Here is a 56,863-nt window from a genome sequence, read left to right as displayed (position 1 = left end):
GGTTCAGGTAGAACCACTCCGGGAAGGCGAGGAAGGTCCGCAACCGGGACACGAGCATTTTGCCGGCGACACCGTAGCGCTTGGTGAGGATGTCTCTGGTAGGGGGCGCCGGCGCGTCACCGATGCGATCCACGCGTTGGATGCGGATCGTGCCCGATTTCTCGGTGGCCCAATCGCTGTAGACCTCGCGCACGATGAGCATTGCCGCATCGGGACCCAGGTGCACGTAGCCGGGCCGGGCCGCGTCGGGCCCGAACCGGATCTGATAGCCCCCGTCGGGGCCGATCTCGAATGCTCGATCATCGAACGCGGTGAGACTGTCGGGTACGTCCACTGGCGAGTAGTCGCCGTTGAGCACTTGAAAACTCAGATCGCGGGTCGTGCCGCGGACGCCGGTCACCAGGTATTCCGCATCCGACCGTACGTAGGAGTGGTAGTAGAGGGTGTCCGGGTTGTCCAGCCCCATCTTCGTGTATGGCCCGGTGGACTGCACGAAAAACGGGAAGTCCCGCTCGTAGGCCCATGCCATCTGCAATGAGGCACGGATGCTGCCGGCCAGGTAGTCGTAGCCCTCGACCAGGTCCTGTTCGGAACGAACATGCGCGGCTGCGGTGATGATCTGCTCGGCGGCGGCAATGGCGTCCGCGAACGGCTGTGTCAGCACGAGACCTCTCCCGAGTGTTCCATATATGTACCGATCTGGTACATTTCGATAGAGAAAATATTAGAACGTGTTCTAGGAGTGGTCAATGGTCAACCGTCGGTCTGCACCCACCGCCCGGGTGGTCCAGATCCTGGACTTCTTCGTCGAACACGGCGGCAAACGCTTCGGCCTCTCCGAACTCGCTCGGGCGTTGGAGTTGACCAAGCCGACGTGCCTGGGCATTCTCACGGAACTGACCGCGGGCGGATACCTGGTACGCGACCCCGACACCCACGTCTACGGGCTCGGGCCGGCGCTGATCGCCGCGGGCCGCGTTGCACAAGATAGCTTCGCCATCTCCGCGCTCGCCCGCGCCGAACTGGAGAAACTCACCGCGCGATACCGCACGACCTGCACCGCCTCGGCGATCGTCGGCGAGCAGATCATGGTGCTGGAGAGCACTGGTCCCGGCACGGTCAAAGTGGGCGCAGCCTATCGTTTCGCCCCTCCGGTGGGTCTGATGTATGTCCTCTGGGATACCGACGCGGCATTCGACACCTGGCTGGCCACGCCGCCCGTGGTGCCACTCCAGCAAGACGAGGCGCGGCTGCGCCAAGTCGTCGACGAGTGTCGAACCCGCGGATTTCTGGTGGAGGCCACGACCACGGCCAGCCATCGGCTCTACGCGCTGTTGGCTGGCGTCGCCGATCACGACCTGCCCTCCGAACTGCGCGAACTGGTCGGCGAACTGGTTACGAGCCTTGGTGAACGCGTCTACCTGGGGTCGGACCTGCGCCCACGCAAGGAACACCCGGTGAGCTTGCTCGCCGCACCGACATACGGCGGAGACGGCAGCCAGAACATGGTGCTCACGATGTATGTCGGCGCCTCGATCACCGGAGCGGAGATCGCCAGGCGCGGTGCAGCCCTGGTGGCCGCAGCCGACGCAGTGACCGTCAGCTCCGGCGGCCACAAACCATTGACCAGCGATGGAAACGTGTTCTAGTTTTCTAGTGTGATCCAGTACGCAAAGTCGACTGCGAGCACCTACGAGCTCCCCCATCTGGACGCGCTCGAGGCCGAGTCGGCACACATATTCCGTGAAGTGGCAGCAACATTCGAGCGCCCGGTATTGCTGTTCTCCGGCGGCAAGGACTCGGTGGTGATGGTCCACCTGGCAACCAAGGCCTTCTGGCCCGCGCCACTACCGTTCCCGGTGCTACACATCGATACGGGGCACAACTTCGACGAAGTGATCGCCTATCGTGACGCGACGGCGGCTCGCCTGCGCCTACTGGTCGGGCGCGTGCAGGACGACATCGACTCGGGCCGGGTGGTCGAGCAAACCGGGCCGCGCGCCTCCCGCAATCGACTGCAAACGGCCACGCTGCTGCGCTGTATCCAGGAGGGGTCGTTCGACGCGGTTTTCGGTGGCGCCCGTCGAGACGAGGAGAAGGCCCGCGCCAAGGAACGTGTGTTCAGCTTCCGTGACGAATACGGCCAGTGGAATCCGCGCCAGCAACGGCCCGAACTGTGGAATCTCTACAACGGCCGGCACCGCTCAGGCGAGCACATCCGTGTGTTTCCACTGTCGAACTGGACCGAATTGGATATCTGGAGCTATATCGCCGCGGAGAACATCCCGCTGCCCCCGCTGTATTACGCACATCGAAGGGCGGTGGTGCAGCGGGACGGCATGTTGCTGGCACACACTCGTTTTCTCCAACTCCTCGATGGTGAACAACCCTACGAGGCCACGGTGCGGTTCCGCACCGTTGGCGACGCGACCTGCACCGGGTGTGTCGAATCGACCGCGACCACACCCGAGGAGGTGGTGGCCGAAACCGCCGCGGCTCGCGTGACCGAGCGGGGCGCCACCCGCGCCGACGACCGGATTTCCGAAGCCGGCATGGAAGACCGCAAACGCGAAGGCTACTTCTGATGAAATCCACACTCTTGCGCTTGGCCACCGCCGGCAGCGTCGACGACGGTAAATCTACCCTCATCGGAAGACTGCTGTTCGACTCCAAGACGCTTTTCACCGATCAGCTCGCCGCGGTGGAACGCACCAGCCGCGACCGAGGCGACGACTACCCGAACCTGGCACTGCTGACCGACGGCCTACGCGCCGAACGCGAACAAGGCATCACCATCGATGTAGCGCATCGCTATTTCGCCACTCCCCGAAGAAAGTTCATCATCGCCGACACCCCCGGCCACGTGCAGTACACCCGTAACATGGTGACCGGCGCATCCACCGCCGACCTGGCGCTGATCCTGGTGGACGCGCGCAAAGGAATAGTGGAGCAGACCCGCCGTCATGCGTTCCTGGCCAGCCTCCTGGGCATACCGCACATGGTGCTGTGCGTGAACAAGATGGACCTGGTCGACTGGGCGCAGGAGCGGTTCGAGCAGATCCGCGAGGAGTTCACCCGATTCGCCTCCAAGCTCGACGTCGCCGACCTCACCTTCGTGCCGGTGTCCGCACTGCACGGCGACAATATCGTGCACCACGGCGTCAGCATGCCATGGTACGAAGGCACTCCCCTGCTGCACCATCTGGAACAGGTGCACATCGCCTCGGACCGCAACCTGATCGATGCGCGCTTCCCGGTCCAATACGTCACCCGACGACATGAGCACGACTTTCGCGGCTATGCGGGCACCGTGGCAGGCGGGGTGTTCAAGCCGGGTGACGACGTGGCGGTACTGCCTTCGGGATTCACCACGACCGTGGCCGCGATCTGGGGGCCGGGCGGAGCGCCGATCACGGAAGCTTTTGCCCCGCAAGCGGTAACCATTCAGCTCGCCGACGAACTCGACATCTCTCGCGGAGACCTGATCTGCCGTCCCAACAACCGCCCACACGCCGGCAGCGATCTGGATGCCATGGTGTGCTGGTTCGCCGAGGACACAGCACTCACCCCACACGCGACCTACACCATCCGACACACCACCCGCACAGGAACCGTCGAAGTCCGTTCTCTGGACTACCGGCTGGACGTCAATACCCTGCATCGCGACGAGCACGCAGAGACGTTGTCGCTCAATGAGATCGGCCGCGTACAGCTACGCACCCGCCAGCCACTGTTGTTCGACCCCTACCGGCGCAACCGCACCACCGGCAGCTTCATCCTGGTCGACGACACCACCAACTACACGGTCGCCGCAGGCATGATCACCGGTCCCAGCCTGCCCTCCGCGCGAGTGATATGGCATTCCACAGCGGTGGAACGTGACGAGCGCGCCACCCGCGGCCTGACGGTCTGGTTGACCGGTCTGTCGGGCTCCGGAAAATCCACCGTCGCCGTGGAACTGGAGCGCAGGTTGGTTGCCGCCGGCCGGCCGGCCTTCCTGCTGGACGGTGACAACCTACGCCACGGGCTCAACTCCGACCTCGGGTTCAGCGCCGCGGACCGGGCCGAGAACGTGCGCCGCGTCGGCGAGGTGGCCAGGTTGTTCGCCGATGCCGGAGTGGTGGCGGTGGTCTCGCTGATCAGCCCGTACCGCGCCGACCGGGACCGAGTACGCGCTGCACACGAAGCGGCGGGCATCCCATTCCTCGAGGTGTTCGTCGACACCCCGCTGGCCGTGTGCGAAGCGCGTGACCCCAAAGGTATGTACGCCAAGGCGCGCGCCGGCGAGATCCACGGCTTCACCGGTGTCGACGACCCCTACGAGACGCCGACGAACGCCGACATCGTCCTGAGACCCGACCATGGGGACCCGGCGTCGATGGCCGCGACCATCATCGCGCGGGTGACCCGCACGGACTGAACCAGAGCCCGGCGACCGGCCGAGCCCCGCAGTAGTCGACTCGGACGACCCGAGCGACAACGGTTTGCACCGCGATTCTTCGGTTTCGCTGTGGCCGTGCAGCGCATCGATGTCGCCGATGCTCACCAACAAAGAGTTTCACAGCCGGTATCCGGATCTTCGCCGAGGGGCCGATCACGTCGGTGCTGTCGAACGAGGGAGCATGGTGCTGTGGATGATGGTGCTGTGGATGACAGCCGCGTTGCCGATCCAGAAGGAAAGGCCGCGATGAACAGTGAACGAGCCCCGCGTCCGATGGCACCCCTGATCGACATTCCCGCCGGAGAGATCGTGTTGCGCGACGAGGGGACCAGGACGCACTGGAAGGTCGAGCTCGCGGGCTTCGGATTGGCCCCACATCCGGTCACGCGCGAACTGTATGCGGCCGTCATGGGTGCACCTCTCGCAGCCTCTGTGGCACGGCGGCAGCCGGTGACCGAAGTCTCGTGGATAGACGCCATACGCTTCTGCAACCGGTTGTCACTATCGGCGGGGCTCGAACCGTGCTACTCGCGGATAGACGAACCGGACGCGCACGAGGTGAGCTGCGATTGGGAAGCCGATGGATACCGTCTGCCGTCCGAAGCCGAGTGGGAATACGCATGCCGGGCCGGCAGCGTGCACACCCGCTACGGCGAGTTGGACGAGATCGCCTGGCATCGAGGAAATTCCGGCGACACAGTGCACGACGTCGCCACTCGAACCCCCAATGGCTGGGGGTTGCACGACATGATCGGCAACGTCTGGGAATGGTGCTGGGACGTCTACGACCCGCAGGTCTATGGTCCCTACCGGGTATTCCGCGGCGCAGGCGCTTTCGACCCGCCTCGCGCGTGCCGGGCCTCCTGTCGACGCAAGAGCCACCCGACCTTCCGCATCGACGACCTCGGCTTTCGGCTCGCTCGATCGGCCTGAGCCCGTGCCCGGTGGGACAGGACACGCGCCGCTTCGCGCGACCCCGCGCAGACGAGAAGTGTCGAGCGAGGCGACGGCGCGCTCAGATCTGCAGCCGTGAGTGGACGTGGGCGTCGACGTCCGCGGCGTGCCCCAAGGCCGCGGAGATGGCGACACGAACCCCAGCAGTCGAAGTGGCCAGAGACATACTGGGGGCCCCGAGATTGCCCTCCTGCGCGGCCACCTCTGGAAGGTGCGGGAGATGGATCCACCCAACTCGAGGCGGCACATCGCGCGTCGCGACGAATCGCAATACCCCGTACAAGAGGTGGTTGCACATCAACGTGCCGGGCGCGTCGGAGATGTCTGCGGGGATTCCGGCCTCCCGCATCGCCAAGACCATCGCACGCACTGGGAGTGTCGACCAATATGCCACGGGGCCGTCGGGGTCGGTGAGTTCACCCTCGAGCACCCGCCCGCTGTTGTCGGCCACCTGGTAGCGGGCGGAATCGTTGTAGTTCTGAGCGATGCGCTCGACGGTGATCATCGATCGCCCGCCGTACTCGCCGAGCATCACGACGATGTCCGGGGTGATCCGTTCGATGGCGTCGGCGACGGCGTCGATGCAGTCGAACCATCGACTCGGCGCGACCAGACCAGTGATCGCGGCATCGTCGATCTTCGTGCCGTCGAGCGCTTCGGCGACCCCCTGAGCCGGGTTCACCGGAGTCGTACCGAATTCCTCGAAGCCGGACACCAGTACCTTGATCACCCGTCGTGCCCCTTTCCATCACTCGGCCGAGTAATGAATCGATACCCGCAGGCGCCTCGGAGCAGAGGCGATGATGTCTGCCACAGTAGCCGTTGGCCAAACCGAATGACAGAGTGTCGGGCCGCTCGTCGTCCACGACGGTTTCCCGCCCAGCTACAGGTCAGTCGATTTCGATGACGTTGTCCTTGTTGGGCCGATCATGCGGACCAGCTCGACTGTAGTCGGCGAACAGCAGATCACGTTGGCGAGTGGCGGCCGCGACTCCTTCCGTGGCAGCACGGTCGATGAACTGGGCAGCGTCGGGAGTGTTGCGCATCAGCCCGTCCAGGATCGGGCCGAGCGTCTGAGTGGAGGCCAGGCCCATGTTCTCGTAGGCCTGGTTGACGATCATCTTCATCGCCGCCAACTGCGACGCCGGCAGAGACGCCAATTGCGTGGCCAGTTCAGCGACCTCGGCTTCGAGTCGATCGAACGGCACGGCTTTGTTGATCAGTCCGACGGCGGCGGCGTCCACGCCCGACAACGGCTTGCCGGTGAGCGCGTATTCCTTGGCTTTGGCCAGCGGCAGCCGGTAGGTCCACATTCCGGATAGATGCGCGCCCCAGATCCGCGAATACGGGGTGCCTATTCGCGCGTCCTCCGAAGCCACGATCAAGTCCGCGCACAGGGCGGTGTCACTGCCGCCGCCCACACACCAGCCGTGCACCTGCGCGATAACAGGCTTGGGGATGCGCCACATCGACATGAACCTCGCCGTCGGCCCCACCACTGTCCCGGAGAGCATGTCTTTGCCCGGATCCCATCGGCCGTCGGTGGTGATCCGGTCATCCCAGTGATGAAAGCCCTCCGCGAAATCGTAACCAGCACAAAATGATCGGCCGGCGCCGCGCAGGACGACAACCTTCACGTCCGGGTCCGCCGCCGCGGCCAGCATTGCATGCTCGAACTCTTCTGGCATGGGAGGCACAATCGTGTTCAGCCGTTCCGGACGGTTCAACGTCACTGTCGCGACCGCATCGCGCACCCGCATGTGCAGCGTCTGGTATTCCACTACCCTGCCTCCATAACGTAACTATGTTATGTTAACCTGGCATGCGCTGCCTCGGTATGTCAATACCTGCGGCTCGACCCGACGACAATGTGTGGACACCGGAACAGTGCAGATCACGAGAGCCTCGCGAATCACCGACGACGAGCGGAAGGCAGGCTGATGGCGCGGCCGCCCATCGCTCGTCGCGCCCTACTCGATGCGGCACGCGCCGAACTGATCGAGAACGGCCGCGTCGAAGACTTGTCCTCGGTGGTCAAGCGCGCGGGTGTGTCCACCGGCGCGGTGTATCACCACTTCGGATCGAAGACCGGGCTGCTCGCCGCTGTCTACAGTGAGTTCTTCGATGGATCCGAGGCCGCTCTGCGCACTGCCGATCACAGCTGCGGCGACTGGATCCAGCGTGAACATCACCGGACCCGAGCCATGGTGGAGTACTACTTCGACAACGCGCTGACCGAGGTGATCATGCGTACCGGCGTCGAACACCCGGCCATCGCCGAACTGGAAGCCGCCTACCTGGCGCGCGTCGCCGAAGGCGCCGTGCGCAACCTCCGTGATGGACAACGCTGTGGCGCGCTTTCACCCGACCTGGACGTCGAACTCGTCGCCGCTTTTCTCGTCGGCGGACTTCGCAGCGCCCTCGCGACCATGGTCGGCCGCACTCCGCGACCGACGATCCACACTGCCGTCGGCCGTCTGTGGCAATTCGTCACCGCCACCGTCCGGATCCCACCGTCCGGCTCACACCAATAGGTCGGATCCCGACCATAGTTGGGTGTGGTGTAGGCACGATCCCATGGCGCGCCGTCGGCGAGCAGCTCCCTCCAGGGCGCAACTTCGGTGTAGAGCACCCGCATCGAATCGAGTGCTCCCTCGTGCAGTGCGGGGCCATCGGTGGACACCGCGTCCTCGGCGACCGCCATCGCGTAGGTGCGTTCCAATCCGTCTCGTACAGTCGCTTCCACACACACGTTCGTTTGCAACCCGGCCACGACGAGACGGCGCACACCGAGACCGCTCGAGAGCGCATCGAGCTCGGTGTCGGCGAAGAAGCTGCGTCGCGTCTTGTCGAGCACGAAGTCACCGGGTCGCGGCGCCACCGCGGCCATCAGCTCGGTACGCCATCGCCACTGCGTATCCGACAGCAGCGGCAGGCGGGCCGCACGCGAGCGCCAAATGTTCGGCCGCACGTGGATTGGTCACCAGGATTCCCCCGCCGAGCTGCTGACCTGCCGGGAGTAGATCACGGGGATACCTGCGTCTCGCGCTGCGGCCAGCAGTGCGGCGCATTCGGCGACGACCTCGTTCAGTCGAACGATCGGCGGCCATCCCAGCGCATCCCGTAGCCCGTCCTCGGCGAGGTAGCCGTTCTGCATGTCGATCATCAGCACCGCGACATCCGACATCGGCTGCCTTTCGGCTCGGCACCCCCGAACGTCGACCGAGTACACGCTCCATTGTCCCCATCGCACGCCGCGCCGAGTGGGTTCGATACCGCCGGACGAATCGGCTGCCAACCGAGGCTGCGCGCGCCCATCCCACATACGATGCATAGAGACGAACATGTCTCGAAAGGATGGGCTGATGCGGTCGACCTTGTTGTCCCGGCGCGATCTCGATTTCCTGCTCTACGAATGGCTGGAGGTCGAGAAGCTCACCACGCGCGAACGGTATGCCGAACACTCGCGGGAGACGTTCGACGACGCACTCGAGTTGAGCGAGCAACTGGCCAGTAGGTACTTCGCGCCGCACAACAAGTTGAACGACGCCCACGAACCGACCTTCGACGGCGAACGAGTCACCATCATACCCGAGGTCGCCGAGGCGCTCGCCGCGTTCGCCAAGTCTGGAATGCCCTCGGCAGCAATGGACTACGACCTCGGAGGCGCTCAGCTTCCGGTCACGGTGACCCAAGCGAGCTATGCCTGGTTCCAGGCCGCGAACCCAGGAACCGCGGGTTACCCCTTCCTCACCGTGGCCAACGCGAATCTTCTCCTCGCTCACGGTGGGCCGGCGTATGTCGAGAAGTTCGTCCGGCCGATGCTCGACGGCCGCTTCTTCGGCACCATGTGCCTGTCGGAACCACAGGCCGGATCGTCACTGGCCGACGTCGTCACCCGGGCCGAGCCCCGAGACGACGGCAGCTATCGACTGTTCGGCACGAAGATGTGGATTTCCGGGGGCGACCACGAGCTCGGCGAGAACATCGTGCACCTGGTGCTGGCCAAGATCCCGGGTGGCCCCCCGGGAACCAAAGGAATCTCGCTGTTCGTCGTGCCGCGCTTCTTGGTGGGCGACGACGGCACCCTCGGCGAACGCAACGACGTCGCCTTGGCCGGACTCAACCACAAGATGGGCTACCGGGGAACGGTGAACACCGTGCTGAACTTCGGCGAGGGCCGCTGGACACCGGACGGCGCACCTGGCGCCATCGGCTATCTGGTCGGCGAACCGCATCGCGGGCTGACCTATATGTTCCACATGATGAACGAAGCGCGCATCGGCGTCGGATTGGTTGCCGCAGCGCTCGGATACACCGGCTACCTCGAGTCGCTCGACTATGCCCGCACCCGGGCACAGGGGCGCCCCAAGATGCCCGCCGATCCGTCCGCGCCACAGCGGCCGATCATCGAACACGCGGACGTGAAGCGCATGCTGCTGGCACAGAAGGCCTATGCCGAGGGCGCCCTGGCCCTGGTGCTCTATTGCGCCCGGCTGGTCGATGAGCAACGCACCGGCGAGGGCGACGACGATCGCCGTACAGCGACGCTGCTGCTGGATATCCTCACACCGATCGCCAAGAGTTGGCCCGCTCAATGGTGCCTGGAGGCCAACAGCCTCGCGATCCAGGTGCTCGGCGGCTACGGCTACACCCGTGAATACAACGTCGAGCAACACTACCGAGACAACCGGCTCAACCCGATCCACGAAGGCACACACGGCATCCAGGGCCTGGATCTGCTGGGACGCAAAGTGACCCAGCACGGCGGCGCCAGTCTCCTCGCGTTGGGCGGGCGCGTCGAGGCGACGATCGCTGCGGCGCGCGCGGCCGGTGGAGAGGCGGCCGAGCTCGGCGACCAACTGGCCCTGACGTGGCAGCGGTTGGTCGAGGTGACCGGCGGTCTGTTCTCTTCCGGCGACATCGAAGCCGCGCTGGCCAACAGTTCGGTCTACCTGGAAGCGTTCGGTCACATCGTGCTGGCCTGGATCTGGCTCGAGCAGTTTCACGCCACCGCTGAGCACTTCGACGACTTCTACAATGGCAAACGGCACGCCGCGCGGTACTTCTACCGTTTCGAATTGCCGAAGACCACGGCGGCTCTGGATGTACTCGCTCGCCTGGACACGACGACCGTACAGATGGACGAGGCCTGGTTCTGAGCTCTTTTTGATACAAAAGCGGAGGAATGTATCATTCCGCCGTGGTGTCTTCCAAGCAACGCGCGACCCGCCCACCCGGCCGACCGGCGTCCGCGACCAGGGAACAAGTCGTTCACCATGCGCGCGAGGCGTTTCTGTCCGGTCAGCGCGTGGACATACAGTCGATCGCCGCGCGACTCGGACTCAGCCGGGCGTCGATCTACCGTTGGTTCGGTTCACGCGACGGTGTACTCGGCGCGGTCTTGGCTGCGGAGTTCGAAGCGCTGCTCACTCGCGCGGACGCGCGGCGCCGGTCCACCGGCGCCCGACGCATCTTGGACGTGTTGCATCGGGTCAACTGCTGGATGAGTGACAACGAGCCGTTCCGGCGCTATTTCGAGAACGAACCGCTGTCGGGGTTGCGTATCCTCACCGCAGGTGACGGACCAGTGCAGCCACTGGTCGTCGACGTCGTTCGGGGCCTGATCGTGCGCGCCACACACGAGGACGGCTACCGGCCACCGCTCGAACCAGCGCTCCTGGCCTACGCGCTGGTCCGACTGGGCGAAGGATTCCTGTACAACGACAACGTCGCCGGGGTGCGTGGGGACATCGACCGGCTACACCAGGTACAAGCGGCGTTGTTGGGCATCCCCGAGGCGATCGCCTCCTGAGCTGCGACGTACACCACGTGGCGTCGTTGGGGTGACCGCACTGGCAGTCGCTCGCTCACACCTGCCCAAAACCGCTCCGCTGAAAGCGTTTTGGAGAGATCATGATGGATGAGCACTTCACTGCAGATGGATATCACGGGCAGAGACATCTTCCGCGAGCTGAGGGACATCCGCGCGAACGGCCCTGTCACTCACGTCGAGGTGCAGGGTGTCCCGGCATGGGCGGTAACCGATGCGACACTGCTCAAACAACTGTTGACGGACAACCGGGTTTCCAAGGACGCCAGCCAACACTGGCCGGCCTTCATCCGCGGGGACGTCTCCGAGGCATGGCCATTGTATGTGTGGGTTTCGGTGAAGAACCTGCTGACCGCGACCGGCAGCGACCACCAACGGCTACGGAAACTGGTCGCCCCGGCTTTCAATCCCCGCCGCACTGCAGCGATGCAACCGCGCATCGAAGCGATCACTGCCACGCTGCTCGACGACTTGGCTGCCACGCCGGCCGGAACCCCGGTCGATCTACGCAACCGGTTCGCCTGCGCGGTCCCGATCCGAGTGATCAATGAACTCATGGGCGTCCCTGAAAAGCTCGCCGACCAACTGTGCGTCTACGCCGATGGCACCCTCGACACCTCACTCACCGCACAGGAAATCTCTCGAAACTTTGCCGGCCTGCGCGAGACTGCCGCCAGCGTGATCGCCTACAAGCGCGACAATCCCGCCGATGACCTGACTACCGATCTGATCAACGCCCACGACCACAATGATCGGCTCGATGATCGAGAACTGATCGACACCCTGATGCTGGTGATCGCTGCCGGACATGAAACGACCGCAAACCTCCTCGACCATGCAATCGTCGCTGTGCTGAGCGACAGCGGCCACCACGCCGCAGCGGCCACAGGAGACCTGCACTGGAAGAAGGTGATCGAGGAGACTCTGCGGTTGCAGCCACCTCTGGCACACGTACCATTGCGATTCGCCGTCGAGGACATCACCCTCGGCGGCGTACACATCAGCAAAGGCGATGCGATCATCGCGTCGCTGGCAGGTGTCGGCCGCGACCCGAGCATCCACGGCAGCGACGTCGACGAATTCGACCCCGCCCGTGAGAACACCACACACCTCGCCTTCGGCCACGGCATCCACTACTGCCTCGGCGCGCACTTGGCCCGCCTCGAAGCCGAAGTCGCATTACCAGCACTGTTCGAGAGATTCCCCGACCTGCGCCTTGCCACCGACCCCGCCGACCTGCGGCCACTATGGAGCTTCATCATCAACGGCCACCAAGAAGTCCCAGCACTCCTATAGCATCCCAGTACTCCTCCATCGGAGCCCAGCTCGGTTGACCACGGCCGGCGCAGCACGGAGCCATCATGTCAGGGCGGGGTAGCCCTCGTAACGCGCGGTGAGCGCCTCCAGATAGTGGCCGGCCGGATCGCGGAAATATACGCCCCGGCCGCCGTGGTTGGTATTGATCTCGCCTGGTCTGCGCATCCTGGGATCGGCCCAATATGTGATACCCCGAGCACGAATGCGGTCCATGATCCGATCGAACGTGTCGTCGTTGACCAGGAATGCGTAGTGCTGGCCAGCGAATTCTACGGGTGGTTCGGCAAAATCGAGCACCCGACCGTCGGTCAGGTACACCGCGACGAAGAACCCTGCGTCCTGCGGCTCGGGCAGGTCGAAGATCTCGGTGAAGAACCGCGCGGATTCGTGTTTGTCCCGAGCGGCGATGATCGTGTGGTCGAAACGCACATCCACCTGCGGATGCGACATGTGGAAACTCCTTCTCTCCATGGACGTGGATCTGGCGCGATATCCATGGAGGTGGGGCGGGCCGCGGGCCCGCCCCACAGTCAAGGAGCGGCCGGGAACCCTTCTCGCTCACGGCGTATAGCCGACCCGGCAGTCACATCGCCGACTCTACCACCGGTCGGGCAGGTCGACCCGACACGCTCGCTCAGCGTGCTTTCACATCGCTATAATTCCACAGCAGAATTGTCGTATTCGACTTCGTAGTTGCGAAATGCACGCGAGTCACGCACTTACCCGTCGAGAGCACTACCCTGTTCACCACCCATTCCGCGCACCCCGAAGACAGTAGTCGAGGAGTAACGTGCCCCCAATTCAGATCGCTGTGTGCGGCCCCAGAAACTGCACCGAAATAGACACGACCAATGCACGGGAAGTGGGCAGGCTGCTCGCAACAGCGGGCGCAACCGTCCTGTGCGGTGGCGGATCCGGGGTCATGGCCGCGGTCGCCGCGGGGGCTTCGGACACCGGCGGTCTGGTGGTCGGCATTCGCCCCGACACAGACCCAGAGAACGCATGCGCCGGACTATCCGCAGTGCTGTACACGAACATGGGGGAGGCGCGCAACGCGATCCTCGTCTGGTCCGCCGATGCGGTGATCGTTGTCGGAGGATCGTGGGGCACCCTGTCGGAGCTGGCGCTCGCGAACCGACGTGGCATCCCCGTCGTCACTCTCGGCGGATGGACGATACTGAACGAAGCCGGAGATCCGGTTTCGTCGGCCATCGAGGCCGAATCACCAACGGCAGCAGTCGAAGCGGTCCTGACGGCGCTGAAGTAGTGGCATCTCCTCTGGGCCGCAACCGCAGTGAGCTGGGTTCACGGCGCAGCCGCAGGACCGCACACAGCCGCGCAACATAACGGGACAGTCACCTCTCCTACGGAGTGCAACCATCACAGGCCACAATACCGACGACGGGAACGAGAGCTCCCCGTCGCATCGCGACAGTGTGCCCGCGAATCAATCGCGGTCGAGCACCGCCTGCAGGAATTCACGGGTGCGCGGCTCCCGAGGGTCGGTGAAGATTTGTTCCGCGGGGCCTTCTTCGGCAATGCGACCACGGTCGAGCATCATCACACGATCGGATACCTCACGCGCGAAACGCATTTCATGGGTGACGCACAGAAAGGTGATGCCGGTAGTGGCCGCGATATCCCGGAGGAGATGCAGCACACCGGTGACCAGTTCGGGGTCGAGGGCCGAGGTGACCTCGTCGAGCAGCAACACCTCGGGGTCCATCGCCAGGGCTCGCGCGATCGCCACGCGCTGTTGCTGCCCACCGGACAGTTGGGTCGGGCGCGCTGTGGCCTTGTCCGACAACCCGACCATTTCCAACAACTCGAGGGCGCGAGCCTCCGCGACGTCCTTGGAACGACCGAGCGCGCGAACCGGCCCTTCGGTGATATTGCGCAGCACGTTCATGTTCGGGAACAGGTTGAAATGCTGGAACACCATGCCGATCGAGCGCCGCGCCCGCCGCAGGTGGGCCTCGTCGGCCGGCACCATACGCTTGCCTTTGGGCATGTGGCTCAGCGGCTTCCCGGCCACGTGGATGGTCCCCGAGCTCACCCGCTCCAGCGTCATCAGCAGGCGCAGCACTGTTGTCTTCCCCGAACCCGACGGCCCGATCAAGGAGACGAACTCGCCCGACGGGACCGTGAAGTCGAGTCCTTCGAGGCACACCACATCGCCGTAGGTCTTTCCCACATCGGTGAACTCGATCATCGGGTCCGTGGGTCGCACATCGGCGTCCCCGGTCTGCTCGGGCTCACTTGGCTTCGATAGCTCCAACACGTTCTTGCGCCTTTCGTACCAGGATCGAGCACGGGTAACTCAGTGCGAGGAAGGTGAGCCCAACTGCTACCCACGCCTCGGGCCCAGCGCCCCCGGTGTCCGCGGCATAGACGGTCTTGACCTGATACACCATGTCGAGAACGACGATCGAAGACAGCAGCGGCACCTCCTTGAACATCCCGATGGTGTAATTGCCGAGCGCCGGCAGCACCCGTGGAATCGCCTGCGGGAGAATGACATCTGTCCAAGCCCGCGCCCGAGGCAGATTCAACGCGGTGGCGGCCTCCCACTGTGCCGCTGGCACTGCATCGATGCCGGCACGATAGACCTCGGCGGTGTAGCAGGCGTAATGCACACCCAACGCCAGTACACCGACCAGCAACCGCTGATTGTCGATCGACAGCGCGCCGAACAGTTCCGGGCGCACCACCCAGTAGAGCACGAATATCTGGACCAGCAGCGGCGTGCTGCGCACGAATTCGATGAACGCCCACAGCAGTTGGTCCACCACCGGGATCCGCATCCGCCGGATCATTGCGAAGATCAGCCCGAGTATGTAGGCGACCAACGAGCCCAGCACGGTGAATTGGACGGTCACCCATAGCCCGTCCCAGATATATGGGAAGGCTTCGAAAAACCGCTCCCAACGCCACTTCTCCATCAGCTGCTCACCGCTATCGTCCATCGGCGCGACCGAGCGGGCAGGCGGCGGCCGATCCGCCGAGCGGCCAACCGTTCCAGCACCCGCATGATCACGGTGATCAAGACGGCGAGTAGCAAATAGCACAGCAGCTCGATGGTGTAGATGATGCCGAGTTCCTGCGAGAATGCCGGAACCGCCCGCAGTTCATCTGCCTTTTTGAAGATCTCCGGAACCGCGATGAAGCTCAGCAGTGCCGTGCCCTTCAGTAGCTGAATGAACAGGTTGTTGAACGACGGCAACATCTCCACTACAGCCTGCGGCAAGATCACCCGCCACATTCGCTGCGGCGCAGACAGATTCATCGCTATCGCACCTTCGACCTGAGCGCGTGGCACCGAAGCGACAGCACCACGAACGATTTCGGCGCCGTAGGCGCCATGATTCAGACCGAGCACAATAATCCCGATGATCAACAGCCCCTCGGCGGTGGACCCGAGCGCTATACCCAAGAAGATCGGTACCGCCACCGCGAAGAAGAACAGCTGCACGACCTCCGAGCTGCCACGGAACCCTTCGACATACAGCCGTGCCGGGACACGCAGCCATGCGGACCGCGACAACAGCGCCAAACCCGAGAGGAACGACAACACTACCGTGAGGGCGATGCCGCCCACGGTCGCCCACACCGTGAACGGCAGCCCTTCGAGAATGCGCTCCAGATAGACGTCGAAATTGTCGGTCAAAGGTCAGGCCGCGCAGTACTCTTCGGTGGTCGCGGTCGGATCCGGTTCGTTGACCGCAGTCAGACCGAACGGCTCGACCAGCTTCAGCCATTCACCACTGTCGTGTAGTGCGCGCAGCTCCCGGTTGAAATCTTCGCGGAACTCGTCGTCATCGAGCCGGAAGTTGAAGGTGCCGACGTCGGGCTTACTGTTGAACTGGAACGACGGAGTCACCTCCAAGTTCGTATCCGGATTGTTGCGCACCAGCCAGGACGCGGTGACATCGATCATCGCACTGCCGTAGACGTCGTTGTTGCTCACCGCTCGCAGAATGTCGTCCTGTTTGGCCATCGGCTCGATGAGGGTGGCCGGCACACCTGCTCGTTCGGCATAGTCGTTCTCCGCCGCGCCGCCGAGCGTAGCGATCCGGACATCTTCTCGAGTGATGTCCTCGAATCGAGTGATGTTGCGTGGGTTGCCCTCGGGCACCAGGAATGACGATCCCACCTGGTAGTCCGGAATGGCGAACGCCGAATTTTCGCAGCGCTTCGGATTGATGAACATACCCGCGGCGACGAAAGCGTATTTCTGGGCACGCACGCCGTCGATGAGACCGTCGAAATCGGTCACCACGCCTTCGATTTCGTCGATGCCGAGGTTTTCCAACACCGCGCGCGCCACTGTCGGGGCATATCCGGTCAGTTCACCGTTCGCGTCGAGGTACGCCCACGGCGCCTCGTTCGCAAAGCCGACCTTGATCTTTCCGGATGACTTCGCATCCTCGTAGGTGACAGCTGCACCATCATCGCCCCCCAATCCGCAGCCCGACGCCGCCAGGGTCGCCATCGCGAATGCGGCAGCCATCACCCGCCGCAATCCACGCCTCGGCTTGTTCATCTGTGCCCGTTCGATCATTCGGTCAGCTCCTCGCATAGCCCACTAAGGCTTTCGGGCATACTTTGCGGTTCCGCTATCGGCTACTTTACGATCTGATGACAATGCCCGGTCGTGGCGCGAGAACTCCGACAGGCGTCAGCGGCGATCGTCCCACCGATTACGGTGTCGCACCCCATGGTCGGGAGTCGGGGTCCCGCAGCGCGCGCCATAGTGGTTCGCGACGTTCGTTCGAAGCACCGCCGCCTGGGACGCGCCAACGGCCGAAGAGGCCTGGTCGGTACATCGCCCGCGGACACGGCATGATGGCGGTACCCCTCATCGAGGAACGGAGACGACGATGGCGCGGCAGCATGCGGCCACCGCGGAGTCGGCAGACGAGATCACCGACGCTCTGCTGACCGCGTCACGCCTGCTGGTGGCTCTGTCGGCCCAGTCGATCGCACATGTCGACGAGACGATCACCATTCCCCAGTTCCGGATGTTGGTGGTCCTGTCCACCCGCGGACCCGCCAAGATCGCCACGCTGGCCGAGATCCTGACCGTACAGCCGTCGACAGCTACCCGGATGGTCGAGCGCCTGGTCACCGCCGGCCTGATCGATCGCAAACCCAACCCGGACTCGCGCCGCGAGCTGATCATCGCGCTGACCGAACGTGGCCGCCAGGTCGTCGACGCGGTGACCGCTCGGCGACGTGCGGAAATAGCCACGGTCGTCGATCGTATGCCGGCAACCGACCGGTCCGGATTGGTGCGCGCCCTGAATGCCTTCAGCGCCGCCGGTGGTGAACCGACCGTGGTTGCCGAAGTCGACACGTATCAACTCTGAATCCGTCCTCGACTCCTCCGCGGAGGACACGTGCCGGGCCGCGGCCGCCGACCGTGATCCCGACTTCCCTCTTGCCGATTCACGGCACGAGCTACGAAGCCCACCCCCGACACCTGGCCGGAGTAGAAGAACAGTGCACTGAGCAACTGTTGCAGTATGCTTCTTTCGACTACGATTGGACGTATGCCCAAAGTGAATGCCCGGCGAACCCGTCCACGAGGAAGTGAGCATGGTGACCGCCACCGAACAAGGCCGTGACACCCGTGAGCGGCTGATGGACGCAGCAGTCGAATTGATCGCCGAGCGAGGCTGGGGCGCGGTGACCACTCGCGTCGTCGCCGATCGAGCACGGCTGCGGCCAGGCCTGGTGCACTACCACTTCGCCTCGGTGAACGATCTGCTGATCGACGCGTCGCTGCGCCTGATTCGGCAGATGGGGTCCGACCTACTCGACCACGTCCTGCAACAGCGAGGCCCCGCCCGGGTGGAACACCTGGTGCGCACCATCACGGCGTACACGGCCGCCGACATGGACACCCGGGTCGTCAGCGAAATGCTGCTGGCGGCAACCCGCCATACGCGACTGCGCACAGAGTTGGGCTCGCTGCTGCGTGGATTCCGCAGCACGGTCACCTCATGGCTGCGCGCCGCCGACACAACCGACGCCGACACAACCGACGCCGGCGCAACCGCGGCCGTACTGCTGGCGGCGTTCGACGGACTCGTGCTGCATCGGCTGATCGATCCCGGGCTGGGCGAACTCGGGATCGCGGGCCCGCTGCGCCGGCTGGCCGGACTGTCCGCGACTGCGCGACCCGAGGAGCCCGGTGATGAATGAGCAACCGATCGCCGCCGACCGTGGTGGAATCCGACTGCGTGGCGTGCACAAGACCTACGGCGCCGGCGAGGCCACCGTGCACGCGTTGCGGGATGTCGATGTCGACATTTCCCCCGGTGAATTGGTTGCCGTCCTGGGCGCCAGCGGTTCGGGCAAAACCACCATGCTCAATGTGATCGGCGGCATCGAATCCGTCGACAGCGGTACGGTGGTCGTGGCCGGACAGGATATTTCGGGCCGGCCGCCTGCCACACTCGGCGAATTCCGTCGCGTCCATATCGGTTTCGTCTTCCAATTCTTCAATCTCATTCCCAGCCTCACCGCCAGCGAAAATGTCGAGGCGATCGTCGAGCTCACCGGGCGCGGCAACCGCGACCGAATACCCGAACTACTCGCGGCAGTCGGACTGTCCGATCGCGCGAACCATTTCCCGGCCCAACTGTCGGGTGGACAACAACAACGGGTAGCGATCGCCCGTGCCCTGGCGACCGATCCGGACCTGGTGCTGGCCGACGAACCGACCGGCTCTCTGGACGTCGCCACCGGCCGCGAGGTCTTGGCGCTGCTGCAGCGGACCACGCGCGCCGGGCGTGGGGTCGTGATGGTGTCCCACAACGAAGCAGCCGCCGCGATCGCCGACCGCATCATCCACATGCGCGATGGGTACGTCGTCGCCGACGACCGCAACGCCACACCGACCGACGCGGCCTCGGTACGGTGGTGATCGCCGTGCGACCGATCAGAACCGGAGTTCTGACCCGCAAGGTGCGCCGCGATCTGCGTCGCCGACCGGCACAAGCGGCCGCCATCGCGGTAACGGTCATGCTGGGTGTGCTGCTGTTCGTCGCCAGCTACGACTCTTTCCGCAACCTGTCGACCTCCTACGAACGCACCTACACACGACTGCATTTCGCCGACTTCACCGCAACCGGCGGCGATCCGATCGCAGCCGCGGCGGCCGTCCGCGAAACCAGCGGGGTCGCACGCGTGTCGGTACGCACCCGAGCCGACGTCCCGATGACGATCGGCACAGCAAAGCTGCTCGGGCGGATCAGCGGGCTCGCTGCCGACCCGAACTCCGGCGTGAACGACATCGACCTCACCGCGGGACGACTGCCCGACTCCGGGCAGACGAACGAAGTCGTCATCGAGCAGCACACCGCCGACACGTTCGGGTTGGGCGTAGGCGACCGATTCCAGGTCTTCGATGGCAGCGCATGGCAGCGGGTGATCGTGTCCGGCGTCGGCCACTCTCCGGAATACCTCTGGCCGGCGCGCAACCGGCAAGAGTTGTTCGCCGACCCGCACTCGTTCGCGATCGCCTTCGCCGCGCCGCTGCAAGCCCAGAGCCTTTCCGGGCGAACCGGACCCACCGAGACCCTTGTCGAAATGTCGGCGACCGCAACTGCTGCCGATCACGATCGGGTCGCCGCGCTACTGCGGTCGAGCGGCGCCAACGATGTCCTTACGCGCGCAGAGCAGCCCTCCGACGCGGCCTTGAGCGAGGACCTCCGCGCATTCTCCGAGATCGCCGTCGGGTTCCCGCTGTTGTTTCTCCTGGCCGCGGGGATCGCCGAATACGTACTGTTGACCCGACTCGTACGCGCCGAACGTCCGGTCATCGGCACACTGCTGGCCATGGGCGCACGCCGTGGCGCGCTGATCCGCCACTACGTGACCTACAGCATGATCGTCGCGGTGATCGGCGGTGTGGCCGGCGCGGCCCTGGGTACGGCGGCCACCGCCGTGGTCACCCGCGCCTACACCGGAGTGATCGGCATCCCGGATACCGTCGTGGAGCACCGAATATCCACCCTGACGATCGGACTGGGCCTCGGTCTGGCCGCGGGCGTTTTCGCAGCGGTCGCCCCAGCGCTCGCGGCCGCGCGCACCGCCCCGGCACAGGCCATGCGCGGTAACGGGGTCCATCTGCTGCATCCGGGCCCCCTTGCGCGAATCTCGGCACGCTGGACCGGACTTCCGGCAGTGGCCAGGATGACCCTCCGATCGCTCACCCGTGACCGCCGCCGCACGCTGGCCACGATGACCGGCACCGTTTTGGCGCTGGTGCTGATTCTGGCCTCGGTCGGCATGGTCACCAGCATGCGAACTCTCGTCGCCGTGCAGTTCGAGCAGGTCAACCGTCAGGACGCCACCGTGGTGGTCGCTCCGGAGGGCAGCGAGCACACCGGAGCGCTATACCAGGTACCCGGTGTCGCCGAGGTAGAAACCGGGTTGGCAGCCCCGGTCACGGTGCAGGCCAACGGCAGAAGCTATACCACCACGCTCACCGGGCTGCAGCCGAATACCACGATGCACGGCTTCCGAACCGTCAGTGGCGCCGCCGGCCTCCCCACCGACGGCCTGGTCGCCGGATCCGCGCTCTCTGAGCGACTCGACGTCCACGTGGGCGATACCCTCACAGTCGTTGCTGCATCCGGGGGCTCTGCCCGCGAAGTCCGGCTCGCCGCACTCGTGGACGAACCACTCGGCACCGTCCTCTACGCTACCGATACCACCGCCCGGATCATCGCGCCCACAGCACTGCCCACCTATCTGCTACGGTTCGCACCCGGTGCGGACCGCGACGACATCCGCGCCGCGGTCACGCGCCTGCCCGGCACGGTCGCCTACACGGATACGCTCGCGCTGCGAGCCACCTTCGACCGATTTCTCGGGCTGTTCTGGGTCTTCATTGCCGTCATGCTCGGCTTCGGCGCAATCCTCGCCTTCACGGTCATCTATGTGACCATGACGGTGAATCTGGCCGAACGCACGACCGAACTGGCCACCCTGCGGGCAGCCGGCGTGGCGAACCGACGACTCACCGCCGCGCTCGCCGCCGAGAACCTCACGGCCACAGCATTGGCCACTCCATTGGGACTCGGCGCCGGAATTGCGGTGGCCTGGGCGTTTCTCAGGTCGTTCAGCAGCGACATGTTCACCATGCATCTGTCTCTGGGGGCGTCGGCGCCCGCTCTCGCGGTGGCGGCGGTTCTCGTGGCAGCCGGACTGTCGCAACTGCCTGCCCTGCGTTTCCTACAGCGCATCGACATCGCTCGTGTCGTCCGCGAGCGAGCGCAATAGCAAAGGAGAAGCCTCACATGGCCACAACCGAATCCTCGGGCGCGCTGGGCGCCCGTGCCATGCGCACCCGATGGCTGGTTCGGGCACCCATTCGTCTCTACCGCGCCGGGCTCGGATTCGTGTTCGGCCCCAAACTCTTGATGCTCGAACACATCGGCCGGCGCAGTGGCGCCCGACGCTACGTCGTGTTGGAGGTCGTCGACCGCCCCGCGCGCGACGAATACGTTATCGTTTCCGGATTCGGTGCCCGGGCGCAGTGGTATCGCAATATTCGAGTCCATTCCAGGGCGCGGGTGTGGACCGGGCTGCGTCGTGGCCTGCCGGCCACCGCGATCGAGCTGACCCGCGACGAGGCCGCGACGGCACTCGACGAGTACATTCGTCGGCATCCACGCGCCTGGAAGAAGCTGCGGGCCGTCATCGAACACGCGACCGGCGCACCCGTGCAGGCACTACCCATGGTTCGACTGCACATCGACCACCGTTGAGGAATCACCCCGATGTCGCGCCGATCTCGATGTCGCCGATCCCGATGTCGCCGATCCCGATGTCGCAGCCGCACACTGCCGTTGCTCACCCCAGGTATTGCCTCAGGTACGGCGCGGCCTCGACCGGATGTTGCGCAGGGATTCCCTCGTTGATGTTGCGGAACTTCCAGCCACCATCGGCCCGGACCACCGTACCCATCACCAGTCCGGTGGCAGCGACGCCGCTGAGTTGGTGGCGAGAGATCTCGGTGTCGGAGCCGCCATCGACCATGCGCCAAAACGCATTCCGGACAGCGGCAAAGGTATGGCCGCTGTAGCAGGTCACCAGGAACAGCACGGTCGAGACCTCGGCGGGGACGGTGGCCAAGTCGACTGTGATGATCTCGTTGTCGCCCTTACCTTCACCGGTGGTGCTGTCGCCGTGGTGGCGAACCGAGCCGTCTCGAGATTCCAGCTGCTCGTGGTAGACGACATCGGTCAGTTGTTCGCCACGAAACAACAACGCGGCAGCGTTCAAGTCGATGTCGCGTTCTCGGAACCAGCGCCGAATCGGGTCCCAGCCCAATGCCATGACGAGATAACCGATGGGTATACCGCTGTGATCGCGCAGTTCGATGGACACCCCGTGCTCCCTTCCTCCATGACGACTGCGGTCGTGCTGCCGCCCTCCCTGACGACTGCGGCAGTGCTGCCGCCAACGGCGCCCAACCGATGTCGATCTCTACCGTCAGCCTGCCAGGAGCCAGAACCACACTGCGCGCGGGAGTGCGCTGTCGTCGTGCTCGGAGGGACCCGACCCGGTCGGACGAACCCGACTGCGCGACGATCTCGCCGTACCCGACGATGGATCGCCGCAATCGAGTGACCTCAACGAGCCTAACCGCCGCGGCAACGAACGTGTGTGCGATCGATGAGGAAGACCGATACTGCAGTGGTCACGATGGCGTCGGGCTACCCGATTACGGCGTTCATGATCGTGCCGGCGCTTGTCGCCACGGCGCCGCCGGCCATAGCACTGGCGATCATCTTGGGCGACTGCAGGCCACCACCGTTCCACTTCTCCCAGGCGAATCTGCCTCCGCCATAGGTGATCGCGGTGACACCGGACAGTTGGACCAACCAGGTGAAATACCGGCCCATCTGCATCAACTTGTCGGCCATCGGCGGCGCTTCCGCGGTCGGATTTTCTATCTGCGCGACAACGACCTCGTGGAGCGAGGCAAGAATGATACTCACGTTCGTGCTCCTTTTCGCATACTGCGGTGCTGCTGGAGACAGGTTCGGGAGAAAGAGCTGCGCTGCCGGGAGTCCGACGCGCCACGGTTGTTGCGAGTCGACCACGCACGCCGATCCGACCGCCCAGGTGGCGGTCGTATCCTCTGTGGCGTGTGGGGTGACTGTCGCACTGCGCGTGACGTGGTCAATTAGACCGCATCGCTATTCGACCTACTTCGCGACACACCGTTGCGCACGACTCGGCCCGGTCCAACTCGGCCCGGTCTTCGACCCGCCGCGCCCGGGTGATCGCTGGCGGCGGTGGCCCCATGCGCAGGGGCTCACTCGGCGACCTTCACCACGAGCTTGCCGAAATTGCGTCCCTCCAGCAGTCCGATGAAAGCCTCAGGAGCAGCGTCCAAGCCGGTCACGACATCCTCGAGGTAGCGAACGCGACCCTCGGCGACCCATTCGCCCATTTCGCGCAGGAAATCGGGGTACAGCGTGGGAGCGAACTCGTCCTGCAGGAACCCGCGCACGGTGACACTCTTGATCAGGATGCGGTGATAAAAGGCGGGCAATCTGTCCGGACCCGGTGGCGAGCCGGTGGCGTTGTAGTCCGCGATCATGCCGCAGATCGGTACCCGTGCATACTTGTTCAGCAGGGGAAAGACCGCCTGCGCCACTGCCCCGCCGACATTTTCGAAATACACGTCGATACCGTCGGGGACAGCGGCCGCCAACTGGTCGGCGAAATCCGGGGCGCGATGATCGAGCGCAGCGTCGAAACCGATTTCTCGCAGATAGGCGACCTTGCGCGCGCCACCTGCGATGCCGATACTGCGGGCGCCTTTGATCTTGGCGATCTGCCCGACCGCCGAACCGACCGGCCCGGTCGCCGCCGCGACCGCCACGGTCTCGCCCGGCGAAGGCTTGCCGATCTCGAGCAGACCCGCGTAGGCGGCGAACCCCGGCATCCCGAGCACGCCGAGCGCGGTCGACAACGGCAGGGTTGTCGGTTCGAGCTTTCGCACATTCTGGGCAGGGACCACCGCGTGCGTCTGCCAGCCGGTAAAGGCCAGCACGATATCGCCCGCCTCCAGCAAGGGGTCTCGAGATTCGAGTACATCGACTACCGTGGCGCCGGCCATCACCTGGCCGATCTCGAGCGGTGGGGCATAGGACTCGGCCGTACTCATCAGACCGCGCATATACGGATCCAGGGACAGAAACAACGTCCGCACCAGCACATGTCCCGGCTGCAGAGCCGGGGTGTCCACGGTCTCGGTCCGAAAATTCTCCGGGATCGGTGGGCCCGCCGGCCGAGAAGCGAGCACAATTCGCATCGACTCGGTCATGCACCACACTCTAGTCCGCCAAGACCTGCCTCACCTGCGAGGACACCGTCCTGCCCGGGTCGCGACCGATCCGGCGACCTCAGCGTGCCGAAGAGTAGGTTGAACCCAGCACGTGACCACGGATTCGGCTCCACCCCCGCCCGGCATCAGATGTTCGAGGAGTTCACTTGGCACGGCACCATCGCCCGCACCGCCACGGCGTCGCCATCGTCGTTGCCGTGATGGCCGGGCTGCTGGCCGCCGGCACTCCAGAAGCCCTTGCCCGCCCCATCGGTCCCTACGACGTCGGCGGAGCCATCGAAGTCGAATACGACCAGGCTGGCGGACCCGCGTTCTTCGGCGACCCCATCTCTCCCGAATCCACTGCGGCCCGGGGCGGACGCTTTCAAGTCTTCGAGCGCGGGTCCTCCATCTATTGGCGGGCCGATACCGGAGCCCACCAAGTGGGTGGAGCGATCCGCGACAAGTGGGCAACCCTGGGCTACGAGAGTGGACAGCTCGGATATCCGGTGACCCGAGAAAGAGCGACGCCGTCGAAGCCGGGCCGCTACAACGTCTTCCACGGCGGCTCCATCTATTGGTCCGTCGGCACGGCCGCACACCAGATCGGCGGCGCAATCCGCCAGAAGTGGGGTTCTTACGGTTGGGAGAGCGGCCCGCTGGGATTTCCCATCACCGACGAAACCCCTGCCCGGACCGACAGCGGCCGCTACAACCTCTTCGGGGGCGGGGCCATCTACTGGTCTCCTCGCACCGATGCCCACATCGTCTGGGGAGCTATCCGCGGGACCTGGGAAGCCGCAGGCGCCGAATCCGGCCGCTACGGCTACCCCACCAGCGACGAATACGACTACGACGACGGCAAGGCCCAAGACTTCCAAGGCGGCCGCATCACCTGGAATCCTTGAGCATCATTTCCTTTCGCGGCCAATCGACTCCGCTGTGGCTGGCATGCGCCGCTGAGGTCGTGTCTCGTCGAACTCCATCGAGATCGACCTCACCCAGCTCTTCATCACGGAACGGATCCCACACCATCGCCACGGCCGACCCGACCAACAACACGACGACGATGACCACTACCACTCCATACAGCACGTCCCAACATCCTCCCGAAGTACGATCACCAATGAATCTGTGCCGGGTTTTCAACGGGCACAGCTCTTTTCACGCGGCCCGATAGTAGACCCCCGCTTCGCACTCGGCATGTCGAGACCCACCTCGCGGCCGTGCTGGGACCCGGCGGCGCTCGTGCGCGCGCTCGCAGCACGCGCATCAGCGCGCCATCGTGAAACTCCGCAGACATACGCACAGAATCACGAGCTTTGGGCATACTTCGAGCTACCGTCTTCGGTCATGGACGACATCGAACTGCAGCCGCCGACCGTCGCCTCCGCCACACATACCGGACTGATCTTGGATATCGCCGCCCTCGAAATCTACAGCCCGCTATCGGGAGCCGATGGGTTGGGCTATCCATACATCCGCTGCACCGATCACCGAGTCCTGCGGGTACCCGAGCCCCTACACCAATGGGCGGCCGACACCATCGCGCTCGAACACGCCAGACACGCCACCGGCGCACGGCCATTGTTTCCCGGGCAAGTCGAATTCGGCATCCTCGACGGCACCATGTATGCCGAAGTCCTGTGAACGACAGGTGAACCTGTGGTGGGAGCTCGATCGGTCCGCCGAGCTCCCACCACGGTCTCACGACCAACCGACCACGCCTGGCGCGTCGATACTCCGGCCTGGGACGAGAACTGGTCCGCGCCTGCCAGGGGCGCTCGATCCCCTGCCCTCGAGCGCCGATCGGTGATCATCTCGTGCGCTCGACCACCCCACGGACGAAAGCCGCTTGGCCGGCATGCTGCAGATCGTCGGCAAGTACGCTGACCAACCGGACCCCCAGTGTCACCGGCGGATCCCATCGCGTATCGACGATGCGTTCGAAGTCGGCGTCACGCAATGTCCGGACGAATCGCAGAGTCTGTTCGTGCACCGCATCGTAGTAGCCGGCGAGCAGCTCGGCCGGGGCACGAACGGCGGCGATGTCGGCAGGGCCGTCACCATACCCGGTCGCCGCCTTGTCGATGGGCAGACCGAATCGGTCGTACCAGTCCTGCGTGGTCCAGACCTGCTCCATATCGGCAGCGTCGGCCATGTGGTCGTCCTGCACCCGGGTCAGATGCCAGACCAACCACGCGATCGAGTTGGCCCCCGGATCGATCCGATAGCACAGCTGATCCTCCCCCAGTCCGTCCACTGCCTCGTGCACTACTTCTCGGATCCGCCCGAAGGCGTCGAGCAACACATCGACACTGATCATCCCCGAGACTCCTCTCTCGATGTCAATGCACCGACGGTACTCACCAGGGGCACTCGCCCGGCGCAGCTGTCGCGGTGCGCCGCCGCCCGGACCGGTGCATGGCACGATGGAGCGCAGATGTAGACGATCCGAGCGAGGACACAGGATCCGCGAGATGGTGATGCGCCGTTCCCTCTCGCAGCGACGAGCTGCGCTGGAACAAGAATGGTCCCAATGGATACCCTCCGGAGCACCACAGGGTGATTCCGTGCTGCGTCGCGAAGTCGCGCAATCGTGGCTACGGTCGTTGCGCACCGTCGATCCCACACGCGAGCAGGCACCCCTCGTCGACGCCGACGTGAATGCCCGCTGGGCCGACTCTCCGCTGCGCACGCCGGTAGCCGAGCTCAGCGACCACCTGCGCGGTATCACCGAAGACGCGGGCTATGTCGCGGCGATCACCGACGAGACGGGCACCATCCTGTGGTCGTGCGGCGGCCCGCTCATGCGCCGTCGCGCCGAGAAGCTGAACTTTGCGCCGGGCGGCCGGTGGGACGAGGCGCACATGGGCACGAACGCGCTGTCGTTGGCGTTGCGCACCGATCGGCCCCATACCGTGTTCTCCGCGGAGCATTTGGTGGCGGCCCTACACGGGTGGGTGTGTTACTGCGTACCGATCCGGGACGCGGACGGTCGTCGACTCGGCGTCCTCGACCTGTCCACCACATGGGACCGCGCCCATCCACTGGCGATGTCCACCGCCCGCGCTTTGGCCACCGCTATAGAGACCGCGCTGCGCCACCAGGCACCCACACCACCGGGAGTCCGCCTGACCTGTCTGGGTAGTGGCCGGCTGACCCGCGGCGGCACGCCGGTACGGCTGCGCCCCAGGCAACTGGAGATCCTGTCACTGCTGGCGCTCGAACCCGAGGGATACACCCATGAGCGCCTACATTTCGCGGTATATGGGGATCGACCGGTCGGCGCGAGCACCCTCAAGTCCGAGATGTCGCATCTGCGACGTGCGACCGGTACTGACATCACCAGCCGGGTCTACCGACTGACCAGCCCGCTGACCTGCGACGCGGTCGAAGTGCTCGCCGCACTCGAAGCCGGCGACACCACCACGGCCGTCGAGCTGTATCGCGGGCCGCTGCTACCCGAGTCGCAGACGCCCGGGATCGCCCAGTGGCGCGACTACCTGGAGGTCGGGGTACGCACTGCGGTGCTGAGCAGCGGGTCGGCCGAGCATGCGCTTCGATTCGGTGAACGAGTCCCGCACGACGCCGAGATCCACGAACACGCGCTGACCCTTTTGCCGCCAGGCGACGGTCGGCGCTCACTTGCCATGGCCCGGCTGCACAGCGCGCTGCGGAGCTGAACTCTACCCAGGTGTTTCCCATTCGATGCGCGCTGCGACGCACTCCTCAATGTTTCATCAACCTTGACCGTGCATAGTGACCTGTATCACGGCTGAGTCGCCGTGTATTACCACCCGCAACCAGCGAGGAGTCACCCGCCATGCGCTACGCAAAGCCCGGAACCGAGGGCAGCGTCGTCGAGTTCGCTGCACGTTACGAGAACTTCATCGGCGGCGAATGGACCGCCCCGGTCGAGGGGCGCTACTTCGAGAATCCCTCCCCGGTGGACGGTCGGACCTTCTGCGAAGTGGCACGATCCTCGGCCGCCGACATCGACCTCGCGTTGGACGCCGCACACCGTGCGGCCGATTCGTGGGGCGCCACCTCGACTACCGAGCGAGCCAATGTCCTCAACAAGATCGCCGACCGGATCGAGGACAATCTCGAAATGCTGGCCGTGGCCGAGACCTGGGAGAACGGGAAGCCGGTCCGAGAGACGCTGGCGGCAGATCTGCCGCTGGCAATCGATCACTTCCGGTACTTCGCCGGGGCCATCCGCGCCCAGGAAGGCGGCATCAGCGAGATCGACGGGGATACTGTCGCCTACCACTTCCATGAACCGCTCGGGGTGGTCGGTCAGATCATCCCGTGGAATTTTCCCATCCTGATGGCGGCCTGGAAGGTCGCGCCGGCGCTGGCTGCAGGCAATGCCGTGGTCCTCAAACCAGCGGAGCAAACTCCGGCATCGGTATTGAAAGTGGCCGAACTGATAGCGGACCTGTTGCCACCCGGCGTGCTCAATGTGGTGAACGGCTTCGGCGTCGAAGCAGGCAAACCTCTGGCTTCCAGCCCGCGGGTAGCCAAGGTCGCCTTCACCGGTGAGACCACAACCGGCAGACTGATCATGCAGTACGCGAGCGAGAACATCATTCCGGTCACGCTGGAATTGGGCGGTAAGAGTCCGAACATCTTCCTGCCCGACATCGTGTCGGCCGACGACGCCTTCTTGGACAAGGCAGTCGAGGGATTCGTGATGTTCGCACTCAATCAGGGCGAGGTGTGCACTGCACCGTCGCGCGCGCTGATCCATTCGTCGATCTATGACGAGTTCATCGCCAGATGCATCGAGCGAACCAAGGCGATCACCAGTGGAGATCCGCTGGACGACGCCACCATGATCGGCGCGCAGGCCAGCAACGACCAGTACGAGAAGATCATGTCCTACATCGACATCGGACGCCGCGAAGGTGCGCAGGTGCTCGTAGGCGGTGGTCCGCGCAAAGTCCAGGAATACCCCGACGGCAACTACGTGGAACCGACGATCTTCCGCGGCCACAACGACATGCGGATATTCCAGGAGGAGATCTTTGGGCCGGTGCTCGCGGTGACCACCTTCGACTCCACCAACGAGGCGCTGGAAATCGCCAACGACACGCTCTACGGCTTGGGCGCTGGGGTGTGGACCCGAGATGTCAATACCGCCTACCGGCTCGGCCGGCAGATCAAAGCCGGCCGGGTCTGGACCAACTGCTATCACACCTACCCCGCGCACGCAGCCTTCGGCGGCTACAAGAAGTCCGGTATCGGCCGCGAGAACCACCGCATGATGCTCGACCACTATCAGCAGACCAAGAACCTGCTGGTCAGCTACTCCCCGAATGCTCAGGGATTCTTCTGATGCCCGATCCCGTCTGCCGTGTCGACATCACCGATGGCGCGACGGACCTCCTGCGCAGGCTGATTGCGCAGCACGGTCCGGTCATGTTCCATCAGTCCGGCGGCTGCTGCGACGGCAGTGCACCGATGTGCTATCCGCGCGGCGAATTTCGGGTCGGCGCGTCGGATGTGCTGCTGGGATGCCTCGATGCGGACACCCCGTTCTGGATGAGCGCCGACCAGTACGAGTACTGGCGTCACACCCACCTCACCGTTGATGTCGTCCGGGGTCGGGGCAGCGGGTTTTCTCTGGAGGCTCCAGAAGGCGTGCGATTTCTGACTCGCTCACGGCTGCTGGCCGACGACGAGTTGGCGGTACTCGACCAGAACCCGCCACGAACCGGGGCGGACCCGCCATGACCCAGCGACGTCCGGACCTGCCGGGCAGTGGTCTATCCTGCCGTCATGGCCACTGCCGAGTGCAGCGGCCATGTGGTCGGCACAGCGCAGCGCGCCACGAATCCGTCGCCACCTGACGACTATCGGTCAGGTGGCGACCTCTGGCCGATCGTGAGATTCGGCCAACGGTGAGGTGCGGCAGGTGGACAGCGTGGAATGGGTCGAGCGGGGAGCATCGATCGCCGACCGTCTGACGACGACCCAAGCACCACCGCCGGCATGGCTGGTGGCCGCGGTCGCGATGGTGGCCCTGTTGCTCGTGGGATCCACCACGATATGGCGAGCCACTCGCCATATCGTCACCATCGCGCATGAAGGTGGGCATGCGCTGGCTGCATTGGCGACCGGCAGGAAGCTCAACAGGATCCACGTGCATTCGGATTCGTCCGGCCTGACGGTGTCGAGCGGAAGACCCTCTGGGTTGGGGATGATCCTGACGACGATGGCCGGCTACCCGGCGCCGCCGTTGCTGGGTCTCGGTTTCGCCGCCTTGTTGGGCGCCGATCGCATCACGCTGATGCTCTGGACCGTCGTCGCGCTACTCGCGGCGCTGTTGATCAAGATCAGAAATATACACGGTGTCGTGTCCGTACTCGCTCTCGGTGCGGCGGTCTTCGGCGTCTCCTGGTTCGGATCGGATACGCTGCAGGCCGGTTTCGCCTACCTGGGGACCTGGTTTCTGTTGTTCGCCGGGGCACGTCCGGTGGTCGAGTTGCAGCGCACGCGGTCCCGGCAACGTTCCCGGTACGGCGAGATCGACTCCGATGCCGATCAACTCGCTCGACTCACCCGATTGCCGGGGCTGCTGTGGGTCGTCGTGTTCGGCGCGATTGCGACGGGTTCGCTCCTACTCGGTTCGATGCTACTGATCAGCGGCATCGTCGGGAACTGTTGGCCGAACGCATCCTTCAGCTGCGGCGCGACACCGCGTTGACACCCGGACGGTCGATGCCAGCCCGAAGTGGGCACCGGTGAACAGCGCGACCGGCCCGGTAGGCACCATGGTCCCATGAGATTGCGCATTTTCACCGAGCCACAGCAGGGAGCGACCTACGACACCTTGCTGACCGTCGCCAAAGCCAGCGAAGACCTGGGCTTCGACGCGTTCTTCCGCTCGGACCACTATCTGGCCATGGGAGATGTCGATGGCTTGCCCGGACCCACGGACGCCTGGATCACACTGGCCGGGTTGGCGCGGGAAACCAGCCGGATTCGGTTGGGCACTCTGGTCACTGCTGCCACGTTCCGGCTGCCCGGACCGCTGGCCATCCAGGTGGCCCAGGTGGACCAGATGTCCGGCGGACGCGTGGAGTTGGGCCTGGGCACCGGTTGGTTCGCCTCGGAGCACACCGCGTATGGCATCCCCTATCCAGCGGACAAGTTCGCCCGGTTCGAAGAGCAGTTGGCGATAATTACCGGGCTCTGGTCCACCGAACCCGGCTCCACGTTCAGCTACGACGGCAAGCACTACCAACTCGTCGACTCGCCTGCACTGGCCAAACCGAAGCAGGACCGGCTGCCGTTGCTGATCGGCGGCTTCGGCCCTACCCGCACGCCGCGGCTCGCCGCCCAGTATGCGGACGAGTTCAATATCCCGTTCGCATCGGTCGAGGACAGCGCGCGGCGATTCGAAATAGTGCGCGCCGCCGCGACGGCGCGCGGCCGAGCAGCCGACGATCTGACCTACTCCAACACTCTCGTGGTGTGTGTCGGCGCCACGGATGCCGACGTCGCGCGGCGAGCCGCGGCAATCGGGCGCGACGTGGAGAACCTGAAAGTCGATGGATTGGCCGGATCTCCGGCCGAGGTGGTGGACAAGATCGGCAGGTATGCCGAGATCGGCGCCGGCCGCATCTATCTGCAGGTGCTGGACCTGAGCGATCTCGACCATCTCGAGCTGATCGCTACGCAGGTGCAATCGCAGGTGTGAGTCTCGCCGGATGGGTCGTTCAACGACGGCCCACCCGCTGGGCTCGCCGATTCATAACAGCCGATACGAAATGGAGTGACGACCGACACGTAATCTATATATTGTGCACCATATAGTTTTCCTCTACATTATTTCTCGTGACCGATCATCTCACCGTCGATGCGCAGCTGTGCTTCAAGCTCTACACGGCGTCCCGGGCGATGACTGCGGCCTACCGCCCGAAACTGGAGCGACTCGGGCTCACCTACCCGCAGTACTTGGTGATGCTGAGCCTGTGGGAGCGTGACAACCGCAGCGTGGGCGACGTCTGCCAAGCACTGGAGCTGGACTCCGGGACGATCTCCCCACTCTTGAAACGGCTGGAGGCAGCCGGGCTGATCGAGCGACGACGGGCCGCGACCGACGAACGTCGCGTCGACATCCGCCTCACCGAACAGGGACGCGCCCTGCGCGCCGAAGCGAGCTGCATCCCCACCGAGATGTTCGATGCCTTCGCCTTGCCCCCCGATGAGCTGCGAATGCTCCACGACACCCTGCCACGATTGACCAGATCACTGATGTCCCACATCACCGAAGGAGAGTAAAGTGCAGATCCTCTACACCGCCGAGGCATTGTCCACCGGCGACGGGCGCAACGGATCCACGCGCACGTCCGATGGCAAGATCGACCTGAGCCTGTCCATTCCCAAAGAAATGGGCGGCCCCGGCACCGGTACCAACCCCGAGCAGCTGTTCGCCGCGGGCTACGCGGCGTGCTTCCATTCGGCGCTGCGACTGGTCGGCACACAGGAACGAGCCAACATCGACGACTCGGCGGTTGGCGCGAAGGTGGGTATCGGGTCGAACGACGCCGGCGGCTACGGTCTGACGGTTACGCTGGAAGTGTCGCTTCCTCATCTGTCCCGAGAGGATGCGCAGACGCTCGCCGACAAGGCACACCAGGTGTGCCCGTACTCCAATGCGACCCGCGGCAATATCGATGTGGAGGTTCTCGTCGCCGCGGACTGATCACCAAGGAGCGGATATGCGTGCCGTAGTCTACGAAAAGTTCGGCGAACCAGAGAATGTGCTCACCATCGAAGAGCGACCCATTCCGGAGCCGGGCCCAGGTGAGGTACGGCTCGCATTGATGCTGTCCCCGGTGCATCACCATGATCTGGCGATCGTGCGCGGTCTCTATGGCTACAAACCGGCGCTGCCCGCCATCCCAGGCACCGAAGCCCTCGCGCGGGTCGACGCGCTCGGCCCAGGTGTCAGCCACTTGGCGGTCGGCGACCGTGTGGCGGTGTACAAGGATCAGTTCGTCTGGGCGGAGTACTTCCTTGCTCCAGCGCAGACGGCCATTGCGTTGCCGGATGCCGTGCCCGACGAAATCGCAGCTCAAGTGTGTATCCTGCCGGCGACCGTGCACGTGTTGCTCGAAGACCTCGGCCTACACCGCGGACAATGGCTGGCAATCAACGCCGCCAACGGAGCGGTCGGCAGACTGGTCAACTTCCTCGCTCGGCAACGGGGTCTGCGGGTCTTGAATCTGGTCCGCTCGTCCGCCTCGGTCGCCGCACTGAACGAACTCGGCTTCAGCCCAGCGCTCGACACCGAAAGCGAAGGCTGGCTCGATCGGGTCGAGGCGCTCACTCACGGTGCGCCGATCACCCGGGCCATCGACCAGATCGGCGGTAGGGCCATCGGCGACGAATTGGCACTGCTGACCAAGGGAGGCGAGTTGATCTCCATGGGTAACCTGGCGGGCGAGCCGATGCAGCTCAATACGGGCACACTCATTTTCAAAGAAGCCCTGCTCAAAGGTTACTGGGCGCGCAGGCGGCTGGAATCGCTCTCGACGGCTGAGTTCGTGCGCCTGTTGAGCGACTCCATCGAGCTCACCACCCGGGGCGAGGTACCGATCGGTATCGAAGCCACCTACCCGTTGGAGTCCGCGGCCGAGGCCGCTGTCGCCACCGAGGCCCGTGGACGCAATGGCAAGATCGCACTGCGCGTCTGACCCTCCTCGTGCGCGGCAGTCGCCGTCTTCCCAGAAATACCGCTCGAACCTGCGCCACCCCGAATCGGCCATCGCATCGAACGACGCCAGTGGGTGTGCTTGGACGGTTATCCTAGAGGTATCGCTTCCTCGTCTGTTCCGTGAGGATGCGCCGGCACTCGCCGACAAGGCGCACCAGGTGTGCCCGTATTCCAACGCGACCCGCGGCAATATCGATGTGGAGGTTCTCGACGCCGCAGACTGATCACCAAGGAGCGGATATGCGTGCCGTCGTCTACGAAAAGTTCGGCGAACCAGGGGACGTGCTGACCATCGAGGAGCGCCCCATTCCGGAGCCGGGGCCAGGTGAGGTACGACTCGCATTGATACTCTCCCCGGTGCATCACCATGATCTGGAGATCGTGCGCGGCCTCTACGGATACAAGCCGCCGCTGCCCGCCACCCCCGGCACCGAAGCCGTCGCGCGGGTCGACGCGCTCGGCCCAGGTGTCAGCCACTTGGCGGTCGGCGACCGAGTGACGGTGTACAAGGATCAGAACATCTGGGCCGAGTACTTCCTGGCTCCTGCGCGGGTGGCCGTACCCTTGCCCGATACCGTGTCCGACGAAGTCGCGTGCCAGCTCTACGTCATGCCGGCGACCGCGTACGTGTTGCTCGAAAGTGTGGCTCTACGACCTGGACAGTGGCTGGCGATCAATGCTGCCAACGGCGCGCTCGGCAGACTGGTCAACTTCCTCGCTCGGCGACGAGGTCTGCGGGTGCTGAGCCTGGTGCGCGGAACTGCCGCGGTCACAGCGCTGAACGAACTGGGCTTCGATCCAGCGCTCGACACCGAAAGCGAAGGCTGGCTCGATCAGATCGAGGCGGTCACCCAGGGTGCGCCGATCACGCGGGCCATCGACCAGCTCGGCGGTAAGGCCACCGGCGACGAACTGACGCTGCTGGCCAAAGAAGGCAGGCTGATCTCGTTGGGTGACCTGGCAGGCGAATCGATGCAGCTCGATACCGACACACTCATCTTCAAACGAGCCGTGATCGAAGGATACTGGGCGCGAAGCCGGATCGACTTGGTCCCAGATATGCAGTTCATGCGCGTGTTCGGCGACTTGATCAAACTCGCTGCGCAAGGCGTGGTGCCGATCGACATCGAAGCCGCCTACCCGTTGGAGTCCGCGGCCGAGGCTGCCATCGCCACCGAAACCCGCGGACGCAATGCCAAGGTCGGGCTGCGGGCTTAAATCGAGGTGCGAGCCCACGTCGGGTGGCCGTCCTCGAGCACGGCCATCGCCGCGTTGTGCCCGGGAATACCGCTGACCCCTCCACCCCGAATCGCCCCGGCCCCGCACAGGAATATGTTGCGATGATCGGTCGACACCCCCCACCGCGTCGCAGGATCGGTCGGGTCTGCCTCATTCGGGAGGTACGGAAATGCCAGCTCTCGGTGGAAGATGTGCCCACCGGGCAGGCCGAGTTCGCGCTCGAGGTCCGGCGGAGTCAGCGCTTCCATGCAGGGCGCGCCATTCTCATCGACCGCCAGGCAGTCGGTGATCGGCTCCGCCAGAACCGAATCCAGGTGCGCAAGAGTAGCATTCACCATGCCTGTCTTCGCGCCCTCCGGATCCACAGCGAACAAGTCTGCGTGCGCATGCAGACCGAACAGCGTCAGTGTGTGCATACCACGAGTGGCCGAGTCGGACGCCACGATCGTCGGGTCGGTGAGCGTGTGACAGTAGATCTCCGCGGGCGGCACAGATGGTATACGGCCCATCGCAGCTTCACGGTAGGCACGGTCGAGTTGGGTGTAGGACTCACCGAGGTGGAAGGTTCCGCTGAAGGCCTCGCGTGGACCGACATGGAGATCGTGCAGCCGTGGCAACCGGCGCAGCAACATATTCACCTTCAACTGCGCACCCGCCGGCTTCCGCGGTGTCGAATCGCCCAACAACTCGGCGAGCACAAACGGGGCGGCATTCACCAGCACGTGGCGCGCACCGACCCTACCCTCGCAGAATTCGACTTCCGCCGTAGTGTCGTCGGTGTCGATCTTGGTAACCTCGCAGGCAGTGATGATCTCCGCACCCGCCGACCTCGCCGCCACGGCCAGGGTATCGGTGAGCGCTCCCATCCCACCGACCGGTACTTCCCACTGCCCGGTGCCCCCGCCGATCACGTGATACAGAAAGCAGCGATTCTGCCGTAGCGACGGATCGTGTGCCCGAGTGAACGTGCCGATCAATGCGTCGGTGAGGACCACGCCGCGGACCGTGTCGTCGATGAACGTCGATTCGATCGTCTCGCCCAGCGGCCGCTCGAAGACCCCCTCCCACAGAGCTTGGTCCGCGACGATCGTCCGCAGCTCGTCTCTGGACGGCAGTGGCCGAGTCAAGCTAGGAAACACCCGGCGCGCCATCCGCCCGATCGCGCCATAGAACCCTTGCCAAGCGCGGAATTCGCGCTGCGAACCGGTGAACCGGGCAAAGCTCGCCTCGGTCCGCGCGTGCGCCGAGGAGACGAGCAGACCCTGCTCACCGACAGGCGTGTACGACGAAACCGATCGGCGGGCGGTCACGAACCGCAACCCCAGATCGTTCACGATCGATCGGGGCAACAGACTCACCAGATACGAGTAGCGCGACAACCGCGCATCGAAACCCGCGAATACCCGCGCCGACACCGCAGCTCCCCCAATGCGCGGTTGCCGCTCGAACAGCAGAACCGACCGACCGGCCCTCGCCAAGTACGCGGCGGCTACCAAACCGTTGTGGCCTCCACCGACGATCACCACATCGTAAGAGGAACGAACTGGCTTCATCCGTTCTCGATAGCACATTTCTCGTCACAGCGGCCGGGTTGGTATCGGGCACTCACGCATATCCATTCGTTCATTGTCAGATGGTCTCTGGGCTCCCTATCGTCGAGGTGCGGCTATGGACGATCACAGCTCAGGACAACGGCTGGTCGGAGTCGGAAGGAGCGAAAGCGAATGAATCTGGAGAAGGTTGCCGCATTGGGGGTGGTCGAGCAGCGTGAGTTATTGGCTCGAGGAGCCATTACGGCGCAGCAGCTCGTGGAGTCGACCGTGGACCGCATCGAGGCGGCAGCCGACCTGGGCGCCTTCGTTCGCGTACTGCGAGCAGAAGCCAAGGCAGCAGCCAGTGAACGCGACCGGGAGCGCGCCGCGGGCGGCGACCTCGGCCCCTTGCACGGCATTCCGATCGCTGTGAAGGACGAGTACGACGTCGCGGGCGTGGTAACCACCTTCGGCACCCGAGCGAACTCGACGCCGGCGGCGGCGGACGCCGAGATGGTACGCAGGCTGCGCGCCGCCGGGGCGATCATCATCGGGAAGACGGCAATGCCGGAATTCGGGCAGTGGCCGTTCACCGAGTCCACCACCTTCGGGATGACACACAACCCATGGGACCACGCGCGTTCCCCTGGCGGCTCCAGCGGCGGCTCGGCGGCCGCAGTGGCGGCCGGGTTGGTTCCTGCGGCGCTCGGCGGCGACGGCGGTGGCTCGATCCGGATTCCGGCGGCCTGCTGTGGAGTCTTCGGGCTCAAACCGCAACGTGGGCGCGTACCGCTCGCCCCGCATCGGCATCTGTGGTGGGCGCTGGGAGTTGCCGGACCACTCACTCGCAGCGTGCTGGACTCGGCGCTCATCTACGACGTCATTCGCGGCGCCACTCCCACCGACCGATTCCGTGCACCGGAACCGACGATGTCGTTCGAAGCAGCTGCCCGTGGACCGGTCCGACCGCTACGGATCGGCTACAGCACGAAGGCTCCTCTGCCGCTGGTGAAACCCGATCCGATCCACACGCGAGCCGTCCACGACACCGCAAAACTTCTGCGGGGGCTGGGGCATACGGTGATGGAAGTCGACCCCGACTATCCAGTCACGGCGCACGCTTTCCTTCCGCAGGTCTATGGCGGAATCCGTGCCGAGCTTCCCGCCGTGGATCACCCCGAACTACTCGAACGTCGAACCAGGCAATCACTCGCGGTCGGCGCCTGGGCGCGGGGTCCGGTCATCGAATGGGCCATACGACGGGGAGAAGCGTCGAGATCCAAGGTCGAGCAGATCTTCGCCGAGTGCGATCTGCTGCTCACCCCCACCACGGCCGGACGCCCACCGCTGTTGGGGGCGCTCGACGGGACCAACACCCTGGGCGCCATGCGGGTCTCGATTCCGATGGCCGCATATACCGCGTTGTGGAACGTCACCGGTCATCCGGCGGCCGCCCTGCCAGCAGGTGTCGGAGAGGACGGACTCCCTTTGTCGGTACAAATTGTCGGGCCGACCAACGGTGAGACAACGATTCTGTCGGTTGCCGCGCAAATCGAGCAAGCCCGCCCATTCCCTCATCCAGGTCGATGACTCCGTTCGTCGGCACACCAGCCCGACCAGCGTTCGACGTCGATGGCGATAACCGGTCCCGGCGGCGGCTGATGCCGATACGCCGGATATCGAGCGGCCAGGCGTTGTTTCGCCAAGTCCGCCTCGGCGGCACCGGCAATGCGCGCGTCGCCATCGGCTCGAACCCACCACAGGTTGCTCCAGTCGTCGTCATACCGATCGGCAAGCACCGTAACCGCTGGATTGGCTGCGATATTGGCCAGGCGGCGTAGCGCCGTGGTCGTCTTCGGTTTGCTGTCGACTGCGGTATAGATCACCTCGGTGACGACAGCGAACACGACGGGAACCAGATGTGGGCGGGCAGCAGCCGACACCGTGGCCAATCGCGCGACCGGACTGGCAGTGAATCGCCGGTAGGCCTCCCCGGTGCTGAGCCGCATACAGGCCTCCTCGACGCCGCCAGGCGGGCAAATCAGGGAACGAGCCCGCTCTTTCCCCTATGCAACCGGACATTTGCCATGAAATCACAGCGATCGATCACAGCCACGCTACGGTCGAGTGCATGTATGACCCCTCGACAGGCGATACTGCCAGAAGGAAGGCGGTCGTGGACATCGATATCCCAAACCGGCTGAATCTTGCGTTCGAGATGTGGGAACGCGCGCACGGCCGCCCGCTGGACGACGACACCGTCGCGTCCTGGTTGACCGCCGCCGGATACGAGCTTTCGCCCCACTATGTGGCGCAAGTCCGGCAGGGGGAGATCACGACGCTCCCGGAGCCTGCCCGTGCCGGACTTGCGCAGGTTTTCGGCTTGGACCCCGGCTATTTCGGCTTCGACCCAGGCCCTGACCAGACGGCGGACGCCGAAGTGATTGCGCATCTGGACAATTCCGCACTGCGTCGGCTCGGACAAGCCGTCGATGGGGTCTCGCTGCGGACATTGCTCTATCTGGAGTCCGTCGCCGACGTCCTCCGTCAAGCCGATGGACTGCCGCCTCGCGAACAAACCGCACAGCTGTAACCGGCGCAGACACCCGCGTCGAGCCTGAAGATCACATTGCTGTCCGATCGAATCAGCTCAGTACAGTGGGGCGGTGATTCGCACCGCCGCATTGGCCCACATCAAAGATCGTCGGCTCCTCCAGGCACGATCGATCGGCAAGGACGTGTTCTACATGGCCGGCGGGAAAATCGACCCTGGTGAAACGCCTGAGGCCGCGCTGCGTCGTGAAGTGCGGGAAGAACTGGGTGTCGGCGTCATTTCACTCGACGAACTCGGAGTATTTCATTCCGAGGCGTATGGGCACACCCCCGGGACCCGGCTGCATATGACCTGCTTTACCGCCGAACTCGATGAACAACCGCACCCAGCCAGTGAAATCGCTGAACTCCGATACTTCAGCGGCGGTGAATATGCCGCCATGGATCACGTCGCTCCCGGATCGCTGATGGTGTTCCGGACTTTACACGACCTCGGCGTGATCGACTGGTGAGCACAGGGGGTCGCACTGGACCAGCGCATCGAACCAACGTCCCGGACCTGCGCCGCCCCCAGCCACGCTGCTCGGGGCGGCATCGGAGCGAATCAGTCTCTGGGCTCCAGGTCGACCGGGAGACGAGCATGGCCATTGGAGATGAAGCTCGATACCGCGCCCAGATCGCTGGGGTCCGCGGCCAAACGCATAGCGGGGAAGCGCTGGAACAGGGCCGGCAACGAAACCTCGGCTTCCAACCGAGCCAGCGGCGCACCCAGGCAGTGATGCACCCCATAACCGAAAGCCATGTGCTCCTTACTGGGCCGCAGCACGTCGAATTCGTCGGCGGTCGGGCCGTGGAGCTTCGGATCGCGGTTGGCTGCAGCGTACGACGCGAGAATCGGGTCCCCCTTGGCGATCTTGATGCCATCGATTTCGATGTCGTCGGCGGCGAAGCGCAGCGGAAGGTGCGCCACCGGAGCTTCGAACCGCAGTGATTCCTCGATCAGGTCCGACCAGGTCGCCTGTCCTGCCTGCACCTCGCCGCGCTGGTCGGAACGAGTCAGCCACAGGAAGATCGCTTGGTCGAGCAGATTCACAGTGGTCTCGTGACCGGCGCTGATGACCAGTAGCATCGTGTCGAGCAGTTCCTGTTCGGTCAACTGCGCACCGTCTTCCTCGGCACGTTGGGCGATCAACAGGCTGGTCATGTCATCGGCCGGTTCTGCACGTTTGAGGGCGATGAGTTCTCCGAGAATCCGGTACATCTCCATGTAGTTGGCCTGCGACTGCTCCGGACTGAGCGAGGTGTCGAAAATGCCGTCGACGCAGGCGCGCAGACCACTGTTCAACGACTCCGGAACCCCCATCAGTGCGCTGATCACCTGAATCGGCAGTGGGTAGGCGAAGTCCTCCCGCAGGTCCACCGGACCGTCGGACGCTTTCGCTGCCAGTCCGTCGAGCAGGCCCGCGGTGATCTGCTCGATCATCGGACGCATTGCCTGGGAGCGGCGCAGCGTGAACGCGGGTGCGATCAGTTTGCGCAACCGTCGGTGATCTGTGCCATAGGCGGTGAACATATTGGTCACGGCCACCCACAGATACAGCGGCCAATCCGGTGGTATCTCCCCGTTGATGAATGCGGGCCAGTGCTGCCTGGCGTCCTTCGACACCCTCGAGTCCGCAAGCAGCCGCTTGAGGATGGCCGCGTCGGTGATCGACCATGCCTGCACTCCACCGGGCAGCTCGACAAGGGTGGCTGGACCACGGTCACGAATACGAGCGGACTCACCCTGGATATCGGCGCCCATCGGGTCGAGCACTAGGGGCTGAGCGTTCATCGGCCTCTCCTTAATACACATTCAACGGTGGGGATTTCGGAAAAACGACGGGAAGCGATACCAAGGCTCGGTGGAACGGACCCGGCCGGTAGGACAGCTGCTCGGGCGAGACGGCCAACCTCAGCTCCGGCAGCGCGTCGAGCAGCTGATCGATGGCGTCCTGGACGACCAGATAGGCGACCGACCGGGCCGGGCACGCATGCGGCCCAACGCTCCACGCCAGATGCGCGCGATTGTCGATGCTTTCACCGAAACCGATCGCGGGATCGTTGTTGCAGCCGGTCATGCTGATCAATACCGGTTGGTGTGCGGGCAACCACACCCCATCGATCAAGATCGGCTGCTTGGGATAGCTGACGCAATAGTTCGACATCGGCGGGTCGTTGAACAACACCTCGTCGAGGGCGTCACGTGTGGAGAGGCTTCCGCCCAAAAAACTTCCCGCGAAACGGTCGTCGGTCAGCATGAGCCGCAGTGTGTTGACGATCAAATTCTGTTGTGGCTCGATCCCAGCGGCGTACAGCGTGACCAGCTGGTGGATCATCTCCATATCATCCAATTGCGACGGATGACTCAACAAGCGAGAAGTGATGTCGTCCCCGGGCTCTTTTCGCTTCAGCTGCACCAGGCTGAACAGTGCGTCGCTGAGCATCGCGTTGCCCTTGTCCGCGTTGACACCCTCGAAGATGGCGGCCATGCCGGTCGATACCTGCTGGCCGATATCCGCGGGGCACCCGAGTATGGCGTTCACCGCAGCGAAACTGAGCGGAAAGGCGTATTGGCTGATCAGTTCAGCCGCACCGTCCTCACAGAATGCATTGATCAGCGGGAGGGCTATCTGTTCCACGGTGCTGTGCAGCGCGTGCAAATCGATCTCGCCGATACTCGCCACATTTGCCTGCCGATAGCGCAGGTGCTCCAGACCTGAGCTGCGCAATGCGTTCGGCCGCCACTCCAGCATGGGTAGCACCGGGCACTCGCCGGGAATACCTTTCTGCCACGTGCGCGGATCTGCAGGGAAGTGCTCGGGGTCGTTGAGGATACGCAGCGCCGTATGATAGCCGATCACCAACGTGGCGGGCACATTCGGCGCCAATTCCACTGGGACGAGCGGCCCGTAGGTGCGGCGCATCTCGCGGAAGGCCCGGTGCGGATCCGCAGCGTACTCCTCCGAATACAAGGCATAGCGGGGCCGGTCGGTGTCGATCGGCGAGCCGTGCTGGACAGGGCAACCACTCGCGGATGCCGAGGAGAGTGGCGAAAACTGTGGCGTGGTCACAAGAAAGAGACTCCAGAAGGGACGAACGGTCGATGAGCGTGGCCGATGTGCGTCGGTACGCCCATCGAGCACATGCGTCGAGTCGGTGCGGTCGGATCGGGCTCCATGTCGGATCGGCACCTGTCTCGAGGGGCAGGTAGTGGCCGACCTCCGAGGTGGCTACCTCCCTTCCTGCTGTATCGACATACCGGTGGCCATTGCGCCCAGTCGACCGGCTCCGCGGCCAAGCCGCGCGGTCAGACTGAGAAAGCACGTGCCTCGATCACGTGCGTCGAGTTGGTTGGTGTGGGCCCGGGTTCCGTCTCGGTGCCATATCCCCTTGGTACAGAGCATATCCCGTTTGGACGCAGAATGCGGCTCGACCGAGGCATGTCCAGCCCGTACCGCGAGTTCCCCTGCCTCACCAACCGGACGACCAGGGAATATGCACATTTCAGAACAGAATTTCGATCGCATGAACAGCTCTCGTGGACACTCCCCTCACATCATCAACGGGGGAGACTTCGGAAATACGACCGGCAGGGCCGCCAATGCCCGATGAAAGGGACCCGGGCGCCAGAACAGGTGGCTCCTGGGCACGGCCAGCCGCATGTCGGGCAGGGCATCGAAAAGTTGATCGATTGCCTCTCGAACGACCACAGACGCCACAGTTTTCGCCGGGCAGGCATGCGGGCCGACGGCCCACGCGAGATGGGCGCGATTGCCGGTACGGTCACCGCTGCGGACCGCCGGATCGTTGTTGCAGGCCGCGAGACTGATGAGCACTGGTTGATGCGCCGGCAACCAGGTATCAGCGACCACGATCGGTTGCCGCGGATATGTAATACACATATTCGCCACCGGTGGGTCGCTGAACAGCACCTCATCGAGTGCATCACGCGACGACAGGCCGCCGTCGAGAACGTCATCGGTGGAACGACCGTCGGTGAGCATCAACAGCACAGCGCTCGTCATCAGGTTCTGCTGTGGTTCGATCGCCGCACCGTAGAGACCGACGAGCTGAGAAAGCATCTCGTCGTCGGTCAGGTTGGACCAATGATGGGCCAGTCGCGACGCGACATCGTCACCGGGTGCTGCGCGCCGCAGCCGGATCAGCTCCGTCAACGCAGACGACAGCATTCGCATCCCGCCGACCGGGTCGACGGCCTCGACGAGCATGGCCATGCCGGCCGTGACGCGGTGCCCGAGCGCCGACGGACAGCCGACGATCTCGTTGAACACTGCGCACACGAGCGGAAACGCGTACTGCGTGACCAGGTTCGCAGTACCAGCTCGACAGAAGGTGTTGATCAGCGGAACGGCGAACCGCTCCACCATGGAATGGAGCTCGTGTAGATCGATACCCTCGATGCTCGTGCTGTAGGCCCCTCGATAGCGCGCATGGGCCGCTCCGCTATTGCGCTGCGCGTTCGGATGCCACTCCATCATCGGGCGAATGGGCGAATCCGAGGTAAGACTCTTCTGCCAGATGCGGGGGTCGGCCGGAAAGTGCTCCGGATCGTTCAGGATCCGGACAGCTTCCTGGTACCCGATCACCAGTGTGGCCGAAACCCCCTGCGACAGTTCGATCGGCACCAAGGAGCCGTGGCGCCTACGCATTTCTCCGTAGGCGCCATGTGGATCCGCTGCGAATTCCGGTGAATACACCCGAACACGGTCCTCGTCGGAACCGAGCTGCGATGTGTGCCCGACCGGACAACCGCCCGTCGACCTGGAGGCGGCGGGCGCCTGCTGTGCGGTCAAGAACGAGACTCCAGACGGTGGAACAGGAATTCGACGAGCGTGATCAGCGAATGCAAACATGTGCCGCGGTCTCGCGCGTCCAGTGTGGTCAGCGGTGTTCCTGGTTCCAGGTCCAGCGCATCACGGACCTCCTCCAGCGGGAAGTGCCGTGCTCCTTCGAACTGGTTGACCGCCACCGAATACGGAACTCCCCGCTCTTCGAGCACCGAAAGGACCTCATCGGACTTGTCGATCCGGCGGGTGTCGACCAGCACCAGGGCTCCGAGCGCCCCCCGGGCCAACTCCTCCCACAACGGGACGAAACGCTGCTGGCCGGGAGTCCCGAACAGATACAGCGCTAGCGTAGAACTGAGCGTGATACGACCGAAGTCCATCGCGACAGTGGTCTGCGACTTTCCTGGTAGGCCTGCCATGTCATCGACGCCGACGCTGGCCTGGGTGATGGTCTCTTCGGTGCGCAGCGGCTTGATCTCCGAAATACTGCTCACGAATGTGGTCTTACCGACGCCGAAGTTTCCGGCCACCAACAGTTTCACCGAACGGGTCACTGTCTCCGGCACGTAGTCGACCGAACGGTCAGACGGCGAGAGCACGGAGCCCATTGAGTACCTCCTCCAGCAGGGCGATCTCCGGCAACGCTTCGGCCGGGGTGGGAGTGACGAGATGCCCGCCGTCCATGAGATCCGACGCGATGATCTTCACCACGGACGGCGGTAGGTCGAGGTACGCCGCGATCTCGGCTATCGAGAGCGCACCTTGGCGGCTACACAGAGCCATGACCCGGCGCGCGTCGGGCGAAGCGCCGGGAAGTGGGTCCTTGGCGGTCAAGACCAAGGTGACCAAGTCCAGCTCGCGAGTAGGACGAGTACGTCCCCCGGTGCGTACATACGCGCGGACCAGGTCCGGATCACGACGATGTTTGCTCACGACGGCACCGAATCCGAACTCGGCGCTGTTGTGCCCAGGGCGACAGCGCCATCGACTCGCTCGCTGCGCTCGATCATGACATTCCGCCGCCGTCTGCCCGGTTGCGTGGCTGACTGCTCAGTTCATGCCCTACCCGGCTGGCCAGTTCGTTCATCCGATGCGCGATGAGACCGATATCGATATCGGCAGTCGTTGCGACACCCAATAGTGCACCTTCACCCGCGGCGGTGATCAGGATCATTCCCTGGTCGTACTCGGTAATGTTCTGCCGCACACCGTTGTGCGCGTCACCGCAGAACTCACCGAGCGCCTTGCCGAGCGACCGCAGACCGGAGGCAGCGGCGGCGAAACGTTCCGCTTCGTCGCGGGTGATTCTGGTGGAGTGCGCTATCCGCAGGCCGTCGTCGGACAGCAACACCGCGAACCGCACACCGGAGATGTCGAGATCTTCGAGTAGCCAGCCCAGTTTGTTGCTGCTGTCGGTCACGGGTGTGGCCATCAGGATGTCATCCCTTCCGTATCGTCGGATGTGGCGTTGCGGCCGCTCCTGGAGCCGGTGTGCCAGGCTGCGGCAATCTCGGGGCGAGCGCGACCGGGTTGTTCGGTACGTGGTCCGACCGGGGCCAGTGCAACGGTCCGGCGGCGGCGCTTGGGTAGGCCACCACTGGTGACTTCGTGCACCGAGAACGGCTTGTCGTCCTCACGCCGCTGTGCATCCAGCGTGAGCGCCGCATCCGGTACGGCAACGGCCACCGGTTCCGGACGTGCCTCGATCACCGGCGCGACCTCCTGAACGTTCTGGGGGCTGACCAGCAGCGACTCCGGGATGTAGACCATTGCGCGCATGCCGCCGTAAACGTTCGGCCCGTCGATGTAGACGGTGAAGCCGTAGCGGCGGGCCAACGCGGCAATACCAGGGAAGCCGACCTTCGGCGACGGCCCGAGTTGATGGATGTCGACCGGCCGCTCGTGCGCGAGTACCTGGCGAGCTTCTTCCATCTGTTCGGCGTTCATCCGTACGCCCGCGTCATCGACGATGACGGTGACACCGTGGTGGCCCTCCTGGAAGCTGATGTCCACATAGGACGTCGGTGGAGAGTACCGTAATGCGTTGTCCAGCAGGGTTGCCAGTGTATGCACCAGCGGTTCCACCGCACGGCTGATCACAACGCGATCGAGCTGGTTGGGTCGCACTCGCAGATACTCGCGCACCCGGCCGATGGCGCCGCCGACCACGTCGGTCAACGACTGCGCAGGCCAGCGACGGCCGGGCAGTCCACCACAGACGATCACGTAGGACTGAGCCTGACGGATCATCTGTTGCACGGTGTGATCGATCCGGGTGAGGGTCTCGTACACCTGGTCGTCGCGGTGTTCGCGCAAGGCGGCACTCACGACCTGGCTGACATCGGCGCCCAGACTGACCACCGAGGTCCCGAACGAACGCACCGCCGCGCTGGTTGCCTGCCGTGCCGCGCCAGCGACTTCGGTACGCGCGGACTCGTCGGCAGCCTTGATCGCCTGCTGCGCTTCACCGTTGGCCAATTCTTCGGCTTCGGAGCGCATCAGGCGCAGATCGTTGGCGTACCGTTCACCGATCCAGCGCAGCGCCTGCGCCAGCCGGGAATTCTCCATGCCAGCCTGGACTTCGACCGGAGGAGGCTGGGATTCACCCTGCCGTATCGAGTCGGCCACTGCGGGTAGCGCGGTGGCGACAAACCGTTCGAGCGTGTCCTCCATCGCACGCTGTTCCCGGGCCAGAGCATCGACTTTGACCCGTTGAGCCCTGGCGTATTGCATTGCGTAGAGCGCCGCCGCTATAGCGATCGCCAAAGCGGCGGCAAGGATCCATGAAAGCACCACGGCGATATCTTGATTCATCAGTTCTTTCGTCGTCGACTGGTCTCGAGGAATCGGCCCTTCGCCATCCTGCTTCGCTCGCCTTCCTCGCCTGCCGACCATAGACGGACCGGTCGGCGGAGTCCGCGTCGCAGCTCTGGCGCCCGGATCGACACCGACACTCCAGCCCAGCGCCTTCCACAGTGCCTACAGGACAGGTGATTACGCGTGCATCACCAACCATGCGGAGCATGCCCGAACGGCGACCAGAACCCGACCTTTCGCACACTAGCAGCATTCGGGCGAAGTCTCTGCAGTTCGCCGAGACACTTTCGGTTCACGTGGACAAACGACGTGTCGCGGTGCCGGCGATGGCCTCACGTGCCCGCGTCTCGTGGGTATTGCGGGGGCCGGTATTCGCGGACACTACTTTTGGTCGAGCAGGCCCAGACGACCCGGGATAGGTATCCAGTCCCAGACCTGGACCGCGGTGTCGTCGTCGAGGTTGGCACCGCGTTCGGGGTCGGGCTGTTGGTGATCTACCAGTCGTCAATGCCTCACCATGCCAACGAAAATCGGACTCGACGACCAGATCACGAAAGCTTCATCACCCTCGACATCGGTCCCGAGCCAAGCTGCCAGCGCATCGAACAACATCCCGAGCTCGGCCTCGGTGTACGCCGACGCGCATGCGCCACGATGTGCTGCCTGCCCCACGGGCTCATTCGGCCACCTGCACCGCGGTGGCCCCGGACACTGTGCGCGCTCGCTACAACCACCGACCGTACCGACCGATCGTTGGGTGCGTGAAGACCGCCCCGCCAGCGAACATCACCGTGCTCGGCGCGATTACCCGAATACCGAAACCTCGACCGAAGTCGGGAAGCGCGCCGACGTGGTCGATGTCCACACCCTGGTTGTCGATGTCCACACCCTGGTTACAGCCAGGGCGTGGACAGAGGCTTATGAGCCATGCGGGTGACCAGCCGATGTCACCGCCACAATTCCGGCGCGGCAAATTCCCTGAGCCACCGTGGTGATGCACTTCGTCGGCGCCGTACCGGCCGAAAACTCGACAATGGATGGAAACCAAGACTGTCTTCGACTCGACGACACTGCAATCAGCTGGTGCCGCCCAGATGCACACCCGACTCGGCCGCAGCCTCGAAAAGAAGGATCTGCATTGGATATCATTGTATCCATGGCAAAGCTGAAGGTCACGGTCGATGTTCCGATCCCCCCGGAAACGGCTTGGTCGCATGCCGCGAACTTTCGTGACCTTGGAAAATGGCTGACGATTCACGAAACGTGGTGTGGCCCTGTACCAGCCGAATTGACCGTCGGCGCGCAAATGGTCGGTATCGCCTCGGTAAGGGGTTTGCGCGACCTGATCACCTGGACGGTGCATGTTGTCGAACCGCCACGTCGCCTCCAGCTGGTCGGCGCCGGCAAAGGCGGAACCAAAATGGGGTTACAACTAGGTGTAGCTCCGATGCGCTCTGGTTCGGCGGTCACGGTTGAACTCGAACTCGGTGGAGCACCGTTGTTCGGACCGATCGGCATGGGCGTCGCTCGCGCCGTCAAAGGCGATATCCAGCGGTCCCTCGACCGCTTCGTCACCTTATACGCCTGAAGCAGATTGTTTGCATCCGCAATTCCGAATCGATGTTCAACCGTATACGGCTGAACAATCGATCGACAACGGTATGCGATTACCGCTCCCTTCTGCCGAACACACGGCGCTGCTGGTGTCATCCTATTCCCGACCGGCGACTCAGATCACGTTCAGAATTGATTGCTATAGTCGGCCTCACTGTGAGACTCAGTAGTCGATCACGGCGTGTCGGCCCCGTAGCGGCATTGGTTGCTGCGGTGTTGTGGGTCGTGCCGATGTTCGACGGCGCAGGGACTATTGCTCGTACCGACCCGAGCACGTTGGTTGGCGCAGCAGCTCAGCTCGAGCGCCCAGCAGTCGAGATTTCCTCTCACTGGATGCTGAATTCTTCGACTCATCTCGGCGCTCATTGTGTCACGCCTTGCATCATGCGGTCGGTGCACCCCGGCGGCGGGAAGGTCGCGTCGCTGCTACTCGCGTCGGCGCACGGCTCGATGGTCACCTACGCCGCCACACCTGTCGCTCACCCCAACTGCGCAACTCTTCGAGGCCCGCCGAGGGTCCAGGCGCCCATCTCCGGCGGACGCGCAACCGTGACCCTGTTCTGTATCGCCCGACGCTGACCGGCCAGCGCCAGGCCGACGCGGTGTCCCCGTTGGCTGGTGTCCGTGGTTTCCGTCATCAGCCGTCCTCCGACGGTTTCGATACAGAAAGCGACAGCCATGGCCAAGGTTGTGCTCGATTTCTTCCCCGACCCAGCAGCGGTCTCGGGCGCCACGACAACTGTCACCCGAAAGCGCCCCGAACCGATCAGTGAGACCGCGCACGATTCGGGACCGGAGCCCCCATCGTGAACGCACTACGGAAATTCGGCAGTTTCGACGTCGCCGCACGCTTGTTGATGATCAATCAGTTCGGCATCAACCTCGGCTTCAATATGCTGATGCCGTATCTGGCCGGGTACATGGCCGGATCGTTGGGTCTGGCGGCATGGGCGGTAGGCCTGGTCCTCGGCGTGCGGAATTTCTCCCAACAAGGCTTGTTCCTGTTCGGCGGTACGCTGGCCGACCGGTTGGGATACAAGCCGTTGATCGTCGCCGGCCTGCTGGTACGCACTGGCGGCTTCGCCTTGTTGATGTTCGCGACCTCACTGCCGGCTCTGCTGGTGGCCTCGGCCGCGTCTGGTTTCGCTGGAGCATTGTTCAACCCCGCCGTGCGGGCCTATTTGGCATTGGATGCGGGGGAACGGCGGATCGAGGCGTTCGCCATATTCAACATGTTCTACCAGGCGGGGATTCTCTCCGGTCCCTTGGTCGGCCTCGCGCTGATGTCGCTCGATTTCAACGTGACCGCCGGCGTGGCAACCGCCGTATTCGCGACCCTGACGATCGCGCAACTGTTCGCGCTACCCGCACGGCGGCCCGAGGAACCAGCCGAGCAGACTTCGGTGCTCGCCGATTGGCGCACTGTCGTGAGCAACCGTCGGTTCGTTTGGTTCGCACTGGCAATGACCGGGTCATACCTGCTGTCGCTTCAGATCTATCTGGTTTTGCCGCTACAAGCGGAGTTCATCGCCGGAGCGCAGTCACAACTCGTGGTATCGGCAGTCTTCGTGGTGTCCGGGTTGGTCGCGATCGCTGGACAGTTGCGCGTCACCGGATGGCTGCAGGCGCACTTCGGCACCGGAAGGGGCCTCATCATCGGCGTCGCGGTTCTCGCGGTATCGTTCCTCCCCTTGATGGTGATCCCCGATTCTGCCCGGTTCGGCGCTCCCGTCGCGATCGGTGCACTGTTGACCGCGGCCGCGCTGCTGGCGCTGGGCACCGCAGCGGTGTTTCCGTTCGAAATGGATACCGTCGTCACACTCTCCCGAGGCAGACTCGTCGCGACGCACTACGGCTTCTATCACACCGTGGTCGGCATCGGGATCCTCGCCGGCAATCTGACAACCGGTGCTGTGGTCGACGCCGCCCGCGACGCTGGGGCAGATTGGGCGGTATGGGCTGGCCTGAGCGCAATCGGCGTCGTCGCGGCACTCGCTCTCCACCGGCTCAGGCGTATGCCTGGTGCGCCCGAGGTCGACGGGGTGAGCTCGACGGAGGATCATCAGGGGCAGCACCGGCCTCGAGTCGAATCACGAGGGAGTAGGCTGCTGCGCTCGGCCATTCGGGCACGTCCGGTGAGCGCGCGCGAGCGGCGCCCACTCTAGCTTGTCTGCACAAGAACTCTGGACCACACCTGTCACTTGACAGATCGACATGGCCCAGATTGGGCGTAACAACCCCCGCCGGACTGCTCAATTGCGGCTTGGGTCGGTAGTCGGGGTGGACGGTCGGACTATCCTGCGCGGGGCCATGACCTCTGCCCACCAGCCACTCAAGGGGCTGGGGTCGGGCCAGACGACCCGGTCTCGATCTTCGTTGCCTGGGGCGCGCGCTTCGGGTTTCTCGATCACGATGATGTTCCTCTGCGCTGATGCACATACCTGCGGGATGCCCGCGCTCGGAGTCGAGCAACGCGGATGCCTCGCCTTCTACCAGACGACCGCAGTGTCGGACTGGCTTATTCCACAAATACCACGAGAATCCAGAAATACGCCGATCTCTCCGATTTTTCTGCGATTCACCCCACGATTTTTCGGGTTGGTAACCAGCTACCATATAGTTGCGTAACACAAGCAACTAATCGTGCGCGAGGAGCGAGCATGACGGTCTCACCCGATACGGCACAGAGCCTCATCGACGAGCTCTATCTGATGAGCAGGGCGATCCGCGTCGCCCTCAAACCATCGGAGGAGGGGAACCTCCTTCCAGGAGGAGTCGGGGTGCTGGCGGTCCTGAAGACCAAAGGGCCATGCCGGCAAGTGGACCTGGCCGGGGACCTGTGGATCAGTCCATCCGCACTCAGCAGGCACGTCACCGACCTCGTCGGCGCCGGCTACGTCAGCCGACACGCCGATCCGATGGATGGCCGAGCCACTCTCATTCAGGTGACCGACGAAGGACGCGATTTGTTGCGGCGAATTCGGATATCGCGGGCGAGAGATCTGCAAGCCGTCCTCTCCGACTGGAGCGACGACGAAGCCGAACGCGCGCGCGAGGCGATCCACAAGCTCAGGGCCGCATTGGCCGGATATACGCACAGTGCGTCGCCGAGCACACAACAGCCGGTGTGACAGGAGTCGAAGAAGTAGATGTCCAGTTCTGTAGACGCGACAGTGCCGCACGACCCTTCCGCGATGACCCACCGGGAAGTCTTGGAAACAATGACCGGATTGCTGGCGGCACTGTTCACGGCGCTGCTCAGCACAACAATTGTCGCCACCGCGCTACCCACGATCATCGGTGATCTGCAGGGATCGCAAACCGCATACACCTGGGTCATCACAGCGGCTCTGCTGACCAACGCAGCATCCACCCCGATCTGGGGGAAATTCGCCGACCTGTTCGACAAAAAACTGTTGGTCCAGTCGGCGATCATCATCTTCGTCGTCGGCTCGATCGTCGCAGGATTCGCCGAGAACGTGACCGTACTCTTGCTCGCGCGGGTCGTCCAAGGTGTCGGTATGGGCGGACTGACCGCACTCACCGTCGCAATCATCGGTTCCATCATCGCGCCCAGAGAACGGGGACGGTACTCCGGATATATGGGCGCGGTGATGGCAGTCGCGATGTCCGGCGGCCCTATCCTCGGCGGGGTCATCGTCGACAGCCCGCTCGGTTGGCGTTGGTGCTTCTTCGTGTGCGTGCCGCTCGCTGTGATCGCGATGGTGCTGCTGCAACGCACCCTGCGGCTGCAGACCGTCCGTAAAGACGTGTCGATCGACTGGCTCGGCGCGACACTACTGACCGGCGGTGTATCGGTGCTGCTGGTGTGGGTGTCGTTCGCCGGGAAGGTCGACTACTACGCGTGGTGGTCGATCGAGTCCACGGTCTATGTCACGACCGGCGTGCTGTTGCTGATCGCGACCGTGTGGGTCGAAGCCCGAGCCAAGTCTCCGATCATTCCGCTGGCGATCGTCACCGAACGCACCACCGGTCTGGCCATCATCGCCTCGATCACGGTCGGCATCGGCATCTTCGGTGCGACAACTTTCCTGAGCCAGTACTTTCAGACCGCGCGCGGCTACTCACCAACCATGGCGGGAGTTTTGGTCATTCCTCTGGTCACCGGCATGTTCCTTGCATCGGTGGGCTCCGGGCAGCTGATCACGCGACGCGGCAAGTGGAAGGGATTCGTCGTCGGCGGAGCCGTGCTGATGGTGCTGGGGTTCGGTCTGCTCTCGACGATCGGCCATGCGACGAGCTTGTGGCTCGTCGGCGGATACATCCTGATCATCGGGCTGGGAATCGGCATGATGATGCAGAATCTGGCTCTGGCAGTGCAGAACACGGTCAGTGTGCACAATATCGGCGCGGCATCGAGCAGCGTCGCTTTCTTCCGCACCTTCGGTGGCGCGATCGGAGTCTCCGTACTGGGCTCTGTGCTGGCTACCCGCGTGCACGAGCTCGCGGCGCAAGGGCTCTCCGACATCGGCATCCCGATCGAATCCTCCGCCGACAGCAACCTGGATCTCGAATCTTTGCCAGCGCCCATCGTCGCGGTTCTGCGTGCTTCCTATGGTGACGCAACGGGAAGGATCTTCCTCATTGCTGCAGCCGCGGCCGTCATCGCCGTCGTCGCTACCGCACTGCTACCGAACCGCCCGCTACGCAGCACGATCGACACCGACCCAGACCTCGACCCATTGCATCCCGATTCCAGTAGGACCGATGCGAAACCCCGGCGACGCGACGACGTCGAGAACGAGCAGGCATCTGCCCTGTTCGACTGAGCGCCATCGTGGTGCCCAACCGTCGACTGGGGCACATTCGTTCTCAGAACAACGCTCACTGCGGCGGCTGTTGAGCCGACCGGAGATCGAGGTCCACCGCCGAGGACAGCGCGACAGCCAGACACCGCAGTTCGCCGGGAATCAGCACCGACCGAATCGCGCCCTGAAACGACTCCAACACAGCACCGTCGGACCACCGCACGTCATAGCGATACCAACAACGACCACCCTTTCTGCCTCGTTGGATATCCCGTTCGGTACGAACGGCCAGTTCGGTCAGCGCGGCGGCAACCTGGCGAGGCTCGCCGGCACTCGCGATCCGCCACCACGACTTCCCGAAGTAGCCTGGCTCGGAGATCTCGATCGAATACAGCAGTGCGGTGCCATCGGTGTCGGAGACGGTCATACCACTCAGACTGCCGCAAAACGGACTGGACAGAAGGGTGAAACGCCGGATACGTACCGAGCACTTCCACACAGCATGTGCAGCTCACGATTCCGCGGTGCGGTGACACCCTCTCGGCCGCGGGCCGCGGGGACTGCTGGCGTTCGACTACACCGATTCGATGCGACCCAACAGCCAGCGGGGACCAACCGTGGTCGCTCCGAGTTCTTCGACCCGGCGGCGAAGCCCACGATCGGCGGTCACGACCGTCGTCGAATGGTAGCGGCTGCTCCCCTGTGCTGCACTCACCACACGGACGATCGCGTCGTCACCGGAGCCATCCGCGAGCACCACACGGACCGCGTTCACATGTAGATCAGGCATGCCCGTAACCGCGGCCTTGGCCGCGCCCTCCAGCACCACCACCACTTCATCGAACCGACTGTTGCGATCTCGGAGACCGACAATCGCCGTGAGCAAACGTCGGGCCGCGCCGGGGCGATCACGCCACCACCCGTCCGGCCGCGACCCGATGACATTTGCAGCATCCACCACGATCAACGCACTACCGACCTCGGTCACGATCTCAGTTTCCTCGCTGGCACCACAGCGACCCGGGTCGACACCATGATGCGGGAAAACACGCTGCCAATGGTCGACGCGGCGATCACGGTGGCCATTCCCGGCCGCAGCGTCTATCGGTGTCGTGTCGACCCCGGGAAGCAGAACATACACGGCCATCCTGGGTGCTCTGACAAGGCGATTGGCTCCCCTGCGGCAATATGCGGTAGTCTCTTCGAGCGCCCGAACCACGGACGCGACGGGCTGTGGCGCAGTTTGGTAGCGCACTTGACTGGGGGTCAAGTGGTCGCAGGTTCAAATCCTGTCAGCCCGACAGACAGAAGTCCCCTCCGACCTGTGTCGGAGGGGACTCGTTCTTATCTGACTATCCGTAGTTGCGGACCGAAGGTGTAGCGACAGCAGGCTGCCATCGCCCTGCAGGGACTTGATGTCAGGATGCAGGTAGCGCACTGTGATGCGGGGATCTCGGTGACCGGCGACCCGCGTAGCCAATGCAATGGCACGCCGGCATCGGCGAACCAGGTGAGCCCGGTGTGCCGGAGGTCGTGTCGTCGCGAGCTTGGTCAGCGTCGCCCAGTCCGGCAGCGCAAGAGCCCGAGGATTGTCCAACTCGTCTTCGTAGCGCTCGTGCTGCTTCTGCCAGCCTCGGACTTCCACCCGGCGGTCGAGCACCTCGTCCCGCACCGCCTGGTCCAGCACACGTGCGTCGACGCCGATCATTGCGGTGTCCCAGCTCCCGCCCCGTGCTCGCTGCCCTCTGTGCCTCCAAGACCGCGACCCGATCACACAGCCGATCGACCTCCCGCGCCTGCCACACAGTGACGAATCGCCCTGAGCGCCACGCTGCCCGAGCGACACTTGGCAGACCTGTACCGACGAACCATGACCGAGACGAATGACGCACAACACGAACCACATCCGTCGGCGACATCGAGGGCATTTGGGTTACACAAGTAGATGCGAACACTGAAGCAGGCAATCAAGATTCGCTATCCCCACGGCGATCGTGGTCTTCAGTACAACAGCGGCGGCATCATCGGAGATCCCCTTGTACCGTGGTGGCTGGTACTCGAACCGGATTCGTGATAGATGATGTTGCTGGTCGGGCCGCTGGCACTGGAGCGGCCGCCGCGTGACGAGCGAGCGTCTTCGAACGCCTGACCAACCCGAGCTGTTGCGCCCGTTCCCATGAGCGAGCGCAATCCCTATCACAAGGAGAACCAATCATGGCGATCAACCTCGACAAAGTCACCCTCGACAAGTCCACACCCTCGGTTTCTCTGGCCAAGTCCGGTGACAGACAAGGCACGATGCGGGTCAACCTCAACTGGACCGCGCGCGCTGCAATGCCGAACAAAGGGTTCCTCGCCAAGCTCAAGGCCACCGTGACACCGAGCATCGATCTGGATTTGGGTGCGATGTACGAGCTGGCCGACGGCACCAAGGGGGTAGTACAGGCACTCGGGAACTCGTTCGGTGCGCTCAACGAGCCGCCGTTCATCCACCTCGACGGGGACGACCGCAGCGGCAACAACACCGCGGGAGAGAACCTGCACATCAACCTCGCCGACATCACCAAGTTCCGGCGCATCCTGATCTTCGCCTTCATCTATCAAGGTGTCCCGAACTGGTCGCAGGCCAACGGTGTTGTGACTCTCTTCCCCACCTCCGGTCCACAGATCGAAATCGAACTCGGCTCAGCGGACGACCAGGCCATCTCCTGCGCGATCGCGATGCTGGAGTGCAATGGCCGGGAACTGACAGTCACCCGCGAGGTCCGCTACATTCGCGGTGGCCAGCAGGAGATCGATCAGGCCTACGGATTCGGCATGGAATGGACGGCGGGCAGTAAGTAGCCGACCACCCGC

At 64.1% G+C, this 56,863-nt stretch carries 58 protein-coding genes, 1 tRNA gene and 2 pseudogenes (1 of these 61 cut by a window edge); 35 read left to right on the top strand and 26 right to left on the bottom strand.

Annotated elements, in window-relative coordinates; genetic code table 11:
- Window positions 1–664, bottom strand: partial view of a hypothetical protein gene (locus K940_RS0116440; protein ID WP_028478446.1) — the 5' portion only. The gene continues 500 nt to the left of window position 1, outside the view; 664 of the gene's 1,164 nt are visible here — the first part of the coding sequence; the start codon lies at window positions 662–664; its stop codon lies beyond the left edge, outside the window.
- A gap of 85 nt (window positions 665–749) precedes the next feature.
- Here K940_RS0116440 and K940_RS0116435 point away from each other — a divergent pair, with 85 nt between their 5' ends.
- The 4 genes from K940_RS0116435 to K940_RS0116415 all read left to right on the top strand — a co-directional run bounded on the left by K940_RS0116435 (window position 750) and on the right by K940_RS0116415 (window position 5,374).
- The gene (locus K940_RS0116435) at window positions 750–1,649 is read left to right on the top strand and encodes a helix-turn-helix domain-containing protein (RefSeq protein WP_028478445.1); all 900 of its coding nucleotides are present in this window, start codon (window positions 750–752) and stop codon (window positions 1,647–1,649) included.
- 9 nt (window positions 1,650–1,658) lie between these two features.
- Window positions 1,659–2,585: a sulfate adenylyltransferase subunit CysD gene (gene cysD / locus K940_RS0116430; protein WP_028478444.1), complete on the top strand. Its 927-nt coding sequence runs from the start codon at window positions 1,659–1,661 to the stop codon at window positions 2,583–2,585.
- Window positions 2,585–4,420 (top strand): adenylyl-sulfate kinase, encoded by a 1,836-nt coding sequence (gene cysC / locus K940_RS0116425; protein WP_028478443.1) that lies wholly within the window; start codon window positions 2,585–2,587, stop codon window positions 4,418–4,420. The genes cysD and cysC overlap by 1 nt, the downstream gene beginning before the upstream one ends.
- 267 nt (window positions 4,421–4,687) lie before the next feature.
- Window positions 4,688–5,374, top strand: a complete 687-nt coding sequence (locus K940_RS0116415; RefSeq protein ID WP_051407261.1) for an SUMF1/EgtB/PvdO family nonheme iron enzyme — start codon at window positions 4,688–4,690, stop codon at window positions 5,372–5,374.
- 82 nt (window positions 5,375–5,456) lie between these two features.
- Here the strand turns inward: K940_RS0116415 and pcp are convergent, their stop codons facing one another.
- Together pcp and K940_RS0116405 are read right to left on the bottom strand one after the other, a co-directional pair.
- On the bottom strand, window positions 5,457–6,125 hold the full coding sequence (gene pcp, locus K940_RS0116410) for a pyroglutamyl-peptidase I (RefSeq protein WP_028478441.1): 669 nt from the start codon (window positions 6,123–6,125) through the stop codon (window positions 5,457–5,459).
- Window positions 6,126–6,285: 160 nt separating this feature from the next.
- Window positions 6,286–7,176, bottom strand: coding sequence for a crotonase/enoyl-CoA hydratase family protein (locus tag K940_RS0116405; protein WP_028478440.1), 891 nt, complete (start codon window positions 7,174–7,176; stop codon window positions 6,286–6,288).
- A 159-nt stretch (window positions 7,177–7,335) separates the two neighbouring features.
- Between K940_RS0116405 and K940_RS33655 the strand changes: the two genes are divergently transcribed.
- Window positions 7,336–7,929 carry a TetR/AcrR family transcriptional regulator gene (locus tag K940_RS33655; protein ID WP_028478439.1) on the top strand — a complete coding sequence of 198 codons (594 nt, stop codon included), beginning with the start codon at window positions 7,336–7,338 and terminating at the stop codon, window positions 7,927–7,929.
- An 89-nt stretch (window positions 7,930–8,018) separates the two neighbouring features.
- Here the strand turns inward: K940_RS33655 and K940_RS33650 are convergent.
- A pseudogene (locus K940_RS33650) lies at window positions 8,019–8,561 on the bottom strand (cysteine hydrolase family protein); the annotation flags it as partial.
- Window positions 8,562–8,760: 199 nt separating this feature from the next.
- Here K940_RS33650 and K940_RS0116390 point away from each other — a divergent pair.
- From K940_RS0116390 to K940_RS0116380, 3 genes are all read left to right on the top strand, one after another.
- Entirely contained in the window at window positions 8,761–10,557 is a 1,797-nt protein-coding gene (locus K940_RS0116390; RefSeq protein ID WP_028478437.1) for an acyl-CoA dehydrogenase, read from the top strand.
- A 41-nt stretch (window positions 10,558–10,598) separates the two neighbouring features.
- A complete protein-coding gene (locus K940_RS0116385) occupies window positions 10,599–11,210 on the top strand; it encodes a QsdR family transcriptional regulator (RefSeq protein ID WP_231390405.1) in 612 nt (203 codons plus the stop codon).
- A gap of 108 nt (window positions 11,211–11,318) precedes the next feature.
- Window positions 11,319–12,524: a cytochrome P450 gene (locus K940_RS0116380; protein ID WP_028478435.1), complete on the top strand. Its 1,206-nt coding sequence runs from the start codon at window positions 11,319–11,321 to the stop codon at window positions 12,522–12,524.
- A 63-nt stretch (window positions 12,525–12,587) separates the two neighbouring features.
- Here K940_RS0116380 and K940_RS0116375 read toward each other — a convergent pair whose 3' ends face one another.
- On the bottom strand, window positions 12,588–12,995 hold the full coding sequence (locus K940_RS0116375; RefSeq protein WP_231390404.1) for a VOC family protein: 408 nt from the start codon (window positions 12,993–12,995) through the stop codon (window positions 12,588–12,590).
- A gap of 340 nt (window positions 12,996–13,335) precedes the next feature.
- Between K940_RS0116375 and K940_RS28635 the strand changes: the two genes are divergently transcribed.
- A complete protein-coding gene (locus K940_RS28635; RefSeq protein WP_231390403.1) occupies window positions 13,336–13,812 on the top strand; it encodes an LOG family protein in 477 nt (158 codons plus the stop codon).
- 180 nt (window positions 13,813–13,992) lie between these two features.
- Here the strand turns inward: K940_RS28635 and ehuA are convergent, their stop codons facing one another.
- From ehuA to ehuB, 4 genes are read right to left on the bottom strand one after another with little or no spacing between them, the layout of a single operon-like run.
- Window positions 13,993–14,757, bottom strand: coding sequence for an ectoine/hydroxyectoine ABC transporter ATP-binding protein EhuA (gene ehuA / locus K940_RS0116365; protein WP_028478433.1), 765 nt, complete (start codon window positions 14,755–14,757; stop codon window positions 13,993–13,995).
- A 43-nt stretch (window positions 14,758–14,800) separates the two neighbouring features.
- Complete coding sequence (ehuD, locus tag K940_RS0116360; RefSeq protein ID WP_231390402.1) at window positions 14,801–15,511, bottom strand: ectoine/hydroxyectoine ABC transporter permease subunit EhuD; 711 nt, start codon at window positions 15,509–15,511, stop codon at window positions 14,801–14,803.
- Window positions 15,487–16,212 carry an amino acid ABC transporter permease gene (locus K940_RS0116355; protein WP_028478431.1) on the bottom strand — a complete coding sequence of 242 codons (726 nt, stop codon included), beginning with the start codon at window positions 16,210–16,212 and terminating at the stop codon, window positions 15,487–15,489. Before K940_RS0116355 ends, ehuD begins: the two co-directional genes overlap by 25 nt.
- 3 nt (window positions 16,213–16,215) lie before the next feature.
- Complete coding sequence (gene ehuB, locus K940_RS0116350; protein WP_051407259.1) at window positions 16,216–17,106, bottom strand: ectoine/hydroxyectoine ABC transporter substrate-binding protein EhuB; 891 nt, start codon at window positions 17,104–17,106, stop codon at window positions 16,216–16,218.
- Window positions 17,107–17,425: 319 nt separating this feature from the next.
- On the opposite strand from ehuB, the gene K940_RS0116345 reads away from it, so the two are divergent.
- The 5 genes from K940_RS0116345 to K940_RS0116325 all read left to right on the top strand — a co-directional run bounded on the left by K940_RS0116345 (window position 17,426) and on the right by K940_RS0116325 (window position 22,327).
- Entirely contained in the window at window positions 17,426–17,914 is a 489-nt protein-coding gene (locus K940_RS0116345; RefSeq protein WP_028478429.1) for a MarR family winged helix-turn-helix transcriptional regulator, read from the top strand.
- A 196-nt stretch (window positions 17,915–18,110) separates the two neighbouring features.
- Window positions 18,111–18,752 (top strand): TetR/AcrR family transcriptional regulator, encoded by a 642-nt coding sequence (locus K940_RS0116340; RefSeq protein WP_231390401.1) that lies wholly within the window; start codon window positions 18,111–18,113, stop codon window positions 18,750–18,752.
- Window positions 18,742–19,476 carry an ABC transporter ATP-binding protein gene (locus K940_RS0116335; protein ID WP_369797515.1) on the top strand — a complete coding sequence of 245 codons (735 nt, stop codon included), beginning with the start codon at window positions 18,742–18,744 and terminating at the stop codon, window positions 19,474–19,476. The genes K940_RS0116340 and K940_RS0116335 overlap by 11 nt, the downstream gene beginning before the upstream one ends.
- Window positions 19,477–19,481: 5 nt before the next feature.
- Window positions 19,482–21,839 carry an FtsX-like permease family protein gene (locus K940_RS0116330; protein ID WP_369797514.1) on the top strand — a complete coding sequence of 786 codons (2,358 nt, stop codon included), beginning with the start codon at window positions 19,482–19,484 and terminating at the stop codon, window positions 21,837–21,839.
- Window positions 21,840–21,856: 17 nt separating this feature from the next.
- Window positions 21,857–22,327, top strand: a complete 471-nt coding sequence (locus K940_RS0116325) for a nitroreductase family deazaflavin-dependent oxidoreductase (RefSeq protein ID WP_028478425.1) — start codon at window positions 21,857–21,859, stop codon at window positions 22,325–22,327.
- An 85-nt stretch (window positions 22,328–22,412) separates the two neighbouring features.
- Here K940_RS0116325 and K940_RS28630 read toward each other — a convergent pair whose 3' ends face one another.
- The 3 genes from K940_RS28630 to K940_RS0116310 all read right to left on the bottom strand — a co-directional run bounded on the left by K940_RS28630 (window position 22,413) and on the right by K940_RS0116310 (window position 24,900).
- Window positions 22,413–22,949, bottom strand: coding sequence for a TerD family protein (locus K940_RS28630; protein ID WP_036528855.1), 537 nt, complete (start codon window positions 22,947–22,949; stop codon window positions 22,413–22,415).
- 329 nt (window positions 22,950–23,278) lie between these two features.
- Complete coding sequence (locus K940_RS0116315; RefSeq protein ID WP_028478424.1) at window positions 23,279–23,557, bottom strand: hypothetical protein; 279 nt, start codon at window positions 23,555–23,557, stop codon at window positions 23,279–23,281.
- Window positions 23,558–23,883: 326 nt separating this feature from the next.
- Window positions 23,884–24,900 (bottom strand): NADP-dependent oxidoreductase, encoded by a 1,017-nt coding sequence (locus K940_RS0116310; protein ID WP_028478423.1) that lies wholly within the window; start codon window positions 24,898–24,900, stop codon window positions 23,884–23,886.
- 167 nt (window positions 24,901–25,067) lie between these two features.
- On the opposite strand from K940_RS0116310, the gene K940_RS0116305 reads away from it, so the two are divergent.
- Window positions 25,068–25,808 carry a hypothetical protein gene (locus tag K940_RS0116305; protein ID WP_028478422.1) on the top strand — a complete coding sequence of 247 codons (741 nt, stop codon included), beginning with the start codon at window positions 25,068–25,070 and terminating at the stop codon, window positions 25,806–25,808.
- Here the strand turns inward: K940_RS0116305 and K940_RS0116300 are convergent.
- Complete coding sequence (locus K940_RS0116300) at window positions 25,792–25,995, bottom strand: hypothetical protein (protein WP_028478421.1); 204 nt, start codon at window positions 25,993–25,995, stop codon at window positions 25,792–25,794. The two genes, K940_RS0116305 and K940_RS0116300, sit on opposite strands and share 17 nt — an antisense overlap.
- Before the next feature lie 258 nt (window positions 25,996–26,253).
- Between K940_RS0116300 and K940_RS0116295 the strand changes: the two genes are divergently transcribed.
- Complete coding sequence (locus K940_RS0116295; RefSeq protein ID WP_028478420.1) at window positions 26,254–26,550, top strand: hypothetical protein; 297 nt, start codon at window positions 26,254–26,256, stop codon at window positions 26,548–26,550.
- Window positions 26,551–26,716: 166 nt separating this feature from the next.
- Here K940_RS0116295 and K940_RS0116290 read toward each other — a convergent pair whose 3' ends face one another.
- Window positions 26,717–27,226 (bottom strand): DUF664 domain-containing protein, encoded by a 510-nt coding sequence (locus K940_RS0116290; RefSeq protein ID WP_196812228.1) that lies wholly within the window; start codon window positions 27,224–27,226, stop codon window positions 26,717–26,719.
- Between the two features lie 154 nt (window positions 27,227–27,380).
- On the opposite strand from K940_RS0116290, the gene K940_RS0116285 reads away from it, so the two are divergent.
- From K940_RS0116285 to K940_RS0116240, 10 genes and pseudogenes are all read left to right on the top strand, one after another.
- On the top strand, window positions 27,381–28,586 hold the full coding sequence (locus tag K940_RS0116285; RefSeq protein ID WP_028478418.1) for a GAF domain-containing protein: 1,206 nt from the start codon (window positions 27,381–27,383) through the stop codon (window positions 28,584–28,586).
- Window positions 28,587–28,726: 140 nt separating this feature from the next.
- On the top strand, window positions 28,727–30,244 hold the full coding sequence (locus tag K940_RS0116280) for an aldehyde dehydrogenase family protein (RefSeq protein ID WP_028478417.1): 1,518 nt from the start codon (window positions 28,727–28,729) through the stop codon (window positions 30,242–30,244).
- Window positions 30,244–30,642: a DUF779 domain-containing protein gene (locus K940_RS0116275; RefSeq protein WP_028478416.1), complete on the top strand. Its 399-nt coding sequence runs from the start codon at window positions 30,244–30,246 to the stop codon at window positions 30,640–30,642. The genes K940_RS0116280 and K940_RS0116275 overlap by 1 nt, the downstream gene beginning before the upstream one ends.
- 181 nt (window positions 30,643–30,823) lie before the next feature.
- Window positions 30,824–31,615, top strand: coding sequence for a M50 family metallopeptidase (locus K940_RS0116265; RefSeq protein WP_051407262.1), 792 nt, complete (start codon window positions 30,824–30,826; stop codon window positions 31,613–31,615).
- A gap of 75 nt (window positions 31,616–31,690) precedes the next feature.
- Window positions 31,691–32,611 (top strand): LLM class F420-dependent oxidoreductase, encoded by a 921-nt coding sequence (locus K940_RS0116260; RefSeq protein WP_028478414.1) that lies wholly within the window; start codon window positions 31,691–31,693, stop codon window positions 32,609–32,611.
- A gap of 137 nt (window positions 32,612–32,748) precedes the next feature.
- The gene (locus K940_RS0116255) at window positions 32,749–33,195 is read left to right on the top strand and encodes a MarR family winged helix-turn-helix transcriptional regulator (RefSeq protein WP_028478413.1); all 447 of its coding nucleotides are present in this window, start codon (window positions 32,749–32,751) and stop codon (window positions 33,193–33,195) included.
- A gap of 1 nt (window position 33,196) precedes the next feature.
- Complete coding sequence (locus tag K940_RS0116250) at window positions 33,197–33,619, top strand: organic hydroperoxide resistance protein (RefSeq protein WP_028478412.1); 423 nt, start codon at window positions 33,197–33,199, stop codon at window positions 33,617–33,619.
- A gap of 16 nt (window positions 33,620–33,635) precedes the next feature.
- Entirely contained in the window at window positions 33,636–34,613 is a 978-nt protein-coding gene (locus tag K940_RS0116245; RefSeq protein WP_028478411.1) for a zinc-binding dehydrogenase, read from the top strand.
- Window positions 34,614–34,683: 70 nt separating this feature from the next.
- Window positions 34,684–34,857: pseudogene (locus tag K940_RS33645) on the top strand (organic hydroperoxide resistance protein); the annotation flags it as partial.
- A 16-nt stretch (window positions 34,858–34,873) separates the two neighbouring features.
- Entirely contained in the window at window positions 34,874–35,851 is a 978-nt protein-coding gene (locus tag K940_RS0116240) for a zinc-binding dehydrogenase (RefSeq protein WP_028478410.1), read from the top strand.
- Here K940_RS0116240 and K940_RS28625 read toward each other — a convergent pair.
- Window positions 35,848–37,425 carry an NAD(P)/FAD-dependent oxidoreductase gene (locus K940_RS28625; protein WP_036528853.1) on the bottom strand — a complete coding sequence of 526 codons (1,578 nt, stop codon included), beginning with the start codon at window positions 37,423–37,425 and terminating at the stop codon, window positions 35,848–35,850. The genes K940_RS0116240 and K940_RS28625 overlap by 4 nt on opposite strands.
- A gap of 171 nt (window positions 37,426–37,596) precedes the next feature.
- Here K940_RS28625 and K940_RS0116230 point away from each other — a divergent pair, with 171 nt between their 5' ends.
- Window positions 37,597–38,994 carry an amidase gene (locus K940_RS0116230; protein ID WP_036528850.1) on the top strand — a complete coding sequence of 466 codons (1,398 nt, stop codon included), beginning with the start codon at window positions 37,597–37,599 and terminating at the stop codon, window positions 38,992–38,994.
- On the opposite strand, the gene K940_RS0116225 is transcribed toward K940_RS0116230, so the two are convergent.
- A complete protein-coding gene (locus K940_RS0116225) occupies window positions 38,979–39,413 on the bottom strand; it encodes a TIGR03668 family PPOX class F420-dependent oxidoreductase (protein WP_028478408.1) in 435 nt (144 codons plus the stop codon). The two genes, K940_RS0116230 and K940_RS0116225, sit on opposite strands and share 16 nt — an antisense overlap.
- 167 nt (window positions 39,414–39,580) lie before the next feature.
- On the opposite strand from K940_RS0116225, the gene K940_RS0116220 reads away from it, so the two are divergent.
- Window positions 39,581–39,997 carry a hypothetical protein gene (locus tag K940_RS0116220; RefSeq protein WP_155980915.1) on the top strand — a complete coding sequence of 139 codons (417 nt, stop codon included), beginning with the start codon at window positions 39,581–39,583 and terminating at the stop codon, window positions 39,995–39,997.
- Between the two features lie 73 nt (window positions 39,998–40,070).
- On the top strand, window positions 40,071–40,469 hold the full coding sequence (locus K940_RS0116215) for an NUDIX domain-containing protein (RefSeq protein ID WP_028478406.1): 399 nt from the start codon (window positions 40,071–40,073) through the stop codon (window positions 40,467–40,469).
- A gap of 92 nt (window positions 40,470–40,561) precedes the next feature.
- On the opposite strand, the gene K940_RS0116210 is transcribed toward K940_RS0116215, so the two are convergent.
- The 7 genes from K940_RS0116210 to K940_RS0116180 form a co-directional block, all read right to left on the bottom strand.
- Window positions 40,562–41,791, bottom strand: a complete 1,230-nt coding sequence (locus K940_RS0116210) for a cytochrome P450 (RefSeq protein ID WP_028478405.1) — start codon at window positions 41,789–41,791, stop codon at window positions 40,562–40,564.
- Window positions 41,792–41,801: 10 nt separating this feature from the next.
- On the bottom strand, window positions 41,802–43,070 hold the full coding sequence (locus tag K940_RS0116205; protein WP_028478404.1) for a cytochrome P450: 1,269 nt from the start codon (window positions 43,068–43,070) through the stop codon (window positions 41,802–41,804).
- A gap of 480 nt (window positions 43,071–43,550) precedes the next feature.
- On the bottom strand, window positions 43,551–44,813 hold the full coding sequence (locus K940_RS0116200) for a cytochrome P450 (protein WP_028478403.1): 1,263 nt from the start codon (window positions 44,811–44,813) through the stop codon (window positions 43,551–43,553).
- On the bottom strand, window positions 44,810–45,415 hold the full coding sequence (locus tag K940_RS0116195) for an ATP/GTP-binding protein (protein WP_028478402.1): 606 nt from the start codon (window positions 45,413–45,415) through the stop codon (window positions 44,810–44,812). The genes K940_RS0116200 and K940_RS0116195 overlap by 4 nt, the downstream gene beginning before the upstream one ends.
- Entirely contained in the window at window positions 45,390–45,740 is a 351-nt protein-coding gene (locus K940_RS0116190) for a DUF742 domain-containing protein (RefSeq protein ID WP_028478401.1), read from the bottom strand. Before K940_RS0116190 ends, K940_RS0116195 begins: the two co-directional genes overlap by 26 nt.
- A 73-nt stretch (window positions 45,741–45,813) precedes the next feature.
- Window positions 45,814–46,239 (bottom strand): roadblock/LC7 domain-containing protein, encoded by a 426-nt coding sequence (locus tag K940_RS0116185; protein ID WP_028478400.1) that lies wholly within the window; start codon window positions 46,237–46,239, stop codon window positions 45,814–45,816.
- Window positions 46,239–47,621, bottom strand: coding sequence for an ATP-binding protein (locus K940_RS0116180; protein ID WP_028478399.1), 1,383 nt, complete (start codon window positions 47,619–47,621; stop codon window positions 46,239–46,241). The genes K940_RS0116185 and K940_RS0116180 overlap by 1 nt, the downstream gene beginning before the upstream one ends.
- A gap of 997 nt (window positions 47,622–48,618) precedes the next feature.
- Between K940_RS0116180 and K940_RS0116160 the strand changes: the two genes are divergently transcribed.
- On the top strand, window positions 48,619–49,212 hold the full coding sequence (locus tag K940_RS0116160) for an SRPBCC family protein (RefSeq protein ID WP_369797516.1): 594 nt from the start codon (window positions 48,619–48,621) through the stop codon (window positions 49,210–49,212).
- 505 nt (window positions 49,213–49,717) lie between these two features.
- Here K940_RS0116160 and K940_RS32385 read toward each other — a convergent pair.
- Window positions 49,718–49,876, bottom strand: coding sequence for a hypothetical protein (locus K940_RS32385; RefSeq protein ID WP_155980914.1), 159 nt, complete (start codon window positions 49,874–49,876; stop codon window positions 49,718–49,720).
- 219 nt (window positions 49,877–50,095) lie between these two features.
- On the opposite strand from K940_RS32385, the gene K940_RS28620 reads away from it, so the two are divergent.
- From K940_RS28620 to K940_RS28615, 3 genes are all read left to right on the top strand, one after another.
- Window positions 50,096–51,403: an MFS transporter gene (locus K940_RS28620; RefSeq protein WP_081706413.1), complete on the top strand. Its 1,308-nt coding sequence runs from the start codon at window positions 50,096–50,098 to the stop codon at window positions 51,401–51,403.
- 495 nt (window positions 51,404–51,898) lie between these two features.
- A complete protein-coding gene (locus K940_RS0116140) occupies window positions 51,899–52,369 on the top strand; it encodes a MarR family winged helix-turn-helix transcriptional regulator (RefSeq protein WP_028478396.1) in 471 nt (156 codons plus the stop codon).
- A gap of 18 nt (window positions 52,370–52,387) precedes the next feature.
- The gene (locus tag K940_RS28615) at window positions 52,388–54,028 is read left to right on the top strand and encodes an MDR family MFS transporter (protein ID WP_081706410.1); all 1,641 of its coding nucleotides are present in this window, start codon (window positions 52,388–52,390) and stop codon (window positions 54,026–54,028) included.
- A 55-nt stretch (window positions 54,029–54,083) separates the two neighbouring features.
- Here K940_RS28615 and K940_RS30885 read toward each other — a convergent pair whose 3' ends face one another.
- Window positions 54,084–54,434 (bottom strand): hypothetical protein, encoded by a 351-nt coding sequence (locus K940_RS30885; RefSeq protein ID WP_051407255.1) that lies wholly within the window; start codon window positions 54,432–54,434, stop codon window positions 54,084–54,086.
- A gap of 147 nt (window positions 54,435–54,581) precedes the next feature.
- On the bottom strand, window positions 54,582–54,995 hold the full coding sequence (locus K940_RS0116130; RefSeq protein ID WP_028478395.1) for a hypothetical protein: 414 nt from the start codon (window positions 54,993–54,995) through the stop codon (window positions 54,582–54,584).
- A 239-nt stretch (window positions 54,996–55,234) separates the two neighbouring features.
- Here K940_RS0116130 and K940_RS0116125 point away from each other — a divergent pair.
- Together K940_RS0116125 and K940_RS0116110 are read left to right on the top strand one after the other, a co-directional pair.
- Window positions 55,235–55,308: transfer RNA gene (locus tag K940_RS0116125), tRNA-Pro, on the top strand.
- A gap of 913 nt (window positions 55,309–56,221) precedes the next feature.
- Window positions 56,222–56,851, top strand: a complete 630-nt coding sequence (locus tag K940_RS0116110) for a Tellurium resistance (protein WP_028478393.1) — start codon at window positions 56,222–56,224, stop codon at window positions 56,849–56,851.
- The last annotated feature ends 12 nt before the right edge of the window (window positions 56,852–56,863 follow it).

It is taken from the genome of Nocardia sp. CNY236 (assembly GCF_000482385.1).
Taxonomy (GTDB): Bacteria; Actinomycetota; Actinomycetes; order Mycobacteriales; family Mycobacteriaceae; genus Nocardia.
Note: the sequence above shows the minus strand (reverse complement) of the source record. Positions and strands in the feature narration are given on the sequence as shown.

Coding starts and splice junctions, on each gene's coding strand:
- K940_RS0116245 (WP_028478411.1), top strand. CDS start 33,636: ATGCGTGCCGTAGTCTACGAAAAGTTCGGCGAACCAGAGAATGTGCTC.
- K940_RS0116340 (WP_231390401.1), top strand. CDS start 18,111: ATGCCCGGCGAACCCGTCCACGAGGAAGTGAGCATGGTGACCGCCACC.
- K940_RS0116345 (WP_028478429.1), top strand. CDS start 17,426: ATGGCGCGGCAGCATGCGGCCACCGCGGAGTCGGCAGACGAGATCACC.
- K940_RS0116225 (WP_028478408.1), bottom strand. CDS start 39,413: ATGCGGCTCAGCACCGGGGAGGCCTACCGGCGATTCACTGCCAGTCCG.
- K940_RS0116310 (WP_028478423.1), bottom strand. CDS start 24,900: ATGACCGAGTCGATGCGAATTGTGCTCGCTTCTCGGCCGGCGGGCCCA.
- ehuD (WP_231390402.1), bottom strand. CDS start 15,511: ATGGACGATAGCGGTGAGCAGCTGATGGAGAAGTGGCGTTGGGAGCGG.
- K940_RS30885 (WP_051407255.1), bottom strand. CDS start 54,434: ATGACCGTCTCCGACACCGATGGCACCGCACTGCTGTATTCGATCGAG.
- K940_RS0116380 (WP_028478435.1), top strand. CDS start 11,319: ATGAGCACTTCACTGCAGATGGATATCACGGGCAGAGACATCTTCCGC.
- K940_RS0116240 (WP_028478410.1), top strand. CDS start 34,874: ATGCGTGCCGTCGTCTACGAAAAGTTCGGCGAACCAGGGGACGTGCTG.
- K940_RS33655 (WP_028478439.1), top strand. CDS start 7,336: ATGGCGCGGCCGCCCATCGCTCGTCGCGCCCTACTCGATGCGGCACGC.
- K940_RS0116375 (WP_231390404.1), bottom strand. CDS start 12,995: ATGTCGCATCCGCAGGTGGATGTGCGTTTCGACCACACGATCATCGCC.
- K940_RS0116110 (WP_028478393.1), top strand. CDS start 56,222: ATGGCGATCAACCTCGACAAAGTCACCCTCGACAAGTCCACACCCTCG.
- K940_RS32385 (WP_155980914.1), bottom strand. CDS start 49,876: ATGACGGAAACCACGGACACCAGCCAACGGGGACACCGCGTCGGCCTG.
- K940_RS28615 (WP_081706410.1), top strand. CDS start 52,388: ATGTCCAGTTCTGTAGACGCGACAGTGCCGCACGACCCTTCCGCGATG.
- ehuB (WP_051407259.1), bottom strand. CDS start 17,106: ATGATCGAACGGGCACAGATGAACAAGCCGAGGCGTGGATTGCGGCGG.
- K940_RS0116260 (WP_028478414.1), top strand. CDS start 31,691: ATGAGATTGCGCATTTTCACCGAGCCACAGCAGGGAGCGACCTACGAC.
- ehuA (WP_028478433.1), bottom strand. CDS start 14,757: ATGATCGAGTTCACCGATGTGGGAAAGACCTACGGCGATGTGGTGTGC.
- K940_RS0116195 (WP_028478402.1), bottom strand. CDS start 45,415: ATGGGCTCCGTGCTCTCGCCGTCTGACCGTTCGGTCGACTACGTGCCG.
- K940_RS0116325 (WP_028478425.1), top strand. CDS start 21,857: ATGGCCACAACCGAATCCTCGGGCGCGCTGGGCGCCCGTGCCATGCGC.
- K940_RS0116230 (WP_036528850.1), top strand. CDS start 37,597: ATGAATCTGGAGAAGGTTGCCGCATTGGGGGTGGTCGAGCAGCGTGAG.
- K940_RS0116435 (WP_028478445.1), top strand. CDS start 750: ATGGTCAACCGTCGGTCTGCACCCACCGCCCGGGTGGTCCAGATCCTG.
- K940_RS0116280 (WP_028478417.1), top strand. CDS start 28,727: ATGCGCTACGCAAAGCCCGGAACCGAGGGCAGCGTCGTCGAGTTCGCT.
- K940_RS28625 (WP_036528853.1), bottom strand. CDS start 37,425: ATGAAGCCAGTTCGTTCCTCTTACGATGTGGTGATCGTCGGTGGAGGC.
- K940_RS0116180 (WP_028478399.1), bottom strand. CDS start 47,621: ATGAATCAAGATATCGCCGTGGTGCTTTCATGGATCCTTGCCGCCGCT.
- K940_RS0116295 (WP_028478420.1), top strand. CDS start 26,254: ATGGACGACATCGAACTGCAGCCGCCGACCGTCGCCTCCGCCACACAT.
- K940_RS0116210 (WP_028478405.1), bottom strand. CDS start 41,791: ATGAACGCTCAGCCCCTAGTGCTCGACCCGATGGGCGCCGATATCCAG.
- K940_RS0116285 (WP_028478418.1), top strand. CDS start 27,381: ATGGTGATGCGCCGTTCCCTCTCGCAGCGACGAGCTGCGCTGGAACAA.
- cysC (WP_028478443.1), top strand. CDS start 2,585: ATGAAATCCACACTCTTGCGCTTGGCCACCGCCGGCAGCGTCGACGAC.
- K940_RS28620 (WP_081706413.1), top strand. CDS start 50,096: ATGATCAATCAGTTCGGCATCAACCTCGGCTTCAATATGCTGATGCCG.
- K940_RS0116415 (WP_051407261.1), top strand. CDS start 4,688: ATGAACAGTGAACGAGCCCCGCGTCCGATGGCACCCCTGATCGACATT.
- K940_RS0116275 (WP_028478416.1), top strand. CDS start 30,244: ATGCCCGATCCCGTCTGCCGTGTCGACATCACCGATGGCGCGACGGAC.
- K940_RS0116390 (WP_028478437.1), top strand. CDS start 8,761: ATGCGGTCGACCTTGTTGTCCCGGCGCGATCTCGATTTCCTGCTCTAC.
- K940_RS0116290 (WP_196812228.1), bottom strand. CDS start 27,226: ATGATCAGTGTCGATGTGTTGCTCGACGCCTTCGGGCGGATCCGAGAA.
- K940_RS0116185 (WP_028478400.1), bottom strand. CDS start 46,239: ATGGCCACACCCGTGACCGACAGCAGCAACAAACTGGGCTGGCTACTC.
- K940_RS0116160 (WP_369797516.1), top strand. CDS start 48,619: ATGCACTTCGTCGGCGCCGTACCGGCCGAAAACTCGACAATGGATGGA.
- K940_RS0116140 (WP_028478396.1), top strand. CDS start 51,899: ATGACGGTCTCACCCGATACGGCACAGAGCCTCATCGACGAGCTCTAT.